Below are 57,671 nucleotides of genomic sequence, written 5' to 3'. Positions count from 1 at the left end.
GTCGAACACGAACATTTTAGTTCATTCGAAAAAATTACTGAAGTAGTTCAGAACTTATCATAATGAAAACAATTTTAGATTTAGAAAACTGGAACCGAAAAGAGCATTTTCAGCATTTCAGACAAATGGAAGAACCTTTTTTTGGCGCAACCGTAGAAATTGATTGTACAAAAGCCTATCAAACGGCAAAAAGCCTTAAAGCTTCTTTCTTCATTTATTACTTACACAAAACGCTGGTTGCTGTAAATGCAATTGAGAATTTTAAATATAGAATTTCAGGTGACGAGATTTACATCAACGATCGTATTGACACATCAGCCACAATTAGTCGCGAAGACGGCACTTTTGGATTTTCATTGATTGAATACAATCCGGATTTTAAAATCTTCGAACAAAATGCTATAGCCGAAATTGAACGTATTCAAAGTACAACCGGACTTTTTACAAGATCCTTTGATGATGACAATTTGATTCATTTTTCGGCAATTCCGTGGTTGAATTTTACTTCGCTTTCGCATGCCCGTAGTTATACATTTCCAGACAGTTGCCCTAAAATTTCTTTTGGAAAAATGATCACTTCAGAAACCGGAAAAAGAACAATTGCCATGTCAGTTCATGTACATCACGGTTTAATGGACGGTTTGCATCTGGGCCAGTTTGTAACTCTTTTTCAGGAGTTAATGAATAGCTAAAATCATATTTAACCTTATTCTGTCGCTTATATGTCTTATAGAGAAAACTCATTTCTATAATTAGTTGTTGTTTTGCAAAATATTTCAAAATCATCAGACTACAATAAAACAATGTACTTATTCTTAGTTTTAACTAACTTTTATTTACAAGAATATTGAAGAGAAATTGAAATTTGCAAACTCAGATTCTGATATCAAAATGAAGAATCAATCAGTATAAGTAATAAAATCAATTATGATTACAATATTTGGAGATAAATCCTTTACTGGAAAAAAAGAAAAAATACAAAATGTAAATTGCATAAACTGCAACAGTAATAACATAGAAATTACTTGCTATCATTCTTATTATCATATTTTCTTTGTACCTGTTTTTCCAAATAAAAAAACAATCGTAGCACAATGTTCTAATTGCGGAGATATTCAATCTCTTGAACCAAAAGAAAACAAATCTATTGAGGATTTCTCTAAAAGAAATGCAAATCCACTATGGATGTGGATCGGCCTTCCTGTCTATCTAAGTTTTTTCACCTGGATTGCTTTTACCAAATTATATCCTACCGCAGAAAAGAAAGTACAAGAATGCTTTTCTAACATTCAACCAACCGAAGTTTTTGAAATAAAATCAAAAGATGGCAAAAAACAACTTCTTAAAATAAAATATATAGATAGAAAAAACAACACTCTTATGTATGTTTTAGGACAATCTCAATATAACATTAATGAAAGCATCAATATAACATCGAAAAATATAGAGCAGGAATTCAAAAACGGACAAGAAATTGAAGTGACAGAAAGTAATTTTAAACAATTACCAATTATTAACTGTCATTAACTTTACAAATGAAACCTATTCAAATTTACAAACCATCAAATTTACAAACGATCGTTTTTGGCGTTAGCTTTTTGTTAATCATTTTAGTCACTGTACTTCTTTCTTATGTTACTTTTAGCAGCAATTCAAGAATAGATGATAATGGGAAAACCCTAACTGCAAAAGCTTTTTTAATACTGATTGCCTTGATGATTTCTTGTGCATTCATACTTTTCAGACATATAAATAAACCAAAATTTAGTCTATTTGAAGACGGTATTAAAATCAATAACGGAGATATAATTTCTTTTGAAACCATCACTGATGTGTATTTATTTCTTTCTGGAAAAAATATCGGAAACAATTATAACAATTTAGCATTCAAAACTTATGAAAATGAATCCTGGAACATTATATCTGCTGATTATTCAGGCAATATCAATATTTTTTTAGATCTGTATTGCACAACAAAAGTTCTATTTTTAGAAAATGAATTAGAGAATAAAAAATCTATAAACTTCCACTATATCCCTAAAAATAAGACAAACGCCTTTGCAATAGGAGCAAATTCTTTTGTTAAAAATCTAAAAACAGAAACAATAGTAGTAAGCGATAAACACATTATTATTAAAGACAAAGCTTACGAATACCAAAGTTTAAAGCCATTGTATCTAAACAATAACAAATTTGAAATTAAAACATTAAATGAACAGATTCTATTAAGTTTTACTTATCTAAACATGATGAGTTTTGATGTTTTTAGGAAAATTTACAACCAAAGAACTACGAAATAGTTTTATAAAGAATTCAGAACGCATATTTCCATTTCAGACTGATCATAAAAAATCACGTAATCTCTAACAGATGGCAATAGGATCTTAAAACACTTCAATGATAACTAAGATCGCTATAAATCTAATTAACCTCTTGGCTTACCCGGATTAAAATTAACTTTATATTTTAAACCCTTTGGCAGAGGTTTTTCAGCAGGTTAAATAGCCTAAATAACATTTAACCTTATTCTGTTGTTTTTATAACTTTTACTGGAGTACAATTCTTACAATTAATCGTTTTTTTTGGGAAAAATTTAAAATCTCAATAACAATGAAAAAAATTGTAATTATTCTAGCATTTTCGTTGGGTTTAACAAACTTACATGCACAAACTGAAAAAGCCTCAAATGACTTTAACAAATGGTCTATTGAAATTGGGGGCGGAGTAAATAAGCCTCAACGCCCGATGACTTCAGATTATTTTACTTCGACACCCAGTTTCTATGTTGGAGATCTTGGAGTTCGATACATGTTTAACAACAAGTTTGGTTTAAAAGCTGATTTTGGATACAACAGTTTTACAGGAAAAAACAATTCTGTAGACTTTGATTCAAAATACTACAGAGCCGATTTACAAGGGGTTGCTAACTTAGGAAGAATCATGAATTTCGAAACCTGGACTAAAACAATAGGTTTATTAGGTCACGCAGGTTTTGGTCTGGCTCAGTTAGAGAACTCAGATTTACATGTTAAAGACAGAATGGGTAACTTTATTGCCGGTGTTACAGGACAAATCAGATTATCTGACAGAATCGCTCTTACAGGTGATTTTACTACTATTCTGAATGCTTCGCAAAGCGCTACTTTTGATGGTGCCACTATTGCAGATTCAAGAGGATTTACAGGAATTCTTTTCAACGGTACAGTTGGATTGCAGGTTTATTTAGGAAAAAACACAAAACATGCTGACTGGACTGTAATTTCTGACGCTGCAGATCTTACTGCATTGCAAAATAAAGTAAACGAACTTGAGATTTTATTAGTAAATAAAATCCCTGAACAAGTAGTTGTAGAAAAAATAGTAAATGCCGTTCCTGTTGCGGCAGCAACACCTGAAAAAGATGTTGTAAAAGAAATGATTAACGATAAATATTACAGTGTTTATTTTGGCTTCAACAAATCGGTTCCAATCGAAAATTCGACTGCTGCCATAGATGTTGTTTTAGCTTATCTAAGAAAAAATCCTTCGGCATCTCTTGATATTATTGGCCATGCTGATCAGGTTGGTAAGTCAGAGTACAACGAGAAATTATCAAATACCAGAGCAAACAATGTTAAAACCATTTTCGAAAAAGCCGGTATCGAATCTTCAAGATTAAATACTATTGCTGAAGGAGCCGATACTTCTATCCAAAAAGATTCAGAAGAAGCCAGAAGATTAGCCAGAAGAGTTACTTTTAGAGTTAAATAATTTCAGCCTTTAAAAAGTGAAAGCCCAAAGAGAATTTCTTTTTGGGCTTTTTTGTTTTTCATCGTTTCCAATTGCCATTTCCTTTTTATCCATTAAATTTAATTAAATTTGGAATAATATTTGTGCATCAAAAACTCATGAAAAAACTACTACTCTTTTTTCTTTTTGCCTCTCCATCAGTATTGTTAAGTCAGACAATACTCAATTCTTATCCGCTAGATTTAAAAAAAACGGATGAAAACAATCAGATCCTGAATACCCAGGATGAAAAAACCCATGAGCTGTATGTTTTTGCTGCAGATTCTAAAAACATCAACATCCTAAAATACAATAACTCATTTTTCCTGACGAATCAATTTACAGATTCGATAAAAAATGCCGCAAACAGAACTCTGTTAGGCAGCAGTATTAGTGACGACGGAAACCCAACACTTTACTGGAGCTCAGGAAAAGAGCAAAACATAAAAATTATAAAATATTTTTTGGGCACAAAAACTTCCAGAGCTTTAAATTTTAATTTCAATGAAAATATTGAATATGCAATAGCAACATTTCAAAAAAACAACAATTTCTATATTCTGGGAAAAGAAAAAAATGAACAACATCTTCTTCTTTATGAATTTAAAAATGGAAAATGTGAAATAAAAATGTTTGATTTCTCGAAGTTTCTTTTTCAAAACGAAAGAGGGTTAAAATTTACCTTCAGTTCACTGATTCGTTATTTTCCCCTTCAAAAAATGGAATCTGATGAGTTTAATTCCTTAGACAAAGCCACCGGTATAAGCAAACTTTATGTACTGGATGATCGCCTTATTTTGGCATTTGATTACAACTTAACAAAAACACAGGTTTTTGACCTAAACATCGAAACTTCTGAAATTACGGAGAAAAATTTTAATCAGCCTGTTTCTAAAAGTCCTTCTAAAACATCGAATTCTTTTTACAACGAAAACAAACTATTTCAGATCAAGGCCAACAAAGATGAATTTTTGTTTGATATAAAAGAGGTAACTTCCCAAAAAACTATTAAAAGTATATCCGTTTCAAAAAATGACACAATTCGTTTTAAAAACTCACCTTTCCTTCTTCAAATAAACAATAATAAACCTCAGGAATTAAAAACCACGAGTAAATTCCTGAAACAATTGTCTGATTTAAGGGTTGGGCTTTCCGTTTTAAAAAACAATAAAAACAGTTATATAACATTTGGCGGATTCATCGCATATGCTTATTCTGATTTTAATTTTGATCAAAATTATGCTGATCAAATTAAAATGGTTTCTTTTGATGCCATACTAAATGCTGATTTAGAATTTGTAACTAATGAAAAAACAGAACCATTAGCGATTGATAACATCTACTATTACCTGAGTAATGCTAAAAATGTATCCTTTCAAAATATTCTTAAATTAAAAGATTATACCGTGTTAGGGTATTATGACACTGCTCTCAAGCAATATACTTTTCGTAAATTTATAGATGGTTTTATTAGAGAAGATAACGGAAATCCGATTAGCAATAAGGCTGTTTTTTCGAAATCTTTCCCTTTAAAAAAGCCTTAATTTTATTGAGAATTAATCCAAATGTCTCGTGTTTTTGCATTTCAAAAATGGAAATGGATAATTTTTTCTAACTTTACAAAAAAGTCATCATTATGTTATCGAAAAATATAGAAGCAGCATTAAATAAGCAAATTCGCATAGAGGCAGAATCTTCACAAACCTACCTTTCTATGGCTTGTTGGGCTGAAGTACACGGATTAGAGGGAATTGCACAATTTATGTATACCCAATCAGATGAAGAGCGAGCACATATGCTTAAATTAGTAAAGTATATCAACGAACGTGGAGGTCACGCTCAGATTACAGACCTAAAAGCGCCTAAAACATCCTATTCTACATTTAAAGAAATGTTTGAAGCACTTTATAACCATGAGATTTATGTTTCAGAATCGATCAATGAATTAGTACATATTACTTTCTCAGAAAAAGATTATGCTACACATAATTTCTTACAATGGTACGTAGCAGAACAAATTGAAGAAGAAGCAACAGCAAAATCGATTTTAGACAAAATCAACTTAATTGGAGACGACAAAGGCGGACTATATTTGTTCGACCGTGATATTCAGCAATTAACGGTTACAAGCTCTATCGCCATTAACCCAAAATAAAAAAAGTTAAAGTTTATTTAGAATATATAAAAATAACAATTTTCTTTTATATTTGCTTCTGTTTTTAAATACGGAGGAAAATTGAGCAAGAAAGAAAAAGATAAGGACAAGAAAAAGGATAAAAAGAAAAAGAAAAACGCAGCTATCCTTGATAAGATTAAAAAGTTGGAAAACTGCAAATCCTCTTGTTGTGAGAAATACAAAAAAAGCGAAAAGAAACGCTGCTCACGTTGTCCTATGTTTGATTTATTCAAAAAAACTGCTTAACCAGATATACAAAACCCACCAAAAAATTTGGTGGGTTTTTAGTTTAAATCACAATCGGATTCCGATTTTAAAAAGATTCTAAATTTTAATCATGGAAAACATCATCATACCCAAATCCAGTCTTGATTTTTTGACTCAACTCAAAGAGAACAATAACAAACTCTGGTTTGAGGCCCATAAGCCTGAGTATTTAAAAGAACTAAATCATATTGAAACCTTTGCAGGAGCTTTACTTCATGAACTCTCAAAAACAGATGTTTTAGAAACCGCTTCGGGCAAAAAAAGTGTTTATAGGATCTACCGTGATATTCGCTTTGCTAAAGACAAAACTCCTTTTAAAACTTTTTGGGGAGGCAGTTTTACCAGAGCAACAAGTCAAAGACGTGGTGGTTATTATTTTCATCTCGAAAAAGGAAACAGTTTTTTTGCAGGCGGTTTTTGGGGACCAAATGCGGGAGACTTAAAACGTCTAAGAAGCGAATTTGCGCACGATGCCAAGCCAATGCAAAAAATATTGCGTTCAAAATCTTTTGTCAGCACTTTTGGCATTTTACAGGGCGAACAACTCAAAACAGCACCAAAAGGATTTGACATCAATCATGAAGCTATTGATTTACTGCGTTACAAACAGTTTTTGATCATTAAACGTTTTACGGATGAGGAAGTTTTAAGTCCGCTATTTTTAGAACAGGCTTTAGACACCTGCAAAAACATGAGACCCTTTTTCGACTATATGAGCGAAGTACTGACAACGGATGTTAACGGCGCTTCTGTCTTATAATTAAATCTCAACACAAAGTTTAAACCCGACAGGTTTTTAAAACCTGTCGGGTTTGCTAAATACCCAGTTATTGGTATAAAAACTAACTGGGTTCAATATCAAATTTGATTAAACTTTATCTGCTGAGCAACAAAATCTCATTAACAATAATTTCGGTTACGTACTTTTTTTCGCCGTTTTTATCGTCATAACTCCTGTGTGTTAACTTTCCTTCAACAGCGACTTCCTTGCCTTTTACGACATACTTTTCGATAATTTCAGCGGTTTTTCCCCAGGCTGTCACACGATGCCATTCTGTTTGTTCGACTTTTTCGCCTTTGTCATTGGTGTATTTTTCGTTTGTGGCAATAGTAAGATAAGCTAATTTTCTTCCACTTTCTAAAGTTCTGATTTCCGGATCGTTTCCTGCGTTCCCAATTAATTGTACTCTGTTTTTCATTGCATTCATGGCGTATAATTTTTAAATGTTCATATAAAAGAATTCGTTTATCAAATTCAACAAGGCAAAGATCTGGCGAACTGCAAAATTTATTCGGTTACAAACTATTTACTTTCGGTTGTAACTACTTGTAAACGTTTGTAAATGGAAATATTTTTTTGTACATTTAACAGAAATCTTACTACATGCAGACGAAAATAAATAAAGTTGAACTACGAAATTTAGAAATTGAAGACTACAAACAGTTAAAAAATTCGATGATAGAATCCTATCCCGAAATGGCGAATTCATATTGGAAAGAGAAAGATATTGAAACGTTGCTTTCTATATTTCCGGAAGGTCAATTGGTGATTCTGGTCGATGAAAAAGTTGTGGGATCCGCATTGTCCTTAATCGTAGATGAAAAATTAGTAGACAAAAGACATAATTACAGACAAATTATTGGCGACTATACATTCTCGACCCATAATCCGGATGGGGAAATATTATACGGAATTGATGTTTTCATTCACCCCAATTACCGCGGCTTGCGTCTGGGACGTCGTTTGTACGATGCCAGAAAGGAACTCTGTGAACAGCTAAACTTGAAAGCAATTGTTTTTGCAGGAAGAATTCCGAATTATAATCAACACTCTAAAAAACTCACTCCAAAAAACTATATCGACAAAGTAAAACATAAGGAATTACATGATCCGGTACTGTCTTTTCAGTTGAGTAATGATTTTCACGTATTGAGAATCATAAAAAATTATCTCGAAGGTGATGAAGAATCTAAGGAATTTGCAGTCCTTCTGGAATGGAATAATGTCTATTACGACGAAAGTCCAAAACTTATTAATCTCGAGAAAAGCGTTATTCGTTTGGGACTCGTGCAATGGCAAATGCGTCAATTGAATAATCTGGAAGAGTTTTTTGAACAGGCAGAATTTTTTATTGATGTCGTTTCAGGTTATGGAAGTGATTTTGCTTTATTTCCCGAACTTTTTATTGCGCCTTTGATGGCTGATTACAATCATTTATCTGAAGCAGAAGCCATTCGTGAACTTGCCAGGTATTCTGACCCTATCAGAAAACGTTTCCAGGAATTTGCCATCTCTTACAACATCAATATTATAACCGGAAGTATGCCTCTTTTAGAAAACGGGAACTTATACAATGTTGGTTTCCTATGTAAAAGAGACGGTACTTCGGAAATGTATACCAAAATTCACGTTACCCCAAACGAAGTACAACATTGGGGTATGAAAGGCGGATCTCAATTTAAAACCTTTGATACAGATTGTGGCAAAATTGGAATTTTGATTTGTTATGACGTTGAATTTCCGGAACTCTCCAGAATAATGTCTGACGAAGGCATGAACATTTTGTTTGTTCCCTTCTTAACGGATACTCAAAACGCTTATACCCGCGTAAAACATTGTTCGCAGGCACGTGCAATCGAAAACGAATGTTATGTAGCCATAGCAGGTTGCGTGGGTAATTTACCAAAAGTGAACAATATGGATATTCAATATGCGCAAGCTTCTGTATTTACACCCTCTGATTTCGCTTTCCCAAGTAATGGTATAAAAGCCGAAGCCACTCCAAATACCGAAATGACGCTGATCGTTGATGTTGACCTTAATCTATTAAAACAACTTCACGAACATGGAAGTGTGCGAATTTTAAAAGACAGGCGACATGACCTGTATGAAATCAAAAAATTAGAGCCATGAAAACATGCCTTGAGTGCTCCGAAAAAATTGTAGGCCGGGAAGACAAAAAGTTTTGTTCAGACAGTTGCCGCAATGCCTACAATAATAAAATAAATAAAGACAGTACTAATTTCATGCGTAATGTAAACAACAAATTACGAAAAAATTATCGTATTTTGTCCGAGCTAAATACTGATGGAAAATCTAGAGCAACACGGGATAAATTGATCAATAAAGGTTTTGATTTCGATTTCTTTACCAATATCTTGCAGACCAAAACAGGAAATACCTACTATTTCCTGTATGATCAAGGATATCGCTCTTTGGACAATGATTATTTTATGCTTGTTAAAAAAGAAATATAGTACGTAATGAAGAAAAACCCCACCTCAATTCTGGCCATAGTCTGCGTTTTAGCAATTCTTTGTATTATCTATGCCTCGATGATGCCACAATGGATTTCGAAAGATGAAGAAGCACTTGCTGAATTTTCTACAGAAAGAGCCTTAAACCAAGTCGAAATTATTGCGCAAAAACCACATTATGTGGGTTCAACCAATCATGAACTGGTAGCCAATTATCTTAAACTTGAACTTAACAGAATTGGTCTGGAAACCTCCGTTCAGGAAGGCTTTACGCTTAATGACAAAGGTCTTTTGGTGAAATCTAAAAATATACTGGCCCGCATAAAGGGAACTAATAGCTCAAAAGCGCTTTTGTTACTATCGCATTATGATAGTGCCCCGCATTCATTTTCTAAAGGTGCAAGCGATGATGCCTCAGGAGTAGCGACAATATTAGAAGGGATTCGTGCTTTTTTATACGCCAAACAACCCCATAAAAATGACATTATTATTCTTTTTTCTGATGCGGAAGAATTGGGTTTAAATGGAGCTGCTCTTTTTGTAAACAAACATCCCTGGGCAAAAGACGTTGGTTTGGTCATCAATTTTGAAGCCAGAGGTTCTTCAGGTCCAAGTTATATGTTGATGGAAAGCAATAAAGGGAATGAAGCTCTTGTCAAGGAATTCGCAAATGCAAAAACGAAATATCCGGTTTCAAATTCTTTGATGTACAGCATCTATAAAATGCTTCCAAACGACACTGACTTAACCGTTTTTAGAGAACAAGGGAACATTCAGGGATTTAATTTCGCCTTTATCGACGGGCATTACAATTATCACACACAGCAAGATGACGTTCAGCATTTGAACAAAACAACACTGGCACATCAGGGAACCTACCTGATGCCTTTATTAAAATACTTTTCGAATGTTGATTTAAATACAACAAACTCAACTGAAGACGACGTTTATTTTAGTGTTCCGTTCTCCTTCATCAGTTATCCATTTTCATGGGTACTTCCAATGACTATTATTGCATTAGGCTTGTTAATCCTTTTTATTTTTATAGGAAAAGCCAAACGTGTCATTACTTTCAGAGAAATTTTCAGAGGATTTGTTCCGCTTCTGGGATCAATAGTCGTATCAGGATTAGTTACCTTTTTAGGATGGAAAATTCTGCTGCAAATCTATCCTCAATATTCAGACCTCCTTAACGGATTTACCTATAACGGTCATGCTTATATTGGCGCTTTTGTAACGTTGAGTATTGCCATTACTTTTGCTTTTTACCATCATTTTTCAGAAGCAAAAATCACAATGAATCATTTTGTAGCACCTCTGTTACTTTGGATTATCATTAATGCATTTCTGGCAAATAGCTTAACTGGTGCAGGTTTCCTAATTATTCCTGTTTATTTTGGAATCTTATTGTTCGGAATCTTTGTTATCACACAACATTACAGTTTAGGTATAAACTTATTATTCAGCATTCCTGCTCTGGCCATTATAGCGCCTTTTATTCTGATGTTCCCGATTGGATTAGGTTTAAAGATTCTTTTTGGAAGTGCCATTCTAACCGTTCTGCTTTTCGGATTATTACTTCCAATATTTGGTGCTTTCTTTAAAAAAGGAGCCTGGACCATGTTCTTTTTTGCGGTTTCGATTGGCTTTTTTATCTATGCAGGTTATCATTCAGGCTACCAACACGGAGAAGCAAAATCAAACAGTTTATTATACGTTTATAATGCTAATACCAACTCTGCAGTCTGGACTACTTATGACGTAAATTTAGACTATTGGACCAGAACCTATTTAGGAGAAAAAAATCAAAAGGCTGTTGGTCTCAACGCGCTTCCGATAACCAGCAAATACAATTCAGGTTTTACGTATAGTGCCATCGCACCGGTTGTGGATGTGCCAAAACCAACAATCGCTTTCTTAAAAGATAGTGTTGTGGGCAATAACAGGTATCTGAAAATAAAAATTACGCCTAACAGAAAAGTAAACCGTTATGATATATATGCCAATCCAAAAATGACTTTTTTCAACTTTAAAGCCAATGGCGTTTCGACTTCAGGAGAAAAAGGAAATCGTCTGGAACGGGATGGTGCAAAAATTTTATGCTACTATGTTGTAGGCAATGAGCCGCTTGTTATGGATTTCTATATCAATAAATCCTCCGTTTTTGACATGGATTTAATTGAAAGTTCTTTCGATTTAATGACGAATCCGTTACTTCAGATAAAACCAAGAAGCGACTGGATGATGCCAACTCCTTTTGTTTTGAATGATGCCGTTTTAATTCAGGAAAAAATAAAAAAATATACAGCACCTGCAGCAGTTCTAAAACCCGCAACTGCAGTAAAAGACAGTACTGCTATTGCAAAAGACAGTTTGAAACCCTTAGCAAGACCAGAATAAATATAATTTCTAAAATAACCAGATTCTAACCAAACCATTATGAAGAAAATTTTTCTGCTTTTTATCCCTTTAAGTTTTTTCACTGCCAACAGTCAAACCTTAGAAGAAAAAATAGCAAAGAAAGCCTGCAGCTGCCTGCAAAAAAGCAAAGAGATAAACGAAGAAATTTACAGAAACTGCCTGACAAATTCAATGACAGAAGTAATCCTGAATGACAAAGATGCTAAAGTTAGAGAAGGAATTAATACGGTAGAAGGAATCAAGAGTTTACTTCAAAAATCTGATGAAACTATTGGCAAAACCTGTCCTGACTTTTTACCAAAAACTCCAGAAAATAAATCTGATATTTATTATAGTGATTCCAAAATTAAAGAAGCGCAAAACTCTTATATAATTGCAAAAGACTTTATGCGTACCAAGAACTATAAATCAGCGATCGAAGGTTTGCAAATTGCATTAAAACAAGATCCCAATTTTGTTTTGGCACTTGATGATATTGCAGTTTGCTACAGGCAACTGGAGGATTACGATAATGCCATTAAATATTATAAAAAATCGTTGGATATTTATCCGGAAGGAGAATATGCTTTAATGAATATTGGTGTCGTTTATACACTGAAATCGGATTATAAAAATGCTATTGATTACTATGAAAAACTAATAAAATATCAACCCAATAATGCTGAAGGCTATTTTGGGGCAGGAAAAAACTATCTGGCAATCAATGATGATGAAAAAGCCCTGACTGATATTTTCATCGCTCATAGAATTTACAGTACCGATAAATCAGAATATTCAAAAGATACCGAAATACTTATGGGAGCTCTTTATCAAAAAATGATGAAAGAAAACAAAGAAGCTATTTTTAAGAAGATTGCAGCAGAAAACAACATTACAATCGAATAAATTCCAGTTTTAAAATATAAAATGGCAAACTTTATCCGTAAAGTTTGCCATTTCTTTTAACAAGCACATTCAATCTTCAAACCTCCCTCTACTCCATTTATCCCTTCAGTCGCATATCCATCAAACTTCCACCACACTATTCCGCCAATTAATTCTTTTACTTTAAAGCCTAATTTTGCCATATTCAAAGCACCTCGTGTCGAAGCATTACAACCAATCCCGTCGCAATAGGTAACATACAAAACCTCTTTGTCTAAATTTTTTGTATTTTCAACAGTCATTTCACGATGCGGAATATTAATCGCTGATGGAATATGTTCCGCTTCGAAACCAAATGCTTTTCGGGCATCAATAACGATGACTTTTTCTCCGTTATTCAAGGTGTCAAATAAATCAGACGGATCCATTTCGAAAGCGAGTTTATTTTCATAATGTTTAATTTGTTCTTCCATTTTAATTATAGTTTTAGTTTTTCAAAAGTAATTCAACACTAAATCCTATAAAAACGAAAAGAATTCATCAAGTCGATTACTTTTTTTCATAGAAAAGCCATTCTAAAATTTTGTTCCTTTGTATTCTAATTCCCAAAAAATGGAAATCCGTCATTTAAGGTTAATAAAAGCAATTGTCGAAGAAGGAAGCATCACCAAAGCGATTGATAAATTGCATTTGACGCAATCGGCTTTGAGCCATCAACTCAAAGAAGCCGAATACCAATTGGGAACTCCGGTTTTTTTGAGAACGAATAAGAAACTGGTTTTGACCAAAGCCGGCGAGAAAATCTACGAATTGGCCAATGAGATTCTGGATAAACTCTCGCAAACCGAATCTCAAATCAAGCAAATGGTGTATGGAGAACACGGCGAAATCAGAATTAGTACCGAATGTTTTTCAAGCTATCATTGGCTTCCACCGGTTTTAAAACAATTTCATCTTTTATATCCTAATGTAGATTTAAAGATCGTAACTGAAGCCACTCATATTCCGCTACAAAAATTACTAGAGAATACAATTGATATTGCCATTATCAGCGATCAGATTAAAGACAATAATATAAAATATATTGAGCTTTTTCAGGATGAAGTGGTTATGGCTGTTTCTGAAAATCATGCATGGGCGAATAAAAAGTACGTCGTTGCCGAAGATTTTATCAACGAACATCTTCTGATTCACTCCCTTCCGATGGAAACGGTTACCATTCATCAGTTTATTTTGGCTCCAGCCAAAGTGACGCCCAGAAAAGTTACTCCGTTACCCTTAACAGAAGCTTCTCTGGAGATGGTTAAAGCGGACATGGGTGTGATGTCGATGGCAAAATGGGCCTTGTTGCCTCATTTGAAAAACAATCCGATTAAGGCCATTAAAATTGGGAAAAATGGTTTGAAAAGAAAACACTTTATCGCCATTCGCGAAAATCAGAAATACCCCGATTATTTCCATCATTTTATTACCTTTTTACAAACCGAAATCAACCTGCAATGGAATATTCAATAAGGAATTGCGAACCCTCTGACTTACCAAAACTGGTTATTTTATGCCAGAAACACGCTGAATACGAAAAAGCCAATTATTCTCCGGAAGGTAAAGAAGCAAAACTCAAAGAAGCTTTGTTCAGCAAACACCCCAAATTATTCTGTTTAGTAGTGGCTACAAAAGAAACCATTGTAGGATATGTGTCCTATACTTTTGATTTTTCGACCTGGGATGCAGCAACTTTTATCTATATGGATTGTTTCTTTTTGGAAGAAGAAACGAGAGGTTTTGGCATTGGTGAAGTTTTAATCGATAAACTAAAACAAATCGGAACCGAGAAAAACTGCATCAACATACAATGGCAAACACCTCAATTTAATGAAAGAGCCATTAAATTCTACAATAGAATTGGCGGAAAAGGAAAAGATAAAGTTCGTTTTACATTAGATTTGTAAATAATTTAATCCCGCAAAGTCACGAAGACGCAAACAAAAAAGTTTTATTAAGTCTAGCTTTCCCTTTGTACCTCTAAACCTTTGCCTCTTTGTCCCTTATAAAAATGACACAAATAAGTATATTAGGCTGCGGCTGGTTAGGATTTCCTTTAGCAAAAAACCTAATCGAAAACGGAAATTCCGTAAACGGATCAACAACTTCTGAAAACAAACTTTCAATTTTAAAAAAGGCTGGAATAAATCCGTTTTTGGTTACGCTTGAAAGCGAAAGTATTTCAGAAAGCACAAACTCTTTCTTGGCTCAAAGCGAAATACTGATTATTGATATCCCACCAAAACTGCGAGGAAATAATGCTGATGCATCCAATTCTTCAAAAAAGGTTTTTGTAGAGAAAATAAAAAACCTGATTCCTTTCATTGAAAAATCAACGGTAAAAAAAGTTCTTTTTGTAAGTTCTACTTCTGTTTATGGAGATGAAAACGAATTAATTACCGAAGAAACGATTCCAAATCCGGAAACCGAAAGCGGCAAACAATTGCTTTTAGCCGAAGCTCTTTTACAAAAAAATCAAAATTTCGAAACTACTATGTTACGTTTTGGCGGATTAATTGGTGAAGATCGTCATCCTGTAAAATTTCTTGCCGGAAAAGAAAACCTTGAAAACCCAGATGCTCCCGTAAACTTAATTCATCAAATTGATTGCATTTCAATCATCGAAGAAATCATCAAACAATCAAAATGGAATGACGTTTTTAATGCCGTTGCTCCTTTTCATCCAACAAGAGAGCAATATTATACTCAAAAAGCAAAAGAACAGAATTTACTTCTACCAAAGTTTAGTACTGAAAAATCAAACATCAAAAAGGTAATTTTAAGTAAAAAAGTAGAAACCACTTTGAATTATCAATTCAAGTTAGAAAATTATTAGAAGTCTGAAATGTCAACGTGAGCGAAGCCGAAGGCCTTTGTAAACAAAAAAAGTCTTCGGCTTCGCTCAGGGTGACAATCGTTTAATCGAAAAACTTCTTTCATAAAAAACTACACTACAAAATTTATTTCTATAACTTACATGGTTAAAAAAAACTTTGCGAACTTTGCGTATCCCGATAGCTATCAGGATTGCGCCTTCGCGGTTAAAAAACTTCACGGTTAAAATCTATGGAAACAGCCTACATGAATTCACCTTTAGGAATCACGAAAATCGTCGGAGATGAAAATGGAGTTGCTGTAATCTCCGTTTCTGACATTGGTACGAATGATGTTTCTTTGGAAATTCCGGAAGTTTTAAAAGAAGCCGTTTCCCAACTTGAAGAATACTTCGACAAAAAAAGAACCGATTTCGATTTTAAACTAAACCCAAGCGGCACTGATTTTCAACAAAAAGTATGGAAATCCCTTTTAGAAATTCCATACGGAAAAACCATCAGTTATATGGATCAGACCAAAAAACTGGGCGATATAAAAGCAATTCGCGCCGTTGCATCTGCCAATGGAAAAAATCCTTTATGGATTGTGGTTCCCTGTCATCGCGTTATTGGTACAAACGGATCTTTAACCGGTTATGCAGGAGGTTTGTCCCGCAAAAAATGGCTATTAGAACATGAAACTCCAAGTACACAGCAAAGTTTGTTTTAGTTTTTTTTCGTTTGCCACGAATTAAAATAGTTGTGAATCGATAGATTAGTGAAAATTCGTGAAATTCGTAGCAGAAAAATGTATTGTACAATTTAAATCATAAGCTATTTCCTATTTTAAATTCAATTATGTGTACATTTATCAGCACAAAAAATTAGTGAACATTAGTGAAATTCGTGGCAAAAGATTATGATCGAAAAAATAAACCTCAACAACATCCTTTTTCTTGATATCGAAACCGTTCCTGAAGAAGAAAACTTCAATTCTCTTGACGCGGAAATGCAAGCTCTTTGGGATCATAAAACACAATACCAGCGAAAAGAAGAATATACGCCCGAAGAATTTTACGATCGTGCCGGAATTTGGGCTGAATTTGGTAAAATTGTATGTATTTCTGTTGGCTACTTTACTATAAAAGGCGATGTCAGAAATTTTCGTGTGACCTCATTCTTTGGAGATGAAAAGAAGATTCTAAAAGACTTTAATAATTTACTGAACAACCATTTCAATCAGCCACAGCATATTTTATGCGGACATAATGCAAAAGAATTTGACATTCCGTTTATTGCCCGGCGTATGATTATCAATCAGATTGCAATTCCGGACAAATTGAACTTATTCGGAAAAAAACCTTGGGAAATTCCGCATTTAGACACTTTAGAATTATGGAAGTTTGGCGATTACAAACACTTTACGTCTTTAAAATTACTGACTAAAATTCTTGGCGTTCCTTCTCCAAAAGGTGATATCGACGGAAGTCAGGTGGCACATGTATTTTATGTAGAAAAAGATATTGACCGAATTGTAATTTATTGCGAAAAAGACACTATTGCCGTTGCTCAGATTTTCCTGCGCCTGCGCCGTGAAGATTTGTTGATTGATGAAGAAATTATTCATGTTTAAGAGGAAGGTACAAAGGTGCAAAGTTACAAAGGTTCAAAGTTTACTAACAGGCTCAAAATGTTTTACCAAATGACGTACCACGAAATATCTCATTTTCGTCTTGTTTCTCAGAAACTCTATAAAACAAGCCCAAATTCTCCGCAAGAAATTGTACATTATCTTGGTGCAATGCAGGCTCAGGATTATGCAATGGCAAAATGGGCAATTGGTTCAAGATGCAATGCTACAGAAAAGGAAATTGAAGAAGCTATAAATTCAGCACAAATAATAAGAACTCACATTCTGCGACCAACGTGGCATTTTGTTGCTGCCGAAGATATTTATTGGATGTTGGATCTTTCTGCACCTCAAGTAAAACGTTTTACAAATTCAGCTGCCAAAAAATACGGTTATGATCTCAAAAAATTAGATCAGACTAACTTGGCTATCGAAAAAGTGTTAGCAGGAAATAATCATCTGACCCGTGATGAAATCATGCGGGAACTCAACATCAAGAAAACATCCAGTGATGATTTTTTAAGCGCCGCAATCATGATGAATGCCGAATTGGATGGGTTGGTTTGTAATGGAAAAATGAAAGGCAAACAAATAACGTATACCTTACTTGAAGAAAGGGTTTCGAAGCCAAAAACCAAATTAACCAAAGAAGAAGCACTCTCGAAATTAGCCCAACGTTACTTCGAAAGCCACGGCCCTGCTACACTTCTTGACTTTTCGTGGTGGTCTGGTTTTCCGCCAACTACCTGTAAATTGGCAATTAACGCAATAGAGTTGCAGTTGAATTCAGTCGAGATTGAAAATCAAATTTACTGGTTTGGAAAAGCTATTTATTATCAAACCAACTTCCGCGAAAGCGTACATTTTCTGCCTGCCTTTGATGAGATTTTAATTTCATATAAAACCCGAGAAGCTTCTATTTTATTAGAACATCAATCTAAAGCATTCACTAATAATGGAATCTTCAAACCCATTATTCTCGAAAACGGAAAAGTTATCGGAACCTGGAAACGCACCATCAAAAAAGATCACGCAAAAATAGAAACGCAATTCTTTGATGTAACTGAAAAAGAAAAAAAGACAGCCCTGTTTGAAGGCATTCAATCTTTTGAAAACTATTTGGGAACAAAAATCACTATAGAATAAATCGAATTTTTACTAAAACATTGCCGTTTTTGATAAATAGTTCAGGTTTAGGCACTAAAATCATTGTGCATTTTATTGCTAAATAATTACATTTACAAAAAAAATAGCATTATGGTATTAAGTAGATTTTGGCTGGTCATTTTTATTTCTTCGATTCTCTTTATTGTGGTCAGTTTATTTACTGCCAATACTTATACTATTGATTCTGTAATAAATGGAAAGAAAGACGATCCTGTTTTGATCTCTGAAAAATACATTCACGAACTTCCTGCTTTTATCAAGGACAGTATTAAAAAAGCACCGGATCAAACCATGATTATCAATCGCGATACGCTGAATATTGACACTACTTACGTTTACAAAAATAAAACGGTAAAAATTTTTAGTGGTTTACAAAAATCTGATGGTTTACTGCCTACTTGTAAAAGTACTTTGGTAGATTTAATCCTGCCACTTATTGCCTATCTGGCTTTTTTCTGTGGTTTAATGGAACTTTTAATTATTTCAGGAGCATCCGGTAAATTAGCTAAAGTATTAAGTCCGGTATTTGTAAAAGTTTTTCCAAGTATTCCTGAAAATCATCCCTCGATATCGTATATGACTTTAAACTTTGCTGCTAATTTTCTTGGATTAGATTCAGCTGCCACTCCATTTGGACTTAAAGCCATGGAAAGTTTACAGGAAATAAATCCCGATAAAGACAAAGCGAGTGATGCTCAAATTATGTTTATGTGTCTTCACGCTTCAGGACTGACCTTAATTGCGACCTCAATTATTGGTTATCGTGCTGCCGCTAATGCCACTAATCCTGCTGATGTTATGTTGCCATGTATTATTACCTCTTTTATCGGCACGATTGCAGCATTTTTGATTGTGGGAATTAAACAAAAAATCAATTTCAAAAGTGCCTCTCTTGTCATTGTCTTAATGGGACTAATTGCTGCAATTGTTGGTTTGTTACTGTATGTAAATCATTTGGATTTAATAGGTAAAAATTACTTCACCTCTAATCTTTCAGGATTGATACTGATAGGTATTATTGCCTTTACATTGGTTTTTTCTTTTAAACATGAAAAGAAATTCACGGATGCCAATACTACCGTTTTTGAGACATTTGTAGTGGGAGCTAATAATGGGGTTAAAACCGGTGTTACTATTTTTCCCTATGTATTGGGTATGTTAGTAGCTATTTCTCTATTCAGAAACAGCGGTTTATTCGAAATTATTAGTGATGCAATTGCATTTGTTTTTTCGAATATGGGAGTAAGTAAAGAAATTACCAATGCTTTACCTGTAGCAATGCTTCGCCCTTTTAGTTCTGCAGGATCACGCGGATTCTTGATTGATTCAATGAATACATTTGGGGCAGATTCTTTGACAGCAAGATTGAGCAGTATTTTTCAGTGCAGCGCCGAAAGTACTTTTTATGTAATTGCCGTTTATTTTGGTTCCGTTAATATAAAAAATACCCGTTATGCATTGGGTACCATGCTTTTGGTGGATCTTATTTGTGTGATTACGGCTATTTTTGTAGCGACTTGGTTTTTTTAGAATGAAAATCATGATATATAATCAATTAAAATTTGACCTATATTATATTACATAAACTGGACTGAACTCCAGCTCTACAATATGTGTCGAGCCGATGGCTCTTTTTAGTTCCGGAGGAACGATTTATATTGTAGGGCCGGATTTTAATCCGGTTTAAAATAGACAAACCATAGATAAATATTACATATTGATGAAACCACAAGCCCTTTTTATTTTATTCCTATTAATTGGTTGTCAGAAACCAAAATCTGAATCACAAATAACAAATGCAAGTCTGACGACTACACCAGAAGCAATTGCTGTAAAAGAAAATAATTTCTTAAAAACAGACACCATTTCTCTTGCTGAAGATGGAGAAACATCAAAAAGCAATTACGTTTTGGCACATCTTTTAGAACAAAAAGCAGATAAAGACAGTATTGTAACAGCAAAATACCAACTTGATTTTTATTTGAATAAAATCAAGACAAACTCTTCAAAAATTACCATCAAAGGAACTGATAAAGGATCTGAATGGGGCGCCATTTGCGGATTAGGCACAGAGAGCATCAAAAGTTCTCCCTTTATTCAAATTAGTTTTGGATATCCTGCTTGTGGGTATACCCAAAATAACTATTTGTACTATTTAAAAAACAATGACTTACAACTGGTTCACGAATGGTATACAATGTCTGATAGTGGTTGGGGAAGCTGGGTAGAATTTGAAAGCCCTGCCCAAAAAGCGAATCCTGAATCTTTCTATTGCAAAACCGTTTCGTTTGAACCTGATGATAATGATGAAAACATGGGCACGGTTCAACATTCGGATTCGATTGTTTTCCGTTTAGATGGCACGCACTGGAAAAAACAATTGTTGTCTAAAAAAGACCAAACATACTTCGAGAAAAAGATGTCCTTTGATGACTTTCATTCTATTAAATAAACTCCCAAAACGGGGCTTATTCAAATTCTTTCTTAGGTAAATAATTTCTAACTTTGTAAAAAACAAAGCAATGATTGATTTTATATACCAAGACCCTTATCCTATTTTAAAGGATGAAACACAGTACCGCAAAATTACTTCTGATTTTGTGAAAGTAGAACAATTTGGAGAACGTGAAGTTTTAACCGTTGATCCAAAAGGATTAGAATTATTAGCTGAAGAAGCTTTAACAGATGTTTCGTTTATGCTTAGAACAACGCATTTGCAAAAACTAAGAAAAATTCTTGATGATCCGGAAGCTACTGATAATGATCGTTTTGTAGCTTATAATTTATTACAAAATGCTTCGGTAGCTGCCGAAGGTCAATTACCAAGCTGCCAGGATACCGGAACAGCGATCGTAATGGCAAAAAAAGGCGAAAGCATCTTTACGGGTGTAGATGATGCAGAATGGCTGAGTAGAGGAATCTTTAATACGTATCAAAAACGTAATTTACGTTATTCGCAAATTGTTCCGATTTCGATGTTTGAAGAAAAAAATTCAGGCTCAAATCTTCCTGCTCAGATCGATATTTATGCTAAAAAAGGAACTTCTTACGAATTCTTATTTATGGCAAAAGGTGGTGGATCTGCAAATAAAACATATCTATATCAACAAACAAAATCATTATTGAATGAAAAATCGATGGATGCTTTTGTTCGCGCAAAAATAAAAGATTTAGGAACTTCGGCTTGCCCTCCTTATCACTTGGCTTTAGTAATTGGCGGAACTTCTGCGGAAGCTAACTTAAGTGCTGTCAAAAAAGCATCAGCCGGATACTATGATCATTTACCAACTACAGGAAATATGGCAGGACAGGCTTTCCGTGATATCGAATGGGAAGAAAAAGTACAACAAATCTGTCAGGAAAGTGCTATTGGTGCTCAGTTTGGCGGAAAATATTTTACGCATGATGTTCGTGTCATTCGTTTGCCTCGTCACGCAGCTTCTTGTCCTGTTGGATTAGGGGTTTCTTGCTCTGCTGATAGAAATATCAAAGGAAAAATCACCAAAGACGGAATATTCGTAGAACAATTAGAAGTAAATCCAAAGCAATTTTTGCCAGAAACAGCTCCGCATTTAGAAGCTCCTGTAGAAATTGACCTGAATATGCCAATGGCTGATATTTTAGCTAAATTGACGCAATATCCAATTAAAACACGTTTAAAACTAAACGGAACTGTAATCGTAGCCCGTGATATTGCACACGCAAAAATCATGGAACTTTTAGAAGCGGGTAAACCAATGCCGGAGTACTTTAAAAATCACCCTGTGTACTACGCCGGACCGGCAAAAACCCCGGAAGGAATGGCTTCGGGAAGTTTTGGACCTACAACTGCGGGACGTATGGACGTTTATGTAGATGAATTTCAAAAACACGGCGGAAGTATGATTATGCTGGCAAAAGGAAACCGTACCAAACAAGTTACAGATGCCTGTCATAAATACGGTGGGTTCTATTTGGGTTCTATTGGTGGACCAGCAGCAATTTTAGCTCAGGACAATATCCTGAAAGTTGAAGTGGTTGATTTTGAAGAATTAGGGATGGAAGCCGTTCGTAAAATTACCGTTAAAGATTTCCCGGCTTTCATCATTACAGATGATAAAGGAAATGATTTCTTTGAGAATTTATAAATTTAGTCGCTAAGGACTAAGTTCCTGAGTTATTAAGCTTTTTATACAAAAACCGCCCTGATGAGCGGTTTTTTGTATTTATATACTTTGTACTTTGTGTAAATCTTAGCTCCCGATAGCTATCGGGATTGCGGTTAAATTTCAAGCAACTTCTTTCTCGAAGGCAATGAAATGTGTCAATTGTCCTTTTAAGTTAAAAACCGGAGCACCATTGATTTTACATTTATACGTTCGGCCGTCTTTTCTGTAGTTTTCGATTGTCTTTTCAAATGGAAGCTGCAATTTGATCGCTTCTCTAATCTCTTTTAAAACAGTTTCAGAAGTTTCTGGTCCCTGAAACATCTTTGGTGTTTTACCAAGCACTTCTTCCTCTTTATATCCTGTCATTCGCCTGATTCCGCTTGAAGCAAAAACAATCTTTAAATCAAGATCTGTGACCACTACAACTTCTTCTTTAATCCGTTGTTCTATCTCCAGGTCTTTTTCATTCCAGGTGAATTGACTCGAAATTTTATTTACTTTTTTCAAATCAGCAAAAATAGCTTTCAGCTCATTCAAATATTCATAATGAAAATCCCATGCTAAAATAGGCACTGAATTACGATGTGAAACGTCATCAAAATTAGCTTTTTTCATTTTAAAATAATTTAAGGTATAAAATCCCGCCTCAAAGGTAGCGGGAAAATTCATCACAAAACCAAATTCTCTTCTATTTAACGATTGTTTAATACTGACTAAAAAGCAAATTTTAACTGAACAATGACTGCCTTTTTCTCTTCCGTATTCAAATTATTGAGTGAAATTCCGAGTAACCGGACCGAATCTTTCATACGTTCCTGATACAGCAATTCTTCTACTGTTTCGAGAATCAGGCTTTTATCTGAGATAAAATACGGTAAAGTTTTACTTCGCGTTTGTTGGGTAAAATCACTGTATTTTATCTTTAATGTTACCGTTTTACCTGAAATTTTATGCTTTTTCAAACGTCTTTCAAGTGTTGTTGCAATCGCATCCAATTGTTCCAACATAAAAATTTCAGACGTTAAGTTAACATCAAAAGTATTTTCCGCTGCCACTGATTTGGTGATTCGGTGTGATTTTACCTCGCTATTATGAATCCCGCGAACTACATTGTAATAAAAACCACCTGATTTACCGAAATGCTTTTCCAGAAATTCCATCGATTTACTCTTAAGATCAGTTCCGGTAAAAATTCCCAATTGGTACATTTTTTCTGTTGTCACTTTTCCCACTCCATAGAACTTCCTGATGGGTAATTCTTCTAAAAAAGCTTCTACTTCATCAGGGTTTACCGTTTTTTGGCCATTTGGTTTGTTGACATCACTAGCAATCTTGGCTACAAATTTATTGATCGAAATTCCCGCCGAAGCCGAAATACCAACCTCATTCAAAATTCGCAGTCTAATTTCCTGCGCCAATAAACTCGCACTCGGATTTCCTTTTTTATTCTGGGTTACATCCAGATAAGCTTCGTCAAGCGAAAGCGGTTCTACCATATCGGTATAATCATGAAAGATTTCATGAATTTTACCGGAAATCTCTTTGTACCGATCAAATCGTGGACGTACAAAAATAATTTCCGGACAATATTTCTTGGCCAGAACACCACTTATAGCACTTCGTACGCCAAACTTACGCGCTTCATAACTTGCTGCCGAAACTACTCCTCTATTCTCTGAGCCTCCAACAGCAACAGGTTTTCCGCGTAAAGCAGGATTATCCATTTGCTCTACCGAAGCATAAAAAGCATCCATATCAATATGGATAATTTTTCGATATACAGGCGTTTCAGACATATTACAAATTTAAACAGGAAAGCATGAATATGAGATGAAAATAATCATAAAAAAAAGCTACAGTTTTTACAACTATAGCTCTTACAATTATCTGTAATAAAAATATTTTAAAATTCTATTCTAAGTCCAACTTGATTTGAACTTGCTATCAATGTAGTTTTTGGAGCTGGCTTATCACTACTTGCCAAACCACCATTATACTTTTCTATGGCAGATCTGATCTTTTTAGGATAACCTATCTTAATGGGTATTGAAGCAATAATCATAGCACCTCCAATTATAGCTGCAGTCATATTTGTTCTTTCTGATTGCACTGACGGATAATATCCATTACCAGGATATGTTGTTGTTATGTTATCGGAATTCAATCCAACAATCAAATTTGTAGCTACAAGTCCCAGACCTCCATAAAAAAGTACATTTCCCCATGTTTTTTTACTTCTGCCGGAATTATAAAGTGCTAAGGCTTCGGTATTGTTTTCTAATAATTGTCTAACTTCATTTGAAGTTACTTTTTTATTTTCAAAATTATAAACCCTGCCTCCGTTTTTATAAATAAGTTGTTGAGAATAGCTTGTTAGCATTAGCAGGAAAAATAAAATACTTAGGTTTCTTTTCATGATTGGTTTCTTTGGTTTTGGTTTTATTTTTTAAATTTAATAGTACTATTTTCCAAAATAATAGTTCATCGTCGCAAAGATTATCAACTTAATGACCACAAACAAATCATTTTCTTTATTTTTGTAACTCTACACGAAATAAAATAAAATGCGAACATTTGTTATAGGCGACATACATGGCGGACTACTCGCGCTTGAACAGGTGATGAAAAAAGCCGAAGTTACTACCCAGGATACTCTTATATTTTTAGGCGATTATGTTGATGGATGGAGCCAGTCTGCAGAAGTAATCGATTATTTAATTAATTTGAAAAGCAAACAAAACTGCATTTGCATTAGGGGAAATCATGATCAGCTGGCCTTAGACTGGCTTGAAGACAGACGGGAAGATTTTGATGAAGAAATGTGGTATAAACATGGTGGAAAAGCAACTGTCGAAGGATATTCTAAAATTTCTCCTGAGAGAAAAAGAGAACATATTGCTTTTTTTGAATCACTACAAGACTATTACCTTGATGATGAAAATCGCCTTTTTGTACATGCTGGTTTTACAAATCTGAATGGTGTGGTTTGGGAATATTTCCCAAAGTTATTCTATTGGGACAGAACACTTTGGGAATCAGCGCTTGCCTTAGACCCCAACCTAAAACCAGATGATTTATATTATCCTAAACGTTTTACTATCTATAAAGAAATATACATTGGGCATACTCCGGTTACCCGAATTGGAAAAACAGTTCCGGTACAAAAAGCTTGTGTCTGGAATGTAGATACGGGCGCTGCTTTTAGAGGTCCTTTGACAATTATGGACATCAATACAAAAGAATTCTGGCAAAGCGATCCGTTAAATGAATTGTATTCTAACGAAAAAGGTAGGAATTAGTCCATAAAGAGCTATTTTTGCATTTTTTAAAATAATTAATATTTAAGTTTATGAAAAAGGTTATTACACTTTTGTTTTTAGTGTCATTTGGATTCACACAAGCGCAACAAGCTTTTAAAGGAAAAGGAGATGTTAAGGTTAACGTTGGTGCTAACATACAAGATGGTGGTTCAGGAATCCAGGGTTCTGTTGATTTTGGTTTAGGCGAAAATTTCTCTTTTGGTTTTGTTGCTAATTACTTATTAGGCGTAGATAATTTTAATGGTTTTTACCACGGTAACCCAACTCCTTATAATGACTATAAACCGGACTTTAGTGATCGTTTTGATGCAAAAGCCAGAATTAATGCTAATTTAAGCAGTGTTATTGGTGTTAAGGAATTAGATGTATATCCAGGTTTAAGCCTAGGTTTACACAATTTTGGCGGACACGTTGGTGGTCGTTACTTTTTTACTGACGGATTTGGTGTTTTTACAGAAATTGGATTTCCAATCGCGAAATACAGTAATAATGATGGTGTATTCGATCACTTAAACAATCAGACTACTTTTAGCTTAGGAGCTTCTTTTAATTTGTAAGCATTGCATAATAATCAATCATAAAAAAAGCATTCATCGAAAGGTGAATGCTTTTTTTATGATTGATAAACTTGAAAATCAGCTGTCATCCTTAGCGAAGTCGAAGGCTTGCAAATTGCAACTGGGCTTCGACTTCACTCTCAGCCTGATAAACAAAAAACTCCTCTTAAATAATTTAAAAAGATCTAATACAACTGATTACTTACTAAGTAAAATACTCCAGTCAGCTCCGCTATAAATTTTATGTTTATTTGAGAAACTTCCCTGATTTACTGCCAATGAAAAATTCAAAAGGCTATTAAAGTAACACACGTCAGTACCAACGGGAACTTCTCCAAAAGTATGTACCAGTTTTAGTTTTCCTTCATACGCTTTTTTAGTTCCGTTGAAAATCTGGATTTTAACCATATCCCCAGCTTTTATATCTAAATTAGCAAATGTCTTTTTGTCGATATTGGTCCAGACATTTCCGTATTGAATATCTAAAATTGGAATTCCTCCTTTGATAATTCCTTTTTCGAAAACCGGTTTTTGATACTCGATTTTCACCACTTCATTGGGTAATTTAGGGCCAACCTCTTCGAAAGTAATTGTTTTTGATGCTAAACGAGCACCCGTAAAGGCATAAACATCGCGACCATGAAACGTATACGATTCGTTTGAATTCTGACGACGGTTTTTTACCTCATCGATTTCACGAATTTCCTGAATTCCCAATTGTTCTGCAATAAGGGTCAAAGTTCCGTTATCCGGAGTTACAAAGTAATGGCCTGATTTTGTCAATAAAACAACAGAGTGTCTTGCTGTACCAACTCCCGGATCACAAACAGATACAAATACAGTTCCCGCAGGATAATATTGTGCAGTTTGAGACAAACGATACGCCGCTTCCCAAATATTAAATGCCGGGATTTCATGCGTTACATCAAATATTTTAATATCAGTCGAAACTCCCATTGCAACCCCTTTCATAGCAGATACTGCCCCATCTTTCAATCCAAAATCTGATTGAAAAACCAATACATTATTTTGTGCGAAACCGGTAAATGTTATAGCACACAAAAAAAGTAATAAACGTACTTTCATTTTTTCTCTTTTTAAATTTTCAGCAAAGATATTTCATTAAATTCAAAAATTGACACCAAGAACTTATAAAAAACAAGATTTTATAAATCGATTTTGATTATTTACAATTACATTTGCATTTTATTCAATAGCCTATATAAATACTAGGAAATTAGCTTTCCATTTCTATTGAAGTAAATATTACGTCATACACAAAACCAAACTTATCAATGAGAAAAAAACTAAAAATTGTCATAACCGCAATTCTTACTTTATCAAGTACTTTGTTTTTTGCACAAAATCACGAGATAAAAGGAACCATCACGAATGAAAATGGAAACCCGTTAGAATTTGCTACTATCCTAATCAAAGGAACTCAAAATAATACTATAACTGATGCTTTAGGAAAATTCACCATAACATCTTCAGCAAATACCCCAACACTTATTGTATCTTTATTTGGGTATCAAAAGAAGGAAGTCCTTGCAAAAGATCATTTTATAGAAATACAATTGGTATTAGAGAATAATAGTCTGGATGAAATTGTAGTTGTAGGAAGCAGAAATCCCAACAAGAGTAAATTAGAAACTGCTGTTCCTGTTGATGTTGTGAATCTGGCTAAAATCAGAAATACCACTCCACAAACTACGACAAACGATATATTAACGTATTTGATCCCATCATTCAATTCAAACAGACAATCATCCGCAGACGGAACGGAGCATATTGACCCGGCTTCATTAAGAGGTTTAGGCCCTGATCAGGTCCTGGTTTTGATAAACGGAAAAAGAAGACACACAACTTCATTAGTAAACTATCAAAATACGGTTGGAAACGGTTCTGTTGGTACCGATTTAAGCGCGATTCCTGCCTCGGCCATTAAACGAATTGAGGTTCTTCGCGATGGTGCAGCTGCACAATACGGTTCTGATGCGATTGCAGGTGTGATCAACTTGGTTTTAAAAGACAATGCAGGTTTAGAAGTAAATGCTACTTATGGTTCGACATCAAGAAACGATGGTCAAACTACAAACATGAACTTAAATTACGGTGCAAAAATTGGCAACAAAGGCGGTTTCATCAATTTAACAGCTGAATTCAACGATCGCCAAAAAACAAATCGTTCACAGAACAATAATCTGATTATTTTTGACCAATCGGCTGAAGGCAATTTCTTCGCTTATGATTTTGCTGATAATCCGGCGCAATCGCGTCAGATTGATGATAATTTATTAGCTCAAAACGGGTTGAAACGTGACGATTTTAATTTCCAGATTGGAGATGCAAAAATTCAGAATCTTCAGGGTTTCTTTAATGCATCGATTCCGTTAAACGACCAAATCGAGTTTTATGCAAACGGAGGCGTGAGCCACAGAGAAGGAACAGGTTACGGCTTCAGACGTTTGCCAAGTGAAACTGAAAATGTGGTGGCTTCTATTTTCCTTTTCGGGTTTCAACCGGAATTAAACTCTGTTGTAACGGATCTTTCTTCTTCAGTTGGTTTTAAATTTAAATTTGGAGAATGGAAATTGGATGTAAGCAATACTATCGGAGAAAATAAATTTATTTATGAAGTATCCAATACCAACAACGTTTCCTTAGGCGATAATAGCCCAACTGATTTTAAAGCCGGAAATCATTCTTTTTTACAAAACACGGTAAATGCAGATGTTTCAAGATTGTATAAAGATATTTTTCATGGTTTGAATGTTGCTTTTGGAGGTGAATATCGTTTTGAAAAATACAAAATTGTTCCCGGTGAAGAAGATTCTTATATCGATGGAGGGGCACAATCATTCCCTGGATTTTCTCCTTTGAATGCTGTAAACGAAAACAGAAACAGTGTAGGTGTTTACGCCGATGTTGAAGCTGATCTTACAGAGAAATTATTGATTGGAGTTGCCGGTCGTTACGAGGATTTTACCGATTTTGGAAATACCATAAACGGAAAATTATCTGCCAGATATAAAATCCTTGACAATCTTTTTGTTCGTGGGGCTATTAGTTCAGGTTTCAGAGCACCATCCTTACACCAACAGTATTTTAATAATATTGCAACAGATGTTGTTGACGGACAAATCCTGAATTCGGGAATTTTTAGAAATGATAGCCAGGTAGCGAAAGAACTTGGAATACCCAAATTAAAAGAGGAGACTTCCAGAAATTACAGCTTTGGAATTGTTTATTCTCCAACCAAAAAATTACATATTACCGCTGATTACTACCATATCAGAATTGACAACAGAATCATCCTTACAGGAAACTTAGGAAATGATGCTTACGGAGATCCTGTTCCTGCCCTTCGTGATTTGTTTGCACAATACGGCGCTCAAACCGGACGTTTTTTTACCAATGCCATCAACACTACTACAAACGGAGTTGATGTGGTTATTGACTATGATATGAATGTTGGACCGGGAAAAATGAATCTTTCGTTATTATACAATTACAATGCAAACAAAGTTGATGATAAACTGAACAACATTCCGCCTTTATTTGTTGGCCAGGAAGATGTATATTACGGACCTCAGGAAAGAAGTCTGATCGAAACCAATACGCCGAAACACAAAGGAACTTTTGCAATCAATTATAGTTTAACCAAATGGAATTTCTTATTAAGAAATACGTATTTTGGTGAAGTGATTCGTGATGGATTTCCTTTTGGAGGCATCCAGAAACACAACGGAAAAGTAGTTACAGATATGACTGTTGCTTACAAAATAACTCCAAAAATTCAGATTGCTTTGGGAGCAAACAATTTATTTGATATTTTCCCGGACAGACAAATTTATGAAAACAGTTATTACGGAGTTTTCAAATATGCACCGGTACAAATGGGAACTACGGGAGCTTACTACTTTAGCCGCCTGAGTTTTACTTTGTAGTCTGGTTTACCGCAAAGAATACATTTTTTTATACGAATTTAATCACCACCAATTTTAATAAAAAAGCCTCGCAAAATATTGCGAGGCTTTTCGTTTTTACTAATTCAAATTTTATTTTTTAGCAAATTTCTTAACGATTCTTTTACTGCCGTTATTCAATTCGATGATATAAACTCCGGTAGTTAATCTGCTTACATCGATTGGACTTCCGGAAAGTTCTCCCGTAGTCACTTGTTGCCCCAATGTATTTGTAATTCTGAATGTATATCCTGTATTATCCAAAAACGAAATGTTTAGTTCTTCTGCAACTGGATTTGGATATAATGCAAAACTTGAAGTTTCAGTTGTCTCAATTAATCCCGCAGCAATTTCCTGAGTAACAATTGCTCCTGAAGCCGTGATATTTATCGAATAATCTTCGACTTGTCCGTAAGAGAAAGTCTCACAAGATGTTGGAATTGCGTTGTATTTCATAGAAACCCTAAGTCTGGTTGTTCCAAGAGTTGCTGTTGCAGGAATTGTAATTGTTCCCGTTGCAGTAGTTCCCGTAGAGGCTGCTTTTGTAAAAACTGTTTCGCCGGAATCTGCAAAATCACCATCCTGATTATAATCTATAAAAACTGCATATCCTTCACTATAAACAGAAGAGGTCCAACTTGGCGTAATAGTTATCGTATAAGCTGTTCCTCTTGCCGCATTTGTCGAAATGCTAGTATAGTTTTCATAACCTGTAGTTCCGGTTGAAGTATTGTTTATAGTTCCAAATACCACTTTACTAATTCTTTCGTCAGCAGTACTGTTCCCCTGAGAAGTACAATAAGCAATAGTAGCTGCCGTAGTGGTCACATTTACAGCATTACTTGCGGCTGAAAGATTTCCTGCGGCATCTTTGGCTTTTACCGTAAAAGTGTAAGCTGTTAGCGCAGTTAATCCTGTTACGGTATAACTTGTAGTCGTAGAAGAACCTTTTAGAGTTGTACCCTGATAAATGTTATATCCTGTTACGGCTACATTATCTGTAGAAGCTGTCCAGGTTAGATTAGTTGTTGCACCTGTTGTCCCGGAAGCAGCAAGAGATGTTGGAGCTGTTGGTGCAACTGTATCTGTTGATGCTACATAAGCGGCACCTACACCAACGGCATAAAATGCATTAGTCGTTGCAATAACTTCAGCAGAACCTGCACCATACAAATCAATAGCAGATTGTATAGCACCAGTTCTTGCATTAGCATATGTTGAGTTAGCCGTTAAATACACGCTTTCTAAACGATAAGCAATTTTAGCAGCTTTGTCAATTGTAATACCGGTTACGTTATATACGCTTCCAATATCATTTGTTCCGGATTTACCAACTGATAAAATATAAAACCAGTGATTCAAAACACCCGAATTCGTATGAACACCACAATAGTCATTACTGCTTGTTGGCGTACAGCTTACGTTTACCCAATAAGTTCCTCCGTAAGTATCCGGTTGCCCTTCAGAATTTGGATCACTCATGGATCGTAAAGCAAGATGTCCTGATCTTCTTTCGATATCTTCACCAATTAGCCAGGTAGATTTCGTTGGTGCTGCAGCATATTCAATACAGGCTCCCCAAATATCTGACAATGCTTCATTCATCGCGCCGGATTCTTTTTGATAGGCCAGGTTTGCTGTATAGGTACAAACCGCATGTCCTATTTCGTGCCCCGCAACATCAATAGCCGTTAAAATGTCAAAATAAGTTCCGCTTCCGTCACCGTACGTCATTACACTACCATCCCAATAGGCATTATCATAGGCATTACTATAATGCACATAGCTTTTTATAATAGCACCTGCATTATCATAACTATTTCTGCCATGTACTGTTGACCAATAGTCATACGTTTTTTCAGCTCCCCAATGCGCATCTAATGCACCATTATCTTTATTAGTATTGTTGTATTCTGCCGCTGTCCAGTTATTATCAGCATCCGTAAAATTTACTGCAGCGGTGTAACTGGTTCCTTTTTGCATGTTGAAGGTGTTGATACCTAAACCTCTTGTGGCGTCCGCCAGTCTGTAAGACGACCCACTCAAAGTAGTTTGTATGACTTGCGTTCCGCTGTAACGTGTGGCTGCATTTGCCGCCACAATAGCCATTTTGGAATTAGAATCCCCTTTTTGATTTACTGAATTTATTTTAGCAGATTTTGATTTACCTCCATGGCTGTATTCTCCAAGATGTTTTATCGTGGCATTATAAAATAATACTTTTCCATTTTCGGCATCAATGTATAGATCTCCACGACTTAATGGATTTGTGGCATAAATATCAAATTTATAAGCCAGTCGTACCTGATCGCTTTTTCTTTCTTGTCCCTGTTCTTCCATATTTGGTAACAGGACCAATTCGCCTTTTGGTTTTTCATACCCTAACGCAGCAGCATCTTCCGGGGTTTCCCAAAGGTATTGTTTGGCTCCTGTGTGAGCAACCGCTTTCGCAAAAGCAGCCTGGCTCGATAATTTAGGAGTCGTTTTTACATTTTCAAGAGCATAAAATTCCCCATTCATCGAAGTCACTTTTCCGTTTTTTGAATGTAATGTATAATTGGCAAATTCAACTTTGACACCTTGTTCATACAATTGGAATTTTTCATGTGTAAAACCTTCTTTATCTGATTCTACTTTAATTTTCGAAAAAGACTGATTGTCCTTTAAGCCCAATTGTTCTTTAAAGACGGTATTGTAATCTGTTTCTTTGTAACTGGATTTATCACTAAAAGTGATTAAGCTGGGTTGTCCGTTTTCTGATACATTTTTTTGACTCACCCTTTTGTCTGTACTTTGGGCAAATCCTGCTACTGAAAATGTAAGAATGACAACCGTTGATGCCATAATTTTTGGTAATTTTCTTTCCATAATTAATTTGTTTTTGATTTTGGTTAAAGGATTACAAATAAAATATTTAATGTAAGTAAATACTCTATTTTGAAATAAAAGTATTTTAATTATGTTATATAATCGCCAAAAATTGCCATTAATCGATAAAATACAACTTCTTTTACTTAAAATTCATTTTTATTTAACAAATTGTAATAATTTCACAAAAAAAGACCTCAAAAATTAATTATACTACTGATTAACAATACATTAATCACTAAAAAACAGTTGAGATGCCGATTTTACTGGAAAAAATAGCCTGCCCGAAATCTTAAAATATTCCTACAAAAAAAGGCCGGCCTTTTAAAAGCCAGCCTTAATAGGTTCTTTAGAAAAAAGTAAGAATCTATCTTAGATCCATTTCCGGAATATCTCCTTCGATAATTAGATTTGCTTCCGTTGAAGCTATAATATGTTCCACAGAAATACCTGGTGCTCTTTCTAAGAGCTTAAAACCCTTTTCTGTCACTTCGAGAACTGCTAATTCAGTTACTACCTTTTTAACGCATCCTACGCCTGTTAATGGTAAAGTACATTTTTTTAAGATTTTAGATTCACCTGCTTTATTCACGTGCATCATAGCAACAATGATATTTTCGGCAGAAGCCACTAAATCCATTGCTCCTCCCATTCCTTTTACCATTTTACCCGGAATTTTCCAATTGGCAATATCTCCGTTTTCTGAAACTTCCATCGCACCCAAAATCGTTAAATCGACTTTCTGGCTGCGAATCATTCCAAAACTGAAAGCGGAATCAAAAAAACTGGCTCCCGGCAATGTCGTAATAGTCTGTTTTCCGGCATTGATAATATCTGCGTCTTCTTCTCCCGCAAAAGGAAAAGGTCCCATACCCAAAACACCATTCTCACTTTGAAACTCTACGGCAATATCCTCTCTGACATAATTCGCGACCAAAGTTGGAATTCCAATTCCGAGATTGACAAAATACCTGTCTTTTACTTCTTTTGCAATACGTTTTGCAATATCTTCTTTTGTTAACATAGTTTTTTAATGTGTCAATTTGGAAATTAGACAATTAGACAATGCTTCACTTTGGCAATCTGACTCATTCTCTAATTATCACATTTTCTAATTCTCTAATTTCTTTGTCTTACTGTTCTTTGCTCGATTCTTTTCTCAAATTTCTCGCCCTGAAAAATACGCTGTACCATAATTCCCGGAATATGAATTTGATTTGGATCTAAAGTGCCCACTGCAACCAATTCTTCTACCTCGGCAATCGTGATCTTAGCTGCTCCTGCCATACAGGCATTGAAATTTCTGGCTGTTCCTTTAAAAATAAGATTTCCGGCTTCGTCACCTTTCCAGGCTTTTACAATCGCAAAGTCGGCTTTGAATGCTTCTTCCATGATGTGCATTTTTCCGTTGAATTCACGCACTTCTTTTCCCTCAGCAACTTCAGTTCCATAACCTGCCGGCGTAAAGAAAGCAGGAATTCCTGCTTGGGCTGCACGACAACGTTCGGCTAATGTTCCTTGTGGAGTCAACTCAACTTCAAGCTCACCGGAAAGCATCTGACGTTCGAACTCAGCATTTTCACCAACATAAGACGAAATCATTTTTTTGATCTGCTTTTTCTGCAAAAGCAATCCTAAGCCAAAATCATCAACTCCGGCATTGTTCGAAATACAGGTTAAATCTGAAATTGTTGTATCGACTAATGCAGCAATTGCATTTTCAGGAATTCCGCATAAACCAAAACCACCAAACATAAGAGTCATCCCACTTTTAATTCCTGTTGTAGCTTCGTGAACGTTATTTACTTTTTTTGTAATCATAACAAAGGGTCTTTATTATCGTATATTTTTGATAAAAATAAGATTTTCAGATTAAATTATAACGATTTCGTAATGATTTTATTTTTGCATATTTAATTCTTTGCAATATGTATCTATTCACCCATTTTTATTTCATGTAGATATATCTCGTAGAGATTAAATGTCAGTAGAAAATATATTGTTAGGAATATTTTTGTCCCGTAGGGACTATACGCGCTCAATTTCTATTAATAAAGGTGTAGTCCCTATGGGACATTCTGGTAGATGGTGTCATGATTCCTATCGATATTTAACTCCTAGCGGAGTATAGACGGCGGAGTATAGAAGTATATTTTGTAACAGTCTTAAAATAACCATCTATTCCAAAAAAAATCCTTTTGTTTTCTTCTAATTACAGAAGATCACAAAAGGATTTTTTTATTCTAAAACTAAACTTAAACTACAATTCGAATTCGTCTGTATTTTGTTCTGTTGCGGTAGTATCTTTTACTTTTGGAGCACTGTAACAATCTACTTTTATAGAAAGATTTGCAGGTCGCTCAAACTCTGATTTCGAAACCTGAAGTCCCGGATCTGCATAACAAAGTTTCATAAAGTAGCCCCAAATTGGCAATGCAGCTGTTGCACCTTGTCCGTAAGTTAAACTTTTAAAACGTGCTGAACGATCTTCACAACCCACCCAGACTCCTGTCACCAGGTTAGGAACCATTCCCATAAACCAACCATCAGACTGGTTTTGAGTTGTTCCTGTTTTACCTGCAATAGGATTTCTGAACATATAAGGATATCCTGTCCAACGGTTATCTCCACTTCCACCGCCTTGCGTACGTAAACGAGCACCAGAACCGGTTTCAGTAACCCCTTCTAATAATTTGATGACTGCAAAGGCAATATCTTTATTTAAAACGTCATGAGATTCCGGAATTGGCTCATAGATAACCTCTCCGCTTTTATTCTCGATACGACTTAAAAATTGTGGTTTTACATAAACCCCCTGATTTGCAAATGTACTGTAGGCAGCAACCATATCTTCAACCGTAATATCAACAGCACCCAATGCAATAGAGGGTTGTGCGGGAATTTCAGTTTTTACTCCTAATTTATGCGTCAATTCAACCACAGCTTCCGGCCCTACACGATCTATCAATTTTGCAGAAATGGTATTGATCGAATTGGCCAGACCTTGTTTCAATGTAACCATGCCGCGGTATCTATTATCAGAGTTTCTTGGTTCCCAATCCGCAGTAACATTATGACGCCCTTTGTGGATCATAAATGGTCCGTCAAGGATTGAATCACAAGGAGACATATTCAATTGTTCAATAGCTGTTGCGTAAACAAACGGTTTAAAAGTAGAACCTACCTGTCTTGCTCCCTGCCCAACGTGATCGTACTGGAAATATTTATAATTGATTCCACCAACCCATGCTTTAATGTTTCCGGTTTGTGGCTCCATTGCCATTAAACCAGATTGCAAAAAGTGTTTGAAATAACGAATTGAATCCAGAGGAGTCATTACTGTATCGCGTTCTCCTTTCCAGGTAAATACACGCATTTTTGTTTTTACTTTGAAAGAAGCAATGATATCATCCTCACTTTTATCCATATCTTTCATAATAGCCCAACGCGTAGAATTTTTCATCGCCTGCATCATGAGTCGATCCGTTTCTGCCTGAGAAATATTTACAAAAGGTGCGTTTTTATTGGTCTTCTGTTCAATAAAAAACTGTTGTTGCAGGTTTTTCATGTGTTCAGAAACAGCTTCTTCAGCATGTAACTGCATTCTTGAATCGATAGTGGTATAAATTTTCAGACCATCCTTGTAAATATCATAATCAGAACCGTCTGGCTTTTTGTTTTCTGATACCCATTTTTTCATATAATCACGAAGATATTCTCTAAAATAAGTAGCCGTTCCTTCACGATGACTTTCCAATTTGAATTTTAAAGCGATTGGTAAAGCCTGCAATCTCAATTTCTCAGCATCAGTAATCATATTTGCTTTTGCCATTTGGGAAAGCACAACGTTACGACGATTTTTTACTCCTTCGGGATTACGAACCGGATTGTATAATCCTGAGTTTTTGAACATTCCGACTAGAATAGCCGATTCATCCATCGTCAAATCTTTCGGATCTTTAGAGAAATACGTTTGTGCTGCGGAACTTACCCCAACAGAATAATTTCCGAAATCATAAACGTTGCAATACATCGCCAGAATTTCGTTCTTGGTATACTGTCGTTCCAGACGAATAGCAATAATCCATTCTTTTATTTTTTGTACAATCCTGAACGGAAGGAATTTTGATCCTTCTCCGTGAAATAATTGTTTTGCCAACTGTTGTGTCAATGTACTCGCTCCACCATTAGTTCCTAAACTAAAAACTGCTCTAAGAGTTCCGCGTCCGTCAATCCCCGAATGGTCATAAAAACGAGCATCTTCGGTAGCAACCAAAGCTTCGACTAAACTCTTTGGTAAATCAGAATATTTAAGTTGTGATCTGTTGGTTTTAAAATATTTACCAATTACTACTCCATCAGATGAAATGATTTCTGTAGCCAAATTAGAATCCGGATTTTCTAAATCTTCAAACGAAGGCATAGAGCCGAATAATCCCCATGAGGCAAATAAAAAGAAGGCTAAAATACCCAGCAAGGTATACGCAAAAATTCTCCAGAATTTCTTTTTATAGTAGTTAATATCTTTGGTACTATTAGGTTGATTGTTTTTCTTGGTGGCCATATAACTATTTTTCTAATCTTTTTGTTCTATTCTAAAACCTACATCTGTAATACCTTCTAAAGCCTGAACGCCAGGAATTTTCCCTGATTCTCTAACGGCTTGTTTGATGTGTACTTTGTATTTTCCTTTAAACTTTACATCTTCTTTGTAATAAAGTTTACTTTCTTTTATGTCAGTAAAACCATTACCCAACAAGGTTCCGTCCGGCTTTGCCATTTCATATTCTAAAGTATCTACTTTTGTGAAACCACTTGGTGTTTCAATAGCCACAATTAAAAACAAATTTTTGAACGGATAATTGTTATTGTCCCTCAAATTTATAAATAAATTGTATTTTTTGGTCGAATCTAAAACCGGCAGATCGAAGGTTACTATGCTGTCTTTGTTCCAGGCACTTCCAACAGATTTATACTCATCGAATACTCTTTTTTTATCACAAGAAAAAAGAAGTATAGCTACCAAAAGAAGAATCCCACTATTTTTTATTCTCATTTTTAGTAATAATTATAGGTTTTCTAGGTTCAGCCGCTTTATTATCATTCGAATTGTTGTTCGCTTTATTCGACTGATTTGGCTTGTTATTATTCGGTTTGTTTCCTTTATTCGGGTTTCCATTTCCGGCAGGTTTATTTTGATTTGAAATTACCGGCTTGTTTTGATTTGGAGCTGCCTGAGGTTTGTTTGGAGTTGCCACAATCGCTGCTTCAGCATTTGGTTTGCGTTTGCGATTTGGCTTTTTCTTTCTTTTTGGCTGGTCAAAACGCGTTAAGCTTTCCTGACCCATTGCATTATTAAAGTCTTTTTCAGGCTCTGAAGTTTCTTCGATAGCAAAATCTTCTAATGAAGAGACTTTATTTTTCTGTTTGTTTTCGGCAATAATCTCTTTGACCTGATCAATTTTTAAAACATGCCAGTTTGCAAAATTATTCGTGTAGGCAAACCACATTAATCCCTTAAAAATATCTTGTTTCTGACAGATGGCATCTCCTTTTTCAGTCACTAATTTAGTGTCATAATCCGGAAAATCCTTCAAGGCATCCATGTAGGTGTCAAGCTCATAGTTCAGGCAACATTTTAATTTTCCGCATTGTCCGGCTAGTTTTTGCGGATTCAGTGAAAGTTGTTGGTAACGGGCTGCTGATGTGTTGACACTTCTAAAATCGGTCAGCCAGGTCGAACAGCAAAGTTCTCGTCCGCAAGAACCAATTCCACCTAAACGTGCTGCTTCCTGACGGAAACCCACTTGTTTCATTTCGACTCTTGTACTAAATTCTTTAGCAAAATCTTTAATCAAAAGTCTAAAATCGACCCTGTCGTTTGCGGTGTAGTAAAACGTCGCTTTAGATCCGTCTCCCTGAAATTCAATATCAGAAATTTTCATTTCTAATTTATGCTGAATTGCTAATTCACGCGCACGAACTTTCATTGGTTCTTCGCGATCACGTGCTACAGACCAGATATCAATATCTTTTTGAGATGCTTTTCTATAAATTTTTGGAATTTCGTTACTTTCATGGTTTACTCCTTTTTTCTTCATTTGAATTTTTACCAATTCTCCTGTAAGAGTAACAATACCAATATCGTGTCCCGGTGATGCAACAGTTGCTACAATATCACCAATACTTAAAGTTAATTTTTCTGAATTTCTAAAAAATTCCTTACGTCCGTTTTTAAAACGAACCTCAACACAATCAAAAATTGCTTCTCCATTAGACGGGCTCATGTTCGAAAGCCAGTCAAAAACCGTCAGTTTATTGCAGCTATCGGTGCCGCAAGTCCCATTATTTTTACAACCCTTAGGTGCACCACCATCAGAAGTTGAACAACTTGTACATGCCATAATTTTATATGTAGTGTTGCAATTAATGCAACTTAAGTTCTTAAAAAGATTAATGTGTAAAGATAGTATTTTTTTTAGTTTGCTTTTTAACGATTAAAACTAAAGGGGTGTTAAATAAAAAAACGCCCTTTGTTCGTTAAAAAACAGGTTTTTAATGACCAATTTTCGACCTGAATCGTATTAAAATTAGTTCAATAATGCCCTAATAAAAAACCTTATTTTGTTAGTTTTATGGCTTTCGCTGTCCTATTTATTTTCTTTTTTTAAACTACATTTATATATTTTACGTTTTAATCTTCACAGATACTTTTTTTTATTCCACAAATTCACATAATTAAGTTTTATCTTTCATTTTCATAATTTTTTTTCACATGTCTACACAAAACAAAATAGAAGAGTATATTTTTCAGGGCAATTTAGATGCTGCCAGAGAAGCACTTAAAAACGGGGAATCGTTTAATGAGCACTATCTTAAAAACAATTTTTCGCAAATAACGGCCAAAATTTTTAACGCAAAGGCCATTGATTTAATAGAGGCTTTAATAAAAGCCGGTTTTATTGAAACTGATATTTATGAACTGGACAATTTTGACAAATCCATTTTTAGTACTGTTGTACGGGATTTAAAAGGTGACGACGAAGCTGTTTCTTTTTTTAAAGCCCTGATGTCAAAAATGGATAATATTAATGATGAAGTCAGCGACCAGACCTTACTAGGATATTGCATTGAGAAAGGAGCTGCCGTAGCCATTATTAAAAGTCTGATTGAAGATTTTGGCTGTAATACCCAGTTTAAAAACAATGCAGGAGAAAATTTGATTTACCGCGTTATAAACATCTATGGTTTAGATTCAGAAAAAGGAGTCGCATACATTCGTTTATTACTGGAAAACGGCCTTGATATTAATGAAAAAAATATCGTTGGTACAACACCCTTACTTTGTGCAGTAAAAAAAGTCAAAAAAGAATACATTCCAATATTGCTCGACAATGGCGCAGATGCGAATGAAACAGACAACCTCGAAAACAATGCTTTTTATTATGCTGTTGCCGAGCAATCTTCTTATGAAATCTATGATCTTTTAGCTGCCGCTTTTACAGCCAATTTCAACATCATCAACAAAGACGGAAGAACGTTATTAACAGAATACATCCGATCGATGTCGCATTCAGAAAGCAGTTTGAAATTTTTAGAAAGATTACTATCCGATGGTGCCGATCTCAATTACTGCGCTCAATATTATGGAAAACCAAAATCAGGACTGGATTATATTGCAGAAAAAAAAGCCACCATCCTAAAATCTGTATTGGATACTTCCTCTATTGACCTCAACGAACAGGATAATGAAGGCAATACGTTATTGCATAAAGTATGTGATTACAATGTAAATTACGATGCCGAAGCTGCAAAAGAAACCTATAGAAAAGTAAAGTTATTACTGGAAAATGGTGCTGATAAAGACATTACCAATGATAAGGACGAAACAGCACTTATGCTTGCCTCAGGAGATAACCTGAAAATAAAAACAGTCGAACTTTTAATGAAATCCTAACAACAAAATTTATATTAAAAAATAGCAATATATGTCCATGTCATTTATAATTGCCTGCGAAAATGGCAACAGAAAAATAGCCGAATTACTGCTTCAGAATAAAGAAGTTGATGTAAAATATACCGATGAAAAAGGAAGAACAGCTCTGCATTATGCCGCTCACAGAGGATATCTGGATATTGTAAAACTATTATGTGAAGATGGTGCCGATATCAATTATGAAGATCATCAAGGAGAAACGCCTTTGTTCTTTGCCTTTTTGCAAAAGCAAAAACAAACCGCACTCTATCTTTTAGAAAATGGTGCAAAAATTGAAATTAACGACAAAAATGGCAATAGTCTTTTGCATTTAACGGTTCAGACCGCACAAGTTGAGATCGCTTCAAAATTATTAGAAGCCGGGATCGATGTCGATCTTTTGAACAACAATGGCGAAACACCTCTTTTAATAGCTTCCGGAAAACAAAACCGCGAAATCATACAATTGCTTTTAGACAAAGGTGCCAACATTAACACTACTGACAAACAAGGAAATACTCCTTTGATTTTTGCCTGTTATACTAAATCTTTACCAATGGTGACGTTGTTGCTGGACAATGGCGCAGATATTAATCACATGAATCACGCTGGCGAAAATGCCCTGTTGATAGCCTGTTACGAAACCAACAGAATGCTGGCCAAATTATTAGTAGAAAGAGGTGCTGATGTATTTACGTCAAACAATAGCGGTCATTCACCAGTTTGGTATGCCTGCAGCAACAATCAAAAAGAAATTGTGAGCTTATTTTTAGACAATGGGGTCGATGTAAACTTTAGTAAACCAGTAGCCGAAGATACCTCATCGATGAATGATTACCTGGATTGGGTAGTTAGTGCAACCAATATAGCAGTCGATTCCAGTTTTACACTTAACAGCAGTTACAGTTATGGTGGCGAAAGTCTGTTGCATATTGCCACAAAAAAAGGCAATCTGAGTATGGTCAAACTGCTTATCGAAGCAGGAGCAAACATCAACATACAAGATGAATCCGGAAACACACCTTTGCATTACAGTGCGGCAAGCGGCAAAAAAGATGTGGTAAAATATTTACTTGAAAATAAAGCCGATGCTACAATCGTAAATGTAAAAGAACAAAAAGCCATTGATTACTCGAATGTAAAAGGATTCAATGAAATTACGGAACTAATTCTAAAACATGCCCCGTCCGGAACCGTTGTAACACCAATTAAAACAGCTGCAACAGAAGAAAACAACAATACAGCAAGTTCTATGGAAGGAAAGAAAAAAGCTTTATTAGATCTTAAGGAACTTTTAGATGCCGGTATTTTAACTACCGAAGAATTTGAAGCAGAGAAAAGTAAAATTCTAAAAGGGTAAATAAAACTGCATTTCTTATACTTAAATATTTGATTAACAAAATTTTACAAATAAACTTCAAAATGAAAAAAAAATTAAACAGTGCATTAGTATTAATAGCAATACTTACAGGAAGTATGCTTTTTACTTCTTGCAACAACTACACACCAGAAAAAACTTTTGAAATAGCAGTACTAAACTCCAACCTCTTATCTAGTTTTGGCAGCACGCAAATCAATCGCCAGTTAGAATCTGAGCCACAGGTTTATGATGATGCCACTAAAAAAATGATTCCATCCTCCTACTATGATTACTTTCAATTTCAAATAACCGAGTTAGAAAAACGATACAAAACTATTGCCGAAATAAAAGAGGACGATGATAACAGGGAATTACTTGCTGCATCAAAAGATCTTTTTAGTTATGCAATAGCCAAACAAAAAGAAGGTTACTTACCCATTGCTAAGATGAAAGATGAAAAAGTCCCGGCAGATCAAATACAAACAGCAATCGCAGATTTTGATGCTTCTACTGACAAGGATATTAATACCAAATTTACTGCATTAATGAATGTCGCAAAAGCATACATTAAAAAGCACAACATTAATGCAAAAGTGGGTAATTAACACATATCAAAATAATAATTTCTGATGTGGCTAAAGTTGAAGTTGAAATGGATTTAAAACACTTAAAATCAACACGCGTTTTACTGAATTTTAACTAAAAAAATCAACAATAAGGACATCAAAAATTAAAAAGCCTATTCTGTTCACACAAAATAGGCTTTTTAAAATTTTATTTCAGAGGAAATTTATCCTAAAATCTTATATATTTTATCCGATAATCTGATTCTGAAAGGCACTTCAAAAGTCACTTTATCCCCAATTTTTGCAGTTTTAGTTTCTGCTCCGTTCACGATCATTTTCTCTAGAGTCAATTCCTGATTTCCTGTTGTTGGTCCTGAAATTAAGATTGTATCACCAACGTTTAATTCCTGGTTTTCAACAGTAAAAAGTCCAACTTGCGCTTTTACATAATAATGTTCCGCTTTACCTATAAGTGCTTTTTTTACTTTTATTTTCTGACGGATATCAAGTGGCTTTTCGGCTGCAGCCAAAGCAGTATCTGCTAAATCTCCGGAATGTTTGAATTTTAAGTTCTCCGATTTTCCTTTTCTGAAAACTTTATTTCCAACCTGCTTTCCAGTTCTTAAACGAACCTGATCAACCAAAGGCATGTGTATAACATCAAGACATTCTGTAGAGCAACAGTTTTCCATTGCCGCCTTACATTCATCACACTGAATAAACAACAAATGGCATCCATCATTCTCGCAATTCGTATGGTTGTCGCAAGGTTTTCCGCATTGATGGCATTGCGAAATAATATCTTCTGTAATTCTTTCGCCAAGACGATTATCAAACACAAAGTTTTTTCCGATGAATTTGCTTTCAAGACCTTCTGCTTCAATTTGTTTCGCGTAATTGATGATTCCGCCTTCTAATTGAAACACATTTTTAAAGCCCTGATGTTTAAAATAAGCGCTCGCTTTTTCGCAACGAATTCCACCGGTGCAATACATGACCAGGTTTTTATCTTCTTTATGGTTCTGAAGCTGATCGTTGATTATTGGTAAACTCTCTCTAAACGTTTCAACGTCGGGAGTAATAGCACCTTTAAAATGTCCCACTTCACTTTCGTAGTGATTTCTAAAATCTACTACAATCGTATTTGGGTCATCCAGAATCTCATTGAATTCCTTGGCTTTCAGGTGAACGCCTATATCGGTTACATCAAAAGTTTCATCGTTCAAACCGTCAGCAACGATTTTATCACGTACTTTAATAGTCAATTTCAAAAAGGAGTGGTCATCATGTTCTACCGCTTCATTCAAACGAATGCCTTTCATGAAATCATATACTTCAAGAGTAGCTCTAAAAGCTTCTAAATTTTCTTCAGGAATACTCATCTGAGCATTTATTCCTTCGTGGGCAACGTAGATTCGGCCTAAAGCATCGAGCTTGTTCCAGGCTACAAATAAATCATCGCGAAATTTTTTGGGATCTTGAATTTTGGCATACGCATAGAAAGACAACGTTAGTCGTTGTTTACCGGCATCATCGATCATGATGGCTCTTTCTTCTGCGCTTAAAGTGTTATACAGTTGCATGCTATAAACAGTTTTTAAGTTTAGAAATTATTTTTTTGAAAGTGCAAAAGTAAGGAAAAAGGTTCAGAGTTGCAAAGGTTCATAGGGACAAAGGTCCTAAGATGCTAAGTTGCTAAGGTTCTAAGTTAAAAACTAAAGTTCTTAGTAGTTCAGATTTTAGTTGGATTAGCTTCAAATAAAAAAGACTGCCTAAAAATAGACAGTCTTTAATATAACTTAGAATCTTAGTTACTTAGAACCTCAGCAACTTAATTAACAAAACTCGTTAAACGCATCTTGCAAGTTCTCAGCAATTAATTCAGCCGGACGACCTTCGATGTGGTGACGCTCTAACATGTGAACCAATTCTCCGTTTTTGAACAAAGCCATAGATGGTGATGATGGAGGAAAAGGAAACATATGTTGTCTTGCAGCATCAACAGCTTCTTTGTCAACACCTGCGAAAACTGTGATTAAGTGATCTGGTTTTTTAGCGCCTTCTAAACTCATTTTTGCTCCCGGACGTGCATTTCTTGCAGCACAACCACAAACAGAGTTTACAACAACTAAAGTGGTACCTTCAGCTTTGATAGCGTTATCTACAGCATCAGCACTATGTAAATCTTGAAAACCTGCAGTAGTCAATTCAGCCTGCATTGGTTTTACCATTTCTTCTGGATACATATCTCTTTATTTTTAAATTTTACTTTTGATCTGCAAAGTTACAAAGTTTACTCGCAACAACTTAATTTCAGGTATAAAGTTTTGTTATAGTTCGATTGATATTTTATGATTTTAGGAATGGCACACAGATTTGTCGGATTTAAGCTGATGAACACAGGTTTTTAATTTAAATTTATTCAAATAAAAAGATTAAAAAATCTGTTATAATCTGCAGAATCTGTGTGAAACAAAATTTTTCACTTAAACATCACCCGAAACAAAGCTTTGATAAATGGCATTTTAGGACATTTTAAAATGACTTTAAGATCTTCAATTAAACTGGTTTCTTCATCTAGAAATTTAAAAATCAAGCCAGGATTTCCTTTTTTGAACATTGAAGAAAAAATAGCACTTCCCAACTCATTATGACGATATAGAATATCTAAAAGTAATAAATCATAAAACCAGAATCGCCTTTTTTTATGAAACTTTGTCATTTTCAGCGATCCCGAAACTTCAGGAGAAGAATGAAGAAACGCAACCAATTCAGATGATTTTTTATCTGAATTTCTGAATGTATAACCCGTACTTGCTTTTGTCCACCCACCGGCTGTGCCAATATTCAGAACACGTTTGGTATTTTTTTTCCAAAAAGGATAACACGTCATTGGAATACTTCCCTGCTCCTTTTCTGTAATTTGATATTGATCAGTGCCCAGATTTCTTAAATAGATTTGAATCTCATTTTCGTATTCTTCTTTTTCGAGAAGATTTTCAGAAAACAATGTATATTCCACTAAAGCTTCGGTTTTAGAAATAGGTAAAACATACATAAATCGTGTATTTCCTCTTTGCTCTACCGAAAAATCCATGAAAGTGGCCTGGTCAGGATTGAAGATTTCTTCTTCGGATTTTACAAACCAACCCACAAAATGCTGTTGCAGCACCGGATATTTAGCTTGACTTAAAGCAAAAGCTTGGGTATAAATACTGTTGAATAAATAATCACAAGTATAGCGATTGGATTCTGTCCCTACAAAAACATGGGTTTCGAGTTCATTGATATCCGTTACTTTTTCGTTCAAAAAAGTAACATTTTGATGTTTTGAAAGTGTTTCAAAAACAAAATTGTAAAAGTCTAAACCTCGAATCTGATTGTATTCATAAGGTTTCAGGTCTAAATCACGTTTAAAATCCTCATTGGCAAACCAAGCCGAATCCCATTTTTTGGATATAACCGAATTCCAAAGCGTTTCTTCTTTTGCCCAAAAACACCAGGTTCTGTCGTTGGTTTTCTTAGCATCTTCGTCTAATAACAAAATGGATTGATCCGAGAATTTTCCGGATAACACCATTTTATAAACGGTCATCAAGGCTGATAAACCTGTTCCTGTAAAGATATAATTGAAGTGTGGGATTTGTGAAGAAGCCATCTTCAAAAATAAGAAAATTTATTCTTCCAATTTTTCTAAAACAACTTTAAAATCCTTCGGGTTAAGATAGTTGTTGTATTGTAGGATAATCTCTCTCTTTTCATTCAGAACACACAAAACCGGATATACAATTTGATTATTCATCGTTCCTAACTGCAAAGCCAGTTCATGAACGCCGACATTATTTCCAGATGGTTTATATTTAAAAGTCTGATTATTAAACGCAATATCCCGTTTTTCTTCGGCATTAAAATCAATAAAATAGAAATCAGCATTCAGTTTTTCGATGATTTCCTGATTTTTAAAAGTCGTTTGCTTCATTCTTTGGCAAAACTGACACCAATTGGTATGAATAAAAACGATTATTTTCTTCTTTTGAAGATGTTGCAAACTATCAACTTCCTCAAAAGATCTGCTTTTAAGTTGACAGAATCCCGTTGAAGTAAATGCTAAAAAGATGATTAGAAATAGCTTTTTCATTTGTTTTGTTATTATAAAAAAGTTTGCCACGAATTCCACAAATTATCACGAATTAATTAGTGAAAATTTGTGCAATTCGTGGCGAAAAAAATAACTTATCTCAAAGTATATCGCAATCCAAAAAAACCTCGAATTGTTTGATTTTGTCCGTAAACATAAGTGGTGTCAAAAGTCAAACCGTACGGATTATCCGGTGTAACCAGAACTTTTCCGGCTGCATCGTATTGCACATTTTTATCAAAAGGATCATTGGTTCTCGAAATCAAAAACGGATTATTTCGTTTGGGTGTAAAGTTCAATAGATTTTTTACTCCACCATACAATTCAAAATTCTTCCATCCAAAATAGGTAAACTGAATATTCTGAATACTATACCAAGGCGAGTTTGGCTCTCTCGGATCAAAATCACTCAACAAAGGCAACTTCATTGGGCTGTAAACATTCCCGGTATAATCCAATGATAAATTCCACGGTTCTATTTTATACGAAATACTCCAGGTTGCAGTAAAGTTCTCGGTTAAAAAAGGTCTTTCCGCAATCCCGTCCTGCACATTTTTATTATTCAAAATTGTAGCACCCAAAATCATTTTCAGCCCTGTCGGAAAATTGACATCAACATTGGTACTGATTCCCTGACTTATTGCGTAACCATTAATATTGTCGTAAATGATTTTATTAGGATCGGTTTCGTAATCAGATATTATCTTGTTGCTGAATCGGGTATAAAAAGCAGTTGTTTCGATCCCAATAAAAGTTCCGTTGGTAAAGTTTATTTTCTGAATGTAATTCAGGTTTGCATTTATTGATCGTTCTGGTTTCAAATCGCTTTTGATGACAACATCTCTTGAACCAGTAAGCGCTGCGTGATCTTCGGTAAATAGATTTACAACACGAAATCCGGTTCCTGCATTCAAACGAAAAATGGTATTTTCATTCGTTTTCCATCGATAAGCGATTCTGGGTGTATAAATCGAACCGTGAATCGAATTATAATCATAACGCATTCCTAACAAAACCTGGCTTTTTGGAGAAAGCGTAATTTCATCCTGAACAAAAATTCCCGGCAACCAGGTACTTTCTGCTTCTTTCGTTGCGGTTGTATTGTCGTCATAATACGAATAACGAGTCGCAATTCCAGCAAGGAAATCATTTCGACCTAACTTTTTATCCCAGGTCAGTTGCAGGAAACCTATTTTCTGATTCGCGATGTATGAAGTTGTTCCATAACGACTATCTTGATAATGTACATTTCCGGAGAACGAAAGCATCAGTTTTTCTTCAAAAGGCAATTGATAACTTCCAATTAATTCCCCTCTTTTGGTATAAATACTTTCGCCGTAAATTTCATCTCCGCCTCGGTACTTTTTCTCCCAACGCACATCTCCGCCCCAGCGATCTTCATACATTCCGCGGGCTGCGATCGTAAAAAGGCGATTATTGTCTCTTTGAAAACTCCATTTATTAAAAACCGAAATTCTTTGCGAAAGCGTCACATCAGTAAAACCGTCTTTATCTTTATCGACAACCTGATTGTAATCGAAGTAATTGATTCCTAAAAGTGTCGTTGATTTTTTAGTTGGATTGAATTTCATTCCCAAATCGACATTAGTTTCTAAATACGAAGTCGTAAAAACATCTGCCGAAAACAAAGGCGCGTTTGTTGGGTTCTTCGTGATAATGTTGATCAAACCGCCAACTGCTTCACTTCCGTAAAGAGAAGAAGCCGGACCTTTTACGATTTCGATTCTTTCGACCAAAGAATTCGGAATTCCCGATAAACCATAAACTGTCGAAAGACTGCTTACAATTGGCATTCCGTCAATTAGAACCAAAGTATACGGCCCTTCCAATCCGTTAATATGAATATCGCCCGTATTACAAACACCACAATTAAGCTGTGGCCGAACGCCATTGATGTTTTGAAGTGCTTCGTAAATACTTGGAGTTGGATTCTTCTTGAAGAAAACCGGTGAATACACCTCAACCGGAACAGCACTTTCTAATCGTTTTACTGCCTTTAAAGTTCCCGAAACTACGACTTCGTTCAATTGATTTTCGTTATCCGTCAACTCAAAATCATAAGATTGAATGGAATCTTTAAGTATTTCTATTTTCTTCTTTATAGTCTGGAATCCTTCTTGAGAAATCTGTAGTGTATAATTTCCAACGGCAATATTTACTAATTTGTAATATCCCAAACTATCAGTAACGGTTTTGTGTTTTGTTCCTATAAGCTGAACATTTACAAACTGTAATTTATGGCCTTCGCCTGAGATGTATCCAGAAATAGTAGAAGTTTCCTGTGCGAACGAAATCTGCAAACCAAATAAAAGCAATACCAAAAATAGTTTTTTCATTATTATAAAATTAAATTTAGACAAATCTAAAAATTAAATTTTACAAACAATGTTTCTAAGTAAAAAACTTTTAAAAGTGTTTTAATTCAATCGTTTGGAGTTATTTTTAACACATAGAAACAAAGTCGAAAACTTCTTTATTAAGCTTCAATAGCGTCCAGCTTTAGCTGGATGAAATTATAAACGATACAAAAAGGGCTTTAGCCAAACATTTAAAAATTTGGCTAAAGCCTTTTTCCAACTCAAATCTTTATTATCCTTAGCTGAAGCCAAGGGCTATGCAAAAAGAATCAATAAATGTCATCTTCTAAAACATAACCAAACTATGTGAATCAACGTTTGAAATTTATTTTTTTGTGTCGTTAGGCACTAAACATTGGTAGAAAATATGAATTGGAATATAATTGAAGCGTGCCGTAGGTACGCAACAAAACGATAGCTGTTGCGTACCTACGGCACGCTAAACTAATGTTGAATTAATAACTACCAATGTTTAGTGCCTAACGGCACATTTAACCGCTTGATAACGTAACTATATTATCTCGTAAGTTTAAAAATTAAATAAATTCCTAGCCCGATAATTTCTTTATTAAATAAAAGAACAGCTTTCTAAAACATAGCCAGTCTATGTGAATTAATGTAAAAGTGAAACGCCTTTTTAAGCGATTACAATAACTATGTTTCTATGTCTTTAAATAAATAAGCTTAAACAAATTCTTCGTCGATAATTTCTTTATTGATTATCGCTCCGGCAAAAGATCCGGAAGAAACCGCCATTGCAACAGACCTTGCCTGAATATGGCAATCGCCACTGGCGAAAACTCCGGGAATCGTTGTTTTCTGAAAAGCATCTACCTTCAACAAACCATTTTCTGTCAATTCGCAGCCTAACGTTTCCGGCAAAAGGCAATGCTGCTCAAAAGGTGCTTTGAAATAAATCGCTTTAACCTCTATTTTTGATTGATTTTTGAAAATAATTTGCTCGACGTTTCCATTTTGATGTTCTACCGATTCAATTTCTTCCTCGATAATTTCGATTTTATGCTTTTTCAGCATTTGAACCTGCTCAGAAGTCAAGTTCGATTTTCCGTTCGTAATCAATCTCAAATCGTTCGTCCAGTTTGATATCATTTTAGAAAATTCAAAACCCATATCGCCATTGGCAACGATGGCAGTTTTCTCTTTTTTGACCTCATAACCGTGACAATAAGGACAATGCAAAACTGAAATCCCCCAACATTCCGCAAAACCAGGAATATTAGGCAACAGATCTTTTACACCTGTTGCGAATAATAGCTTCTTAGCAGTAAAGATTTTTCCGGACTCAGTTTCAATTTCAAAACCCGATTCTGTTTTAATGGCACTAATGGCAAGTCCATTGTAGAATTTTACCGTACCGTAAAAGTCTACCTGAGTTTTGGCTTTCGCCGAAATTACAGCAGGCTTCTCACCATCATGTGTAATAAAATTGTGCGAATGTGGCGTTTGTCTGTTGCAAGGCAAACCGCTATCAATGACCAAAACGTTTCGTAAAGAACGCCCCAGACTCATTGCGGCCGAAAGTCCGCTATAACTGCCACCGATAATTATAACGTCGTATTTATTATTGTACATCATAGTTTTATGTATTAAATTCTTGAAATAGGAAAAGGATCTTTTGTAGAGAAAAAACCGTCATGATATTCGATAATTTCATCATCAGTACAAAGACAGTTATTCAGTTCGTTGAGCATTTCAGTTTCATTGATCTTTTGACCAATAAAAACAATTTCATTAAGCCGGTCACCAAATTTAGAAGTCCAGCGTTCCTCTATAATCTCCTGAAATTCAACAAAATTATTAAACGTCATTCTTTCGCTGAGCGGCATACTTGCCCACCAAACTCCGGCACCCTCGGCTTTCATCGATCCGCCGGCCTGACTCCAGTTAATGGCCTGCTCCGGTCTTGATGCCATCCATAATAATCCTTTGCTTCGAATGATATTGGGAGGAAAATCTGAGGTAATAAAATTCCATAATCGATTGGGATGAAAAGGTTTTGAATCCCGAAAAACAAAAGAATTGATTCCGTATTCCTCCGTTTCAGGTGTATGAATACCTTCTAATTCCCTGATCCATCCTGCTGAATTTTCAGCTTCTTCATAATTGAATAATCCTGTATTTATAATTTCATTGAGATTCACTTTCCCCAATACCGAAGTAATTATTCTCGCCACAGGATTAAGTTTTTGGATCGAGGCTTTCAACGTTTCCAATGATTCAGAACTGATTAGATCTGTTTTATTCAAAATAATCACATTGGCAAATTCTACCTGATCCACCAAAAGATTCACAATTGTTCGATTATCATTCTCAATATCCGACAGATTTTGTTCCTGCAATGTTGTAGCCGAACCAAAATCTTTAAAAAAATTAAAACTATCCACAACGGTAACCATCGTATCGATATAGCTAAATCTGGATAAATCAATGGTTTCATCCTCATTTACAAAAGAGAAAGTCTGTGCTACAGGAATGGGTTCACTAATTCCGCTGCTTTCGATAAGCAAATAATCAAAACGGTTTTCTCTGGCCAATTTTTCAACTTCAATCATCAAATCTTCCCGTAAAGTACAGCAAATACAACCATTTGTCATTTCTACTAATTTCTCTTCGGTTCGTGATAAAGTATGTTCATTTTTTACGAGTTGCGCATCAATGTTTATCTCGCTCATGTCATTTACAATGACAGCGACCTTCAATCCGTCTTTGTTATGCAAAATATGATTAAGGAGGGTTGTTTTTCCGGCACCCAGAAATCCGCTTAGTACTGTTACGGGTAATTTTTTCATTGTTACGATTGTTTATGGTTTTTATAATTCAAAAAATGCCCGATAATCATTCCGAGGCCTCCAATAAAAATCAAATCGAGATGAAGATCAAGAAAAAGTTCACTTAAAACACTCATCCAGATCAATGCCATAGAAATAACCAGGATTGCAGATATTAAAAGACTGGATTTTTTAATAATTTTGAAAATGGCAAATAATCCTATGGTAGCAAAAATTAAATCGATAAAGGGATTATGACTTAAACCTAAAGGCAAAATGGTTAAAAGCGGAAAAACCAGACAATGAACTAAACAAATGGTGGCACTTGAAATTCCTAAAATATCGTAAAAAGGTGTGGTAGATTTCTTCATTTTCAGTACATTTGCTTAATGCAATTTTGTTGCAAATATATCAATTAATTTTAAACGCAACAATGTTGCGATAATATTTTTTAATTCCATAAAATGAAAACAACAAGAAATACAGCAGCAAAGACGGCCATTTTAGAGATATTTGGCAAATCTAAAATTGCGCTGTCTCATGCAGAAATTCAAAAACAAACGGGAGATTTATGCGATCGCGTTACGATCTACAGAATTTTAGAACGATTGGTAAATGACGATATCATTCATAAAATTGTAAATCTTGACGGAACCGTAAAGTATGCAAAATGCCATCATCATGCCCAACGCGTGCACATTCATAATCACGCTCATTTTAGCTGTGAAAATTGTTTAGAAATTACCTGTCTAGAAAATGTAAAGCCGAGTTATATCATTCCACACAATTATAAGGTCAACGACATAAACTTTACGTTGTCAGGATTATGTCCGAATTGTTTGAATTCTAACATTTAAGTTTTAGACTTGTCTAAAAATATTGTTGAGCAAACATAATTTTTCTATATATTTGTTCAAACAACATTTCTACAATGACCAAATCTTTAGAAGAAGTTAACCAATCTGTTGCAACACAGCATAAAAAAACAGGAATTAGAAAAATATTAGCCTTTTTAGGCCCGGCATATTTAGTAAGTGTAGGCTACATGGATCCCGGAAATTGGGCCACAGATATTGCCGGAGGAAGTCAGTTTGGATACTCTTTGCTTTGGGTTCTGCTAATGAGTAACTTAATGGCTTTGCTGCTTCAGAGCTTAAGTGCCCGTCTCGGGATTGTAACACAACGCGATTTAGCTCAGGCTTCGAGAGAAACGTATTCAAAGTTCATCAACTACATTTTATACTTTTTGGCGGAGATTGCCATTGCAGCCTGTGATCTTGCCGAAGTATTGGGAATGGCAATCGGGATCAATCTTCTTTTTGACATTCCGTTGATCGAAGGTGTTCTGATTACCGTTTTAGATACTTTTTTACTTTTATTTTTAATCAATAAAGGAATCCGCAAAATGGAAGCCTTTATTATTGTTTTGGTTGCGATTATAGGTTTCTCTTTCATTTTTGAAATGATTTTTGCTGAACCGGAACTGGATAAAGTTCTTTATGGACTAATTCCTTCAATGCCTAATTCTGCCGCATTGTATATTGCTATTGGAATCATCGGTGCAACCGTGATGCCTCACAACTTGTACCTGCACTCTTCATTAGTTCAAACCCGAAAATTCGATCGTACTCCCGCTGGAATTAAACAGGCTTTGAAATACAATCTTATAGATTCTACAATTGCCCTTAACCTTGCCTTCTTTGTGAATGCTGCTATTTTAATTTTGGCTGCAGCCACATTCTATAAAAACGGAATGTTTGAAGTTGCCGAAATTCAGGATGCACATCAATTTCTGGAACCTTTGTTAGGAACTAAATGGGCACCTGTTTTATTTGCCGTTGCATTGATTGCTGCAGGACAAAGTTCTACTGTCACAGGAACTTTAGCAGGACAAATCATAATGGAAGGTTATCTGAATCTAAGGATTCAGCCGTGGGTGCGCCGAATCATAACCCGTTTAATCGCTATTGTTCCGGCAGTTGTAGTGATCCTAATTTATGGAGATAGCGTAACCGGAAAATTATTGATACTGAGTCAGGTCATCCTGAGTTTGCAGTTGGGTTTTGCGATTATTCCGTTGATTCATTTTGTGAGTGACAAAACCAAGATGAAAGGGTTTCACATTTCACGAACTACACAAATCGCCGCCTGGGTTATTGCCTTGATTATTGTTTCGCTAAATGCAAAATTGGTTTACGATGAAATTACTTCATGGCTCGAAAATTCAAGTCATCCAATGATACTCTGGTTTACAGTCGTTCCGCTAGCTTTTGGGTTCCTTGCTTTATTATTATACATTATTGTAAAACCTTTTATAGCGAGAGCAAAATCGAATATCGAGAATCATTCGCCCCATCACCTGAAGCTGCAATATGCGCCAAAAGAAACTTATACCAAGAAAAATATAGCCATTTCTGTAGACTTTTCTAAAGCCGATGAAGCTGCGCTTAACAATGCCTTCGAATTGGGCGGAATCGATGCGCAATATACTTTAATTCATATTGTAGAAACGGTTGGCGCATTAATGTACGGCGGCCATGTGGATGACCATGAAACCACTATCGACGAAAAGTTATTATTAGAATACAAAGAGATGCTTTCGCAGAAGGGATTCAAAATCGAAACAGAACTTGGTTTTGGAAAACCCAACACTGTGATTCCGAATATTATTAATGCAGGAGTTTTTGATATTTTAGTCATGGGAACCCACGGCCACACTGGATTAAAAGATATTTTATTTGGTACCACCGTAGACAAATTGAGACATAAAATTTCGATACCTTTGTTAATTGTTAAAAAATAGGTTCAAAGCAACAGAGTTACAAAGGAACAAAGGTTTAGAAACTTTGAACCTTTGTTCCTTTGCAACTTTGAGCCTTAAAAAATAAAAAAATGACTTTTTCAGAAGAAAACTATCTAAAATCGATCTATCATCTTACTATTTCTAATGATTCAGAGGTGAGCACGAACGCTATTGCGGAAATGATGGAGACCAAAGCTTCATCGGTTACGGATATGCTTAAAAAGCTTGCGGAGAAGGATTTGGTAAATTATAAAAAGTACCAGGGTGTTTCTTTGACGGAAAACGGAAAATTAGCGGCTAAAATGATCGTGAGAAAACATCGCCTTTGGGAAGTGTTTTTGGTTGAAAAACTAAATTTTTCCTGGGATGAAGTTCATGACATTGCAGAACAGCTGGAACACATCAAATCCGAACAATTGATTAATCGTCTGGATGATTTTCTGGGAAATCCTACTGAAGATCCACATGGTGACCCGATTCCGGATGCCAACGGAAGAATTGTTAAAATCGAGAAACACTTACTTTCTGAATTAACCGAAAATCAAACCGGAGTTTGTGTGGGTGTCAAAGATACTTCATCAGAATTTTTGAAATATCTGGACAAGCAGGAAATTGCTTTGGGTTCGCAAATTGAACTTTTGTCTAAAGAATCGTTCGATTTATCTGTGAGGATTAAAATTAATGGTCGTGAGTTGTCTATATCGAATAAAATTGCTTCAAATTTGTTTGTGAAACTGGTTTAAGAGGGTTGTTTCACGGAGATTCGCAAAGAGGTTTCACAGAGGTTCACGAAGGTTTTTTTATTTGGGCAAATCTATTATTTGGACGGATTAAAATCCATCCCTACAATATAAATCGAGCCGCTGGCTCTTGTTCTAGAAAGTTCCGGAGGAACGAACTATTTTGTAGCAACGGATTTGAATCCGTTGACCACAAAGTTTTAAATTTTAAACAATTCCCTTCTCGATCATTTCTAACATTACGGGCGAAGCATTTTTAAATGTTGGTTCTTGTTCGATGATACTTCCGGCATTTTTCTTGTTTACTTTAAACGTCACATCGTTATCTGTGGTAAACAACAAAGCGGTCAAAAACGGATTTTTGATATACGTTCCCAATACCAATAAAGCTTCCTCTAAAGTATGGGTACTTTCGATTTCTTCGGTTTTGTAGCGGGTCGTTAATGCTATTGAATAGGTATTGTCTTCATTTATCGCCAGGCGGAAATAGATGTTTTTGATTTCGGTATCACCGATGGTTTTTGCTAAAGTAAGTTTGGCAAAAGTACCAGCTTGAATACTTTCTTTGACGCGCTCGCAAAAAAGAGCAAATATAGGTTCGTAGGACATGATTGTTTGTGTTATTATTTTCCTGTAAATTCAGCTTTACGTTTTTCTAAAAATGCTGTGGTTCCTTCTTTAAAATCCTGGGTTCCGAAACATTTGCCAAATGATTTTATCTCAGTATCAAATCCGTCTTTACCGTCTTTGTAATTGGCATTGATTGCTTTTATCGCTTTAGTAATCGCGAATGGCGCATTTTTAATGATTTTTTGAGCAATTCCAGTAGTAAAATTTAAAAGTTCAGCCTGAGGCACTACATGATTTACTAAACCGTATTGTTTGGCTTCTTCGGCAGAAATCATGGCTGCGGTCATGATCATTTCCATTGCGCGTCCTTTACCCACTAATTGTGGCAAACGCTGTGTTCCGCCATAACCTGGAATTAATCCCAATGTTACTTCCGGCAATCCCATTTTTGCGTTGTCTGAAGCAATTCTGAAATGGCTGGCCATTGCTAATTCTAGTCCGCCACCTAATGCAAAACCATTTACAGCAGCAATTACCGGCTTCTTTAAGTTTTCGATAAAATCAAATAACTTTTCTTGTCCTTCGGCTGCTAATTGTGCACCTTCGACAATGGTATAATTGGCAAATTCTGAAATATCAGCTCCCGCCACAAATGCTTTTTCGCCACTTCCGGTAATGATAATCACACGAACATCGTCATTCTTACCTAATAATTTTATTGCTTTACTCAGGTCGCTAATTGTAGCTTTATTTAAAGCGTTTAGTTTTGTAGGTCGGTTAATGGTTACGGTCGCAATTTTTTCTTCAATCGAGATTAAAAGATTTTCGTAGTTCATGACGCTAATTTTATGAGTTTGTGATGGGTAAAGAAACGGTAAATGTGGTTCCTTTTCCGTATGTTGATTCAAAGGTAATTGTTCCTTTGTAATTTTCGATGATGTTTTTTATAATTCCCAGTCCAAGTCCCATTCCACTTGTTTTAGTGGTAAATTTTGGCTCGAAAATTCGGCCTATATCTTGTTTCTGAATTCCGATTCCATTGTCTTTTACAGCAATTTCTACATTATTCTCACTTCGTTTTACAG

54 protein-coding genes (2 of these 54 running past the window's edge) are annotated in these 57,671 nt (G+C 35.1%); 31 read left to right on the top strand and 23 right to left on the bottom strand.

Annotated elements, in window-relative coordinates; all coding sequences use genetic code 11:
* The 9 genes from ACQY44_RS13590 to ACQY44_RS13550 form a co-directional block, all read left to right on the top strand.
* Positions 1-63, top strand: the end of a protein-coding gene (locus tag ACQY44_RS13590; protein ID WP_428230872.1) for an HAD family hydrolase. It extends 645 nt beyond the left edge of the window; only the last 63 of its 708 coding nucleotides appear in the window; the start codon falls outside the window, past its left edge; its stop codon occupies positions 61-63.
* Entirely contained in the window at positions 63-692 is a 630-nt protein-coding gene (locus ACQY44_RS13585; RefSeq protein ID WP_428230871.1) for a CatA-like O-acetyltransferase, read from the top strand. The genes ACQY44_RS13590 and ACQY44_RS13585 overlap by 1 nt, the downstream gene beginning before the upstream one ends.
* A 235-nt stretch (positions 693-927) precedes the next feature.
* A complete protein-coding gene (locus tag ACQY44_RS13580) occupies positions 928-1,527 on the top strand; it encodes a hypothetical protein (protein WP_428230870.1) in 600 nt (199 codons plus the stop codon).
* Between the two features lie 8 nt (positions 1,528-1,535).
* Positions 1,536-2,300 carry a hypothetical protein gene (locus tag ACQY44_RS13575; RefSeq protein ID WP_428230869.1) on the top strand — a complete coding sequence of 255 codons (765 nt, stop codon included), beginning with the start codon at positions 1,536-1,538 and terminating at the stop codon, positions 2,298-2,300.
* Between the two features lie 310 nt (positions 2,301-2,610).
* Complete coding sequence (locus ACQY44_RS13570; RefSeq protein WP_428230868.1) at positions 2,611-3,750, top strand: OmpA family protein; 1,140 nt, start codon at positions 2,611-2,613, stop codon at positions 3,748-3,750.
* 137 nt (positions 3,751-3,887) lie between these two features.
* Positions 3,888-5,312 (top strand): hypothetical protein, encoded by a 1,425-nt coding sequence (locus ACQY44_RS13565; protein WP_428230867.1) that lies wholly within the window; start codon positions 3,888-3,890, stop codon positions 5,310-5,312.
* Between the two features lie 92 nt (positions 5,313-5,404).
* Positions 5,405-5,923: a ferritin gene (locus tag ACQY44_RS13560; RefSeq protein WP_428230866.1), complete on the top strand. Its 519-nt coding sequence runs from the start codon at positions 5,405-5,407 to the stop codon at positions 5,921-5,923.
* An 81-nt stretch (positions 5,924-6,004) separates the two neighbouring features.
* Entirely contained in the window at positions 6,005-6,190 is a 186-nt protein-coding gene (locus ACQY44_RS13555) for a hypothetical protein (RefSeq protein ID WP_271333987.1), read from the top strand.
* A 91-nt stretch (positions 6,191-6,281) separates the two neighbouring features.
* Positions 6,282-6,971 carry a DUF2461 domain-containing protein gene (locus tag ACQY44_RS13550; RefSeq protein WP_428230865.1) on the top strand — a complete coding sequence of 230 codons (690 nt, stop codon included), beginning with the start codon at positions 6,282-6,284 and terminating at the stop codon, positions 6,969-6,971.
* Positions 6,972-7,086: 115 nt separating this feature from the next.
* Here ACQY44_RS13550 and ACQY44_RS13545 read toward each other — a convergent pair whose 3' ends face one another.
* Positions 7,087-7,419 carry a single-stranded DNA-binding protein gene (locus ACQY44_RS13545; RefSeq protein WP_428230864.1) on the bottom strand — a complete coding sequence of 111 codons (333 nt, stop codon included), beginning with the start codon at positions 7,417-7,419 and terminating at the stop codon, positions 7,087-7,089.
* A gap of 176 nt (positions 7,420-7,595) precedes the next feature.
* Between ACQY44_RS13545 and ACQY44_RS13540 the strand changes: the two genes are divergently transcribed.
* The 4 genes from ACQY44_RS13540 to ACQY44_RS13525 are packed head-to-tail and all read left to right on the top strand — an operon-like array spanning position 7,596 to position 12,775.
* On the top strand, positions 7,596-9,125 hold the full coding sequence (locus ACQY44_RS13540; protein ID WP_428230863.1) for a GNAT family N-acetyltransferase: 1,530 nt from the start codon (positions 7,596-7,598) through the stop codon (positions 9,123-9,125).
* Positions 9,122-9,469, top strand: coding sequence for a hypothetical protein (locus ACQY44_RS13535; RefSeq protein ID WP_428230862.1), 348 nt, complete (start codon positions 9,122-9,124; stop codon positions 9,467-9,469). Before ACQY44_RS13540 ends, ACQY44_RS13535 begins: the two co-directional genes overlap by 4 nt.
* 6 nt (positions 9,470-9,475) lie before the next feature.
* Positions 9,476-11,869 (top strand): M28 family peptidase, encoded by a 2,394-nt coding sequence (locus ACQY44_RS13530; protein WP_428230861.1) that lies wholly within the window; start codon positions 9,476-9,478, stop codon positions 11,867-11,869.
* Between the two features lie 39 nt (positions 11,870-11,908).
* Entirely contained in the window at positions 11,909-12,775 is an 867-nt protein-coding gene (locus tag ACQY44_RS13525) for a tetratricopeptide repeat protein (RefSeq protein WP_428230860.1), read from the top strand.
* A gap of 56 nt (positions 12,776-12,831) precedes the next feature.
* Here ACQY44_RS13525 and ACQY44_RS13520 read toward each other — a convergent pair whose 3' ends face one another.
* Positions 12,832-13,227 (bottom strand): rhodanese-like domain-containing protein, encoded by a 396-nt coding sequence (locus tag ACQY44_RS13520; protein ID WP_428230859.1) that lies wholly within the window; start codon positions 13,225-13,227, stop codon positions 12,832-12,834.
* A 139-nt stretch (positions 13,228-13,366) separates the two neighbouring features.
* On the opposite strand from ACQY44_RS13520, the gene ACQY44_RS13515 reads away from it, so the two are divergent.
* The 9 genes from ACQY44_RS13515 (at position 13,367) to ACQY44_RS13475 (ending at position 22,533) form a co-directional block, all read left to right on the top strand.
* Positions 13,367-14,269 carry a LysR family transcriptional regulator gene (locus tag ACQY44_RS13515; RefSeq protein ID WP_428230858.1) on the top strand — a complete coding sequence of 301 codons (903 nt, stop codon included), beginning with the start codon at positions 13,367-13,369 and terminating at the stop codon, positions 14,267-14,269.
* Positions 14,254-14,703, top strand: a complete 450-nt coding sequence (locus tag ACQY44_RS13510; RefSeq protein ID WP_428230857.1) for an N-acetyltransferase family protein — start codon at positions 14,254-14,256, stop codon at positions 14,701-14,703. Before ACQY44_RS13515 ends, ACQY44_RS13510 begins: the two co-directional genes overlap by 16 nt.
* A gap of 104 nt (positions 14,704-14,807) precedes the next feature.
* The gene (locus tag ACQY44_RS13505) at positions 14,808-15,632 is read left to right on the top strand and encodes an NAD-dependent epimerase/dehydratase family protein (protein WP_428230856.1); all 825 of its coding nucleotides are present in this window, start codon (positions 14,808-14,810) and stop codon (positions 15,630-15,632) included.
* A 230-nt stretch (positions 15,633-15,862) separates the two neighbouring features.
* Positions 15,863-16,339: a methylated-DNA--[protein]-cysteine S-methyltransferase gene (locus tag ACQY44_RS13500; protein WP_428230855.1), complete on the top strand. Its 477-nt coding sequence runs from the start codon at positions 15,863-15,865 to the stop codon at positions 16,337-16,339.
* A gap of 189 nt (positions 16,340-16,528) precedes the next feature.
* Positions 16,529-17,242 carry a 3'-5' exonuclease gene (locus ACQY44_RS13495; RefSeq protein ID WP_428230854.1) on the top strand — a complete coding sequence of 238 codons (714 nt, stop codon included), beginning with the start codon at positions 16,529-16,531 and terminating at the stop codon, positions 17,240-17,242.
* Positions 17,243-17,311: 69 nt separating this feature from the next.
* On the top strand, positions 17,312-18,385 hold the full coding sequence (locus tag ACQY44_RS13490; protein WP_428230853.1) for a winged helix DNA-binding domain-containing protein: 1,074 nt from the start codon (positions 17,312-17,314) through the stop codon (positions 18,383-18,385).
* A gap of 111 nt (positions 18,386-18,496) precedes the next feature.
* Positions 18,497-19,936 carry a nucleoside recognition domain-containing protein gene (locus ACQY44_RS13485; protein ID WP_428230852.1) on the top strand — a complete coding sequence of 480 codons (1,440 nt, stop codon included), beginning with the start codon at positions 18,497-18,499 and terminating at the stop codon, positions 19,934-19,936.
* A gap of 190 nt (positions 19,937-20,126) precedes the next feature.
* Positions 20,127-20,858 (top strand): hypothetical protein, encoded by a 732-nt coding sequence (locus ACQY44_RS13480; RefSeq protein ID WP_428230851.1) that lies wholly within the window; start codon positions 20,127-20,129, stop codon positions 20,856-20,858.
* A 70-nt stretch (positions 20,859-20,928) separates the two neighbouring features.
* A complete protein-coding gene (locus ACQY44_RS13475) occupies positions 20,929-22,533 on the top strand; it encodes a fumarate hydratase (protein ID WP_428230850.1) in 1,605 nt (534 codons plus the stop codon).
* A 141-nt stretch (positions 22,534-22,674) separates the two neighbouring features.
* On the opposite strand, the gene ACQY44_RS13470 is transcribed toward ACQY44_RS13475, so the two are convergent.
* From ACQY44_RS13470 to ACQY44_RS13460, 3 genes are all read right to left on the bottom strand, one after another.
* Positions 22,675-23,169, bottom strand: coding sequence for a PAS domain-containing protein (locus ACQY44_RS13470; protein ID WP_428230849.1), 495 nt, complete (start codon positions 23,167-23,169; stop codon positions 22,675-22,677).
* A 98-nt stretch (positions 23,170-23,267) separates the two neighbouring features.
* A complete protein-coding gene (dinB, locus tag ACQY44_RS13465; protein WP_428230848.1) occupies positions 23,268-24,350 on the bottom strand; it encodes a DNA polymerase IV in 1,083 nt (360 codons plus the stop codon).
* Between the two features lie 107 nt (positions 24,351-24,457).
* A complete protein-coding gene (locus ACQY44_RS13460) occupies positions 24,458-24,970 on the bottom strand; it encodes a hypothetical protein (protein WP_428230847.1) in 513 nt (170 codons plus the stop codon).
* A 148-nt stretch (positions 24,971-25,118) separates the two neighbouring features.
* Between ACQY44_RS13460 and ACQY44_RS13455 the strand changes: the two genes are divergently transcribed.
* Together ACQY44_RS13455 and ACQY44_RS13450 are read left to right on the top strand one after the other, a co-directional pair.
* Positions 25,119-25,853, top strand: a complete 735-nt coding sequence (locus ACQY44_RS13455) for a metallophosphoesterase family protein (RefSeq protein ID WP_428230846.1) — start codon at positions 25,119-25,121, stop codon at positions 25,851-25,853.
* 50 nt (positions 25,854-25,903) lie between these two features.
* The gene (locus ACQY44_RS13450; RefSeq protein WP_428230845.1) at positions 25,904-26,431 is read left to right on the top strand and encodes a DUF6646 family protein; all 528 of its coding nucleotides are present in this window, start codon (positions 25,904-25,906) and stop codon (positions 26,429-26,431) included.
* 198 nt (positions 26,432-26,629) lie between these two features.
* Here the strand turns inward: ACQY44_RS13450 and ACQY44_RS13445 are convergent, their stop codons facing one another.
* Complete coding sequence (locus ACQY44_RS13445) at positions 26,630-27,517, bottom strand: SAM hydrolase/SAM-dependent halogenase family protein (protein ID WP_428230844.1); 888 nt, start codon at positions 27,515-27,517, stop codon at positions 26,630-26,632.
* Between the two features lie 209 nt (positions 27,518-27,726).
* Here ACQY44_RS13445 and ACQY44_RS13440 point away from each other — a divergent pair, with 209 nt between their 5' ends.
* Positions 27,727-30,381, top strand: coding sequence for a TonB-dependent receptor (locus ACQY44_RS13440; protein WP_428230843.1), 2,655 nt, complete (start codon positions 27,727-27,729; stop codon positions 30,379-30,381).
* Positions 30,382-30,492: 111 nt separating this feature from the next.
* Here the strand turns inward: ACQY44_RS13440 and ACQY44_RS13435 are convergent, their stop codons facing one another.
* The 6 genes from ACQY44_RS13435 to ACQY44_RS13410 form a co-directional block, all read right to left on the bottom strand.
* Positions 30,493-33,267, bottom strand: a complete 2,775-nt coding sequence (locus tag ACQY44_RS13435; RefSeq protein WP_428230842.1) for a M4 family metallopeptidase — start codon at positions 33,265-33,267, stop codon at positions 30,493-30,495.
* Positions 33,268-33,634: 367 nt separating this feature from the next.
* Positions 33,635-34,291, bottom strand: coding sequence for a CoA transferase subunit B (locus ACQY44_RS13430; protein WP_428230841.1), 657 nt, complete (start codon positions 34,289-34,291; stop codon positions 33,635-33,637).
* A 95-nt stretch (positions 34,292-34,386) separates the two neighbouring features.
* Positions 34,387-35,088 carry a CoA transferase subunit A gene (locus ACQY44_RS13425; RefSeq protein ID WP_428230840.1) on the bottom strand — a complete coding sequence of 234 codons (702 nt, stop codon included), beginning with the start codon at positions 35,086-35,088 and terminating at the stop codon, positions 34,387-34,389.
* Between the two features lie 439 nt (positions 35,089-35,527).
* Positions 35,528-37,831 carry a penicillin-binding protein 1A gene (locus ACQY44_RS13420; protein ID WP_428230839.1) on the bottom strand — a complete coding sequence of 768 codons (2,304 nt, stop codon included), beginning with the start codon at positions 37,829-37,831 and terminating at the stop codon, positions 35,528-35,530.
* Between the two features lie 12 nt (positions 37,832-37,843).
* Complete coding sequence (locus ACQY44_RS13415) at positions 37,844-38,323, bottom strand: gliding motility lipoprotein GldH (RefSeq protein ID WP_271333958.1); 480 nt, start codon at positions 38,321-38,323, stop codon at positions 37,844-37,846.
* Positions 38,307-39,671 carry a PSP1 domain-containing protein gene (locus tag ACQY44_RS13410; RefSeq protein WP_428230838.1) on the bottom strand — a complete coding sequence of 455 codons (1,365 nt, stop codon included), beginning with the start codon at positions 39,669-39,671 and terminating at the stop codon, positions 38,307-38,309. Before ACQY44_RS13410 ends, ACQY44_RS13415 begins: the two co-directional genes overlap by 17 nt.
* A gap of 371 nt (positions 39,672-40,042) precedes the next feature.
* Between ACQY44_RS13410 and ACQY44_RS13405 the strand changes: the two genes are divergently transcribed.
* The 3 genes from ACQY44_RS13405 to ACQY44_RS13395 all read left to right on the top strand — a co-directional run bounded on the left by ACQY44_RS13405 (position 40,043) and on the right by ACQY44_RS13395 (position 43,207).
* Positions 40,043-41,224, top strand: coding sequence for an ankyrin repeat domain-containing protein (locus tag ACQY44_RS13405; RefSeq protein ID WP_428230837.1), 1,182 nt, complete (start codon positions 40,043-40,045; stop codon positions 41,222-41,224).
* A gap of 31 nt (positions 41,225-41,255) precedes the next feature.
* Positions 41,256-42,602 carry an ankyrin repeat domain-containing protein gene (locus ACQY44_RS13400; protein WP_428230836.1) on the top strand — a complete coding sequence of 449 codons (1,347 nt, stop codon included), beginning with the start codon at positions 41,256-41,258 and terminating at the stop codon, positions 42,600-42,602.
* A 62-nt stretch (positions 42,603-42,664) separates the two neighbouring features.
* Positions 42,665-43,207: a hypothetical protein gene (locus ACQY44_RS13395; RefSeq protein WP_428230835.1), complete on the top strand. Its 543-nt coding sequence runs from the start codon at positions 42,665-42,667 to the stop codon at positions 43,205-43,207.
* A 185-nt stretch (positions 43,208-43,392) separates the two neighbouring features.
* Here ACQY44_RS13395 and ACQY44_RS13390 read toward each other — a convergent pair whose 3' ends face one another.
* From ACQY44_RS13390 to ACQY44_RS13355, 8 genes are all read right to left on the bottom strand, one after another.
* Positions 43,393-44,751, bottom strand: coding sequence for a rhodanese-related sulfurtransferase (locus ACQY44_RS13390; RefSeq protein ID WP_428230834.1), 1,359 nt, complete (start codon positions 44,749-44,751; stop codon positions 43,393-43,395).
* Positions 44,752-45,003: 252 nt separating this feature from the next.
* Positions 45,004-45,414 (bottom strand): BrxA/BrxB family bacilliredoxin, encoded by a 411-nt coding sequence (locus ACQY44_RS13385; protein WP_428230833.1) that lies wholly within the window; start codon positions 45,412-45,414, stop codon positions 45,004-45,006.
* 236 nt (positions 45,415-45,650) lie between these two features.
* On the bottom strand, positions 45,651-46,826 hold the full coding sequence (locus ACQY44_RS13380; protein WP_428230832.1) for a lycopene cyclase family protein: 1,176 nt from the start codon (positions 46,824-46,826) through the stop codon (positions 45,651-45,653).
* An 18-nt stretch (positions 46,827-46,844) separates the two neighbouring features.
* A complete protein-coding gene (locus tag ACQY44_RS13375) occupies positions 46,845-47,306 on the bottom strand; it encodes a thioredoxin family protein (protein ID WP_428230831.1) in 462 nt (153 codons plus the stop codon).
* A gap of 95 nt (positions 47,307-47,401) precedes the next feature.
* Entirely contained in the window at positions 47,402-49,663 is a 2,262-nt protein-coding gene (locus tag ACQY44_RS13370) for a TonB-dependent receptor (RefSeq protein WP_428230830.1), read from the bottom strand.
* A gap of 705 nt (positions 49,664-50,368) precedes the next feature.
* Entirely contained in the window at positions 50,369-51,277 is a 909-nt protein-coding gene (locus tag ACQY44_RS13365; protein WP_428231197.1) for an NAD(P)/FAD-dependent oxidoreductase, read from the bottom strand.
* A 14-nt stretch (positions 51,278-51,291) separates the two neighbouring features.
* A complete protein-coding gene (locus ACQY44_RS13360) occupies positions 51,292-52,494 on the bottom strand; it encodes a GTP-binding protein (protein ID WP_428230829.1) in 1,203 nt (400 codons plus the stop codon).
* A 2-nt stretch (positions 52,495-52,496) separates the two neighbouring features.
* A complete protein-coding gene (locus ACQY44_RS13355) occupies positions 52,497-52,844 on the bottom strand; it encodes a MerC domain-containing protein (RefSeq protein ID WP_428230828.1) in 348 nt (115 codons plus the stop codon).
* A gap of 93 nt (positions 52,845-52,937) precedes the next feature.
* On the opposite strand from ACQY44_RS13355, the gene ACQY44_RS13350 reads away from it, so the two are divergent.
* From ACQY44_RS13350 to ACQY44_RS13340, 3 genes are all read left to right on the top strand, one after another.
* Positions 52,938-53,330: a Fur family transcriptional regulator gene (locus ACQY44_RS13350; RefSeq protein WP_428230827.1), complete on the top strand. Its 393-nt coding sequence runs from the start codon at positions 52,938-52,940 to the stop codon at positions 53,328-53,330.
* Positions 53,331-53,404: 74 nt separating this feature from the next.
* Positions 53,405-55,276, top strand: coding sequence for an Nramp family divalent metal transporter (locus tag ACQY44_RS13345; RefSeq protein WP_428230826.1), 1,872 nt, complete (start codon positions 53,405-53,407; stop codon positions 55,274-55,276).
* An 89-nt stretch (positions 55,277-55,365) separates the two neighbouring features.
* Positions 55,366-56,019: a metal-dependent transcriptional regulator gene (locus ACQY44_RS13340; protein WP_428230825.1), complete on the top strand. Its 654-nt coding sequence runs from the start codon at positions 55,366-55,368 to the stop codon at positions 56,017-56,019.
* A gap of 204 nt (positions 56,020-56,223) precedes the next feature.
* Here ACQY44_RS13340 and ACQY44_RS13335 read toward each other — a convergent pair whose 3' ends face one another.
* The 3 genes in view from ACQY44_RS13335 to ACQY44_RS13325 are tightly spaced (at most 14 nt apart) and all read right to left on the bottom strand, a layout consistent with a single transcriptional unit that may run on beyond the window.
* Entirely contained in the window at positions 56,224-56,625 is a 402-nt protein-coding gene (locus ACQY44_RS13335) for a hypothetical protein (protein WP_428230824.1), read from the bottom strand.
* 14 nt (positions 56,626-56,639) lie between these two features.
* Entirely contained in the window at positions 56,640-57,422 is a 783-nt protein-coding gene (locus ACQY44_RS13330) for an enoyl-CoA hydratase/isomerase family protein (protein ID WP_428230823.1), read from the bottom strand.
* A 10-nt stretch (positions 57,423-57,432) separates the two neighbouring features.
* Positions 57,433-57,671, bottom strand: partial view of a sensor histidine kinase gene (locus tag ACQY44_RS13325; protein ID WP_428231196.1) — the 3' portion only. Its footprint extends 1,177 nt past the window's final position; only the last 239 of its 1,416 coding nucleotides appear in the window; the start codon falls outside the window, past its right edge; its stop codon occupies positions 57,433-57,435.

Origin of the sequence: Flavobacterium sp. (genome assembly GCF_965277525.1) — a bacterium.
In the GTDB taxonomy this organism is placed as follows: domain Bacteria; phylum Bacteroidota; class Bacteroidia; order Flavobacteriales; family Flavobacteriaceae; genus Flavobacterium.
Note: the sequence above shows the minus strand (reverse complement) of the source record. Positions and strands in the feature narration are given on the sequence as shown.

Excerpts from the sequence above, each read along its gene's own strand:
- ACQY44_RS13585 (WP_428230871.1), top strand. The coding sequence starts at position 63 with ATGAAAACAATTTTAGATTTAGAAAACTGGAACCGAAAAGAGCATTTT.
- ACQY44_RS13580 (WP_428230870.1), top strand. The coding sequence starts at position 928 with ATGATTACAATATTTGGAGATAAATCCTTTACTGGAAAAAAAGAAAAA.
- ACQY44_RS13575 (WP_428230869.1), top strand. The coding sequence starts at position 1,536 with ATGAAACCTATTCAAATTTACAAACCATCAAATTTACAAACGATCGTT.
- ACQY44_RS13570 (WP_428230868.1), top strand. The coding sequence starts at position 2,611 with ATGAAAAAAATTGTAATTATTCTAGCATTTTCGTTGGGTTTAACAAAC.
- ACQY44_RS13565 (WP_428230867.1), top strand. The coding sequence starts at position 3,888 with ATGAAAAAACTACTACTCTTTTTTCTTTTTGCCTCTCCATCAGTATTG.
- ACQY44_RS13560 (WP_428230866.1), top strand. The coding sequence starts at position 5,405 with ATGTTATCGAAAAATATAGAAGCAGCATTAAATAAGCAAATTCGCATA.
- ACQY44_RS13550 (WP_428230865.1), top strand. The coding sequence starts at position 6,282 with ATGGAAAACATCATCATACCCAAATCCAGTCTTGATTTTTTGACTCAA.
- ACQY44_RS13545 (WP_428230864.1), bottom strand. The coding sequence starts at position 7,419 with ATGAATGCAATGAAAAACAGAGTACAATTAATTGGGAACGCAGGAAAC.
- ACQY44_RS13540 (WP_428230863.1), top strand. The coding sequence starts at position 7,596 with ATGCAGACGAAAATAAATAAAGTTGAACTACGAAATTTAGAAATTGAA.
- ACQY44_RS13535 (WP_428230862.1), top strand. The coding sequence starts at position 9,122 with ATGAAAACATGCCTTGAGTGCTCCGAAAAAATTGTAGGCCGGGAAGAC.
- ACQY44_RS13530 (WP_428230861.1), top strand. The coding sequence starts at position 9,476 with ATGAAGAAAAACCCCACCTCAATTCTGGCCATAGTCTGCGTTTTAGCA.
- ACQY44_RS13525 (WP_428230860.1), top strand. The coding sequence starts at position 11,909 with ATGAAGAAAATTTTTCTGCTTTTTATCCCTTTAAGTTTTTTCACTGCC.
- ACQY44_RS13520 (WP_428230859.1), bottom strand. The coding sequence starts at position 13,227 with ATGGAAGAACAAATTAAACATTATGAAAATAAACTCGCTTTCGAAATG.
- ACQY44_RS13515 (WP_428230858.1), top strand. The coding sequence starts at position 13,367 with ATGGAAATCCGTCATTTAAGGTTAATAAAAGCAATTGTCGAAGAAGGA.
- ACQY44_RS13510 (WP_428230857.1), top strand. The coding sequence starts at position 14,254 with ATGGAATATTCAATAAGGAATTGCGAACCCTCTGACTTACCAAAACTG.
- ACQY44_RS13505 (WP_428230856.1), top strand. The coding sequence starts at position 14,808 with ATGACACAAATAAGTATATTAGGCTGCGGCTGGTTAGGATTTCCTTTA.
- ACQY44_RS13500 (WP_428230855.1), top strand. The coding sequence starts at position 15,863 with ATGGAAACAGCCTACATGAATTCACCTTTAGGAATCACGAAAATCGTC.
- ACQY44_RS13495 (WP_428230854.1), top strand. The coding sequence starts at position 16,529 with ATGATCGAAAAAATAAACCTCAACAACATCCTTTTTCTTGATATCGAA.
- ACQY44_RS13490 (WP_428230853.1), top strand. The coding sequence starts at position 17,312 with ATGACGTACCACGAAATATCTCATTTTCGTCTTGTTTCTCAGAAACTC.
- ACQY44_RS13485 (WP_428230852.1), top strand. The coding sequence starts at position 18,497 with ATGGTATTAAGTAGATTTTGGCTGGTCATTTTTATTTCTTCGATTCTC.
- ACQY44_RS13480 (WP_428230851.1), top strand. The coding sequence starts at position 20,127 with ATGAAACCACAAGCCCTTTTTATTTTATTCCTATTAATTGGTTGTCAG.
- ACQY44_RS13475 (WP_428230850.1), top strand. The coding sequence starts at position 20,929 with ATGATTGATTTTATATACCAAGACCCTTATCCTATTTTAAAGGATGAA.
- ACQY44_RS13470 (WP_428230849.1), bottom strand. The coding sequence starts at position 23,169 with ATGAAAAAAGCTAATTTTGATGACGTTTCACATCGTAATTCAGTGCCT.
- dinB (WP_428230848.1), bottom strand. The coding sequence starts at position 24,350 with ATGTCTGAAACGCCTGTATATCGAAAAATTATCCATATTGATATGGAT.
- ACQY44_RS13460 (WP_428230847.1), bottom strand. The coding sequence starts at position 24,970 with ATGAAAAGAAACCTAAGTATTTTATTTTTCCTGCTAATGCTAACAAGC.
- ACQY44_RS13455 (WP_428230846.1), top strand. The coding sequence starts at position 25,119 with ATGCGAACATTTGTTATAGGCGACATACATGGCGGACTACTCGCGCTT.
- ACQY44_RS13450 (WP_428230845.1), top strand. The coding sequence starts at position 25,904 with ATGAAAAAGGTTATTACACTTTTGTTTTTAGTGTCATTTGGATTCACA.
- ACQY44_RS13445 (WP_428230844.1), bottom strand. The coding sequence starts at position 27,517 with ATGAAAGTACGTTTATTACTTTTTTTGTGTGCTATAACATTTACCGGT.
- ACQY44_RS13440 (WP_428230843.1), top strand. The coding sequence starts at position 27,727 with ATGAGAAAAAAACTAAAAATTGTCATAACCGCAATTCTTACTTTATCA.
- ACQY44_RS13435 (WP_428230842.1), bottom strand. The coding sequence starts at position 33,267 with ATGGAAAGAAAATTACCAAAAATTATGGCATCAACGGTTGTCATTCTT.
- ACQY44_RS13430 (WP_428230841.1), bottom strand. The coding sequence starts at position 34,291 with ATGTTAACAAAAGAAGATATTGCAAAACGTATTGCAAAAGAAGTAAAA.
- ACQY44_RS13425 (WP_428230840.1), bottom strand. The coding sequence starts at position 35,088 with ATGATTACAAAAAAAGTAAATAACGTTCACGAAGCTACAACAGGAATT.
- ACQY44_RS13420 (WP_428230839.1), bottom strand. The coding sequence starts at position 37,831 with ATGGCCACCAAGAAAAACAATCAACCTAATAGTACCAAAGATATTAAC.
- ACQY44_RS13415 (WP_271333958.1), bottom strand. The coding sequence starts at position 38,323 with ATGAGAATAAAAAATAGTGGGATTCTTCTTTTGGTAGCTATACTTCTT.
- ACQY44_RS13410 (WP_428230838.1), bottom strand. The coding sequence starts at position 39,671 with ATGGCATGTACAAGTTGTTCAACTTCTGATGGTGGTGCACCTAAGGGT.
- ACQY44_RS13405 (WP_428230837.1), top strand. The coding sequence starts at position 40,043 with ATGTCTACACAAAACAAAATAGAAGAGTATATTTTTCAGGGCAATTTA.
- ACQY44_RS13400 (WP_428230836.1), top strand. The coding sequence starts at position 41,256 with ATGTCCATGTCATTTATAATTGCCTGCGAAAATGGCAACAGAAAAATA.
- ACQY44_RS13395 (WP_428230835.1), top strand. The coding sequence starts at position 42,665 with ATGAAAAAAAAATTAAACAGTGCATTAGTATTAATAGCAATACTTACA.
- ACQY44_RS13390 (WP_428230834.1), bottom strand. The coding sequence starts at position 44,751 with ATGCAACTGTATAACACTTTAAGCGCAGAAGAAAGAGCCATCATGATC.
- ACQY44_RS13385 (WP_428230833.1), bottom strand. The coding sequence starts at position 45,414 with ATGTATCCAGAAGAAATGGTAAAACCAATGCAGGCTGAATTGACTACT.
- ACQY44_RS13380 (WP_428230832.1), bottom strand. The coding sequence starts at position 46,826 with ATGGCTTCTTCACAAATCCCACACTTCAATTATATCTTTACAGGAACA.
- ACQY44_RS13375 (WP_428230831.1), bottom strand. The coding sequence starts at position 47,306 with ATGAAAAAGCTATTTCTAATCATCTTTTTAGCATTTACTTCAACGGGA.
- ACQY44_RS13370 (WP_428230830.1), bottom strand. The coding sequence starts at position 49,663 with ATGAAAAAACTATTTTTGGTATTGCTTTTATTTGGTTTGCAGATTTCG.
- ACQY44_RS13365 (WP_428231197.1), bottom strand. The coding sequence starts at position 51,277 with ATGTACAATAATAAATACGACGTTATAATTATCGGTGGCAGTTATAGC.
- ACQY44_RS13360 (WP_428230829.1), bottom strand. The coding sequence starts at position 52,494 with ATGAAAAAATTACCCGTAACAGTACTAAGCGGATTTCTGGGTGCCGGA.
- ACQY44_RS13355 (WP_428230828.1), bottom strand. The coding sequence starts at position 52,844 with ATGAAGAAATCTACCACACCTTTTTACGATATTTTAGGAATTTCAAGT.
- ACQY44_RS13350 (WP_428230827.1), top strand. The coding sequence starts at position 52,938 with ATGAAAACAACAAGAAATACAGCAGCAAAGACGGCCATTTTAGAGATA.
- ACQY44_RS13345 (WP_428230826.1), top strand. The coding sequence starts at position 53,405 with ATGACCAAATCTTTAGAAGAAGTTAACCAATCTGTTGCAACACAGCAT.
- ACQY44_RS13340 (WP_428230825.1), top strand. The coding sequence starts at position 55,366 with ATGACTTTTTCAGAAGAAAACTATCTAAAATCGATCTATCATCTTACT.
- ACQY44_RS13335 (WP_428230824.1), bottom strand. The coding sequence starts at position 56,625 with ATGTCCTACGAACCTATATTTGCTCTTTTTTGCGAGCGCGTCAAAGAA.
- ACQY44_RS13330 (WP_428230823.1), bottom strand. The coding sequence starts at position 57,422 with ATGAACTACGAAAATCTTTTAATCTCGATTGAAGAAAAAATTGCGACC.